The 57671-nt window shown below is 35.7% G+C and carries 48 protein-coding genes and 1 tRNA gene (1 of these 49 only partly in view); 15 read left to right on the forward strand and 34 right to left on the reverse strand.

Features of this window, described 5'->3' with window-relative positions; genetic code table 11:
• Positions 1–51: 51 nt before the first annotated feature.
• Entirely contained in the window at positions 52–1473 is a 1422-nt protein-coding gene (gltX, locus tag INQ25_RS01810) for a glutamate--tRNA ligase (protein ID WP_213862923.1), read from the reverse strand.
• A gap of 150 nt (positions 1474–1623) precedes the next feature.
• Between gltX and INQ25_RS01815 the strand changes: the two genes are divergently transcribed.
• The gene (locus INQ25_RS01815; protein ID WP_213862924.1) at positions 1624–2385 is read left to right on the forward strand and encodes an ankyrin repeat domain-containing protein; all 762 of its coding nucleotides are present in this window, start codon (positions 1624–1626) and stop codon (positions 2383–2385) included.
• A gap of 69 nt (positions 2386–2454) precedes the next feature.
• Positions 2455–4530 carry an acetyl-CoA carboxylase biotin carboxylase subunit gene (locus INQ25_RS01820; RefSeq protein ID WP_213862925.1) on the forward strand — a complete coding sequence of 692 codons (2076 nt, stop codon included), beginning with the start codon at positions 2455–2457 and terminating at the stop codon, positions 4528–4530.
• Here the strand turns inward: INQ25_RS01820 and INQ25_RS01825 are convergent.
• The 6 genes from INQ25_RS01825 to INQ25_RS01850 are packed head-to-tail and all read right to left on the reverse strand — an operon-like array spanning position 4479 to position 9073.
• Positions 4479–5507 carry a COX15/CtaA family protein gene (locus INQ25_RS01825; protein WP_213862926.1) on the reverse strand — a complete coding sequence of 343 codons (1029 nt, stop codon included), beginning with the start codon at positions 5505–5507 and terminating at the stop codon, positions 4479–4481. The two genes, INQ25_RS01820 and INQ25_RS01825, sit on opposite strands and share 52 nt — an antisense overlap.
• Complete coding sequence (locus INQ25_RS01830) at positions 5489–7087, reverse strand: glycosyltransferase family 2 protein (protein ID WP_213862927.1); 1599 nt, start codon at positions 7085–7087, stop codon at positions 5489–5491. The genes INQ25_RS01825 and INQ25_RS01830 overlap by 19 nt, the downstream gene beginning before the upstream one ends.
• A gap of 5 nt (positions 7088–7092) precedes the next feature.
• Positions 7093–7569, reverse strand: coding sequence for a F0F1 ATP synthase subunit B family protein (locus INQ25_RS01835; protein ID WP_065094793.1), 477 nt, complete (start codon positions 7567–7569; stop codon positions 7093–7095).
• 8 nt (positions 7570–7577) lie between these two features.
• On the reverse strand, positions 7578–8057 hold the full coding sequence (locus INQ25_RS01840) for a F0F1 ATP synthase subunit B family protein (RefSeq protein WP_065094794.1): 480 nt from the start codon (positions 8055–8057) through the stop codon (positions 7578–7580).
• A gap of 3 nt (positions 8058–8060) precedes the next feature.
• Positions 8061–8288 (reverse strand): F0F1 ATP synthase subunit C, encoded by a 228-nt coding sequence (locus INQ25_RS01845; RefSeq protein ID WP_006014985.1) that lies wholly within the window; start codon positions 8286–8288, stop codon positions 8061–8063.
• Positions 8289–8347: 59 nt separating this feature from the next.
• Positions 8348–9073: a F0F1 ATP synthase subunit A gene (locus INQ25_RS01850; protein ID WP_155968396.1), complete on the reverse strand. Its 726-nt coding sequence runs from the start codon at positions 9071–9073 to the stop codon at positions 8348–8350.
• A gap of 229 nt (positions 9074–9302) precedes the next feature.
• Between INQ25_RS01850 and INQ25_RS01855 the strand changes: the two genes are divergently transcribed.
• Positions 9303–9566 carry a hypothetical protein gene (locus INQ25_RS01855; RefSeq protein ID WP_010962582.1) on the forward strand — a complete coding sequence of 88 codons (264 nt, stop codon included), beginning with the start codon at positions 9303–9305 and terminating at the stop codon, positions 9564–9566.
• 112 nt (positions 9567–9678) lie between these two features.
• Positions 9679–12018 (forward strand): phenylalanine--tRNA ligase subunit beta, encoded by a 2340-nt coding sequence (gene pheT, locus INQ25_RS01860; RefSeq protein ID WP_213862928.1) that lies wholly within the window; start codon positions 9679–9681, stop codon positions 12016–12018.
• Here pheT and INQ25_RS01865 read toward each other — a convergent pair.
• Together INQ25_RS01865 and ileS are read right to left on the reverse strand one after the other, a co-directional pair.
• On the reverse strand, positions 12009–14618 hold the full coding sequence (locus tag INQ25_RS01865; RefSeq protein ID WP_246484065.1) for a hypothetical protein: 2610 nt from the start codon (positions 14616–14618) through the stop codon (positions 12009–12011). The genes pheT and INQ25_RS01865 overlap by 10 nt on opposite strands.
• A 175-nt stretch (positions 14619–14793) precedes the next feature.
• The gene (ileS, locus tag INQ25_RS01870) at positions 14794–18111 is read right to left on the reverse strand and encodes an isoleucine--tRNA ligase (protein WP_213862930.1); all 3318 of its coding nucleotides are present in this window, start codon (positions 18109–18111) and stop codon (positions 14794–14796) included.
• Positions 18112–18287: 176 nt separating this feature from the next.
• Here ileS and INQ25_RS01875 point away from each other — a divergent pair, with 176 nt between their 5' ends.
• Complete coding sequence (locus INQ25_RS01875) at positions 18288–19754, forward strand: peptide MFS transporter (protein ID WP_007548626.1); 1467 nt, start codon at positions 18288–18290, stop codon at positions 19752–19754.
• A gap of 139 nt (positions 19755–19893) precedes the next feature.
• Here INQ25_RS01875 and miaB read toward each other — a convergent pair whose 3' ends face one another.
• Entirely contained in the window at positions 19894–21213 is a 1320-nt protein-coding gene (gene miaB / locus INQ25_RS01880) for a tRNA (N6-isopentenyl adenosine(37)-C2)-methylthiotransferase MiaB (RefSeq protein ID WP_010962578.1), read from the reverse strand.
• A 239-nt stretch (positions 21214–21452) separates the two neighbouring features.
• Positions 21453–21881 (reverse strand): protoporphyrinogen oxidase HemJ, encoded by a 429-nt coding sequence (hemJ, locus tag INQ25_RS01885; RefSeq protein WP_010082641.1) that lies wholly within the window; start codon positions 21879–21881, stop codon positions 21453–21455.
• A gap of 55 nt (positions 21882–21936) precedes the next feature.
• On the opposite strand from hemJ, the gene pdhA reads away from it, so the two are divergent.
• Both pdhA and INQ25_RS01895 read left to right on the forward strand, forming a co-directional pair.
• A complete protein-coding gene (pdhA, locus tag INQ25_RS01890; protein WP_213862931.1) occupies positions 21937–22917 on the forward strand; it encodes a pyruvate dehydrogenase (acetyl-transferring) E1 component subunit alpha in 981 nt (326 codons plus the stop codon).
• Between the two features lie 408 nt (positions 22918–23325).
• A complete protein-coding gene (locus tag INQ25_RS01895) occupies positions 23326–24249 on the forward strand; it encodes an RluA family pseudouridine synthase (RefSeq protein WP_006279888.1) in 924 nt (307 codons plus the stop codon).
• Positions 24250–24256: 7 nt separating this feature from the next.
• Here the strand turns inward: INQ25_RS01895 and INQ25_RS01900 are convergent, their stop codons facing one another.
• Both INQ25_RS01900 and aspS read right to left on the reverse strand, forming a co-directional pair.
• Complete coding sequence (locus INQ25_RS01900; RefSeq protein WP_213862932.1) at positions 24257–25519, reverse strand: MFS transporter; 1263 nt, start codon at positions 25517–25519, stop codon at positions 24257–24259.
• A 61-nt stretch (positions 25520–25580) separates the two neighbouring features.
• Positions 25581–27383, reverse strand: coding sequence for an aspartate--tRNA ligase (gene aspS / locus INQ25_RS01905; RefSeq protein WP_213862933.1), 1803 nt, complete (start codon positions 27381–27383; stop codon positions 25581–25583).
• A 196-nt stretch (positions 27384–27579) separates the two neighbouring features.
• On the opposite strand from aspS, the gene INQ25_RS01910 reads away from it, so the two are divergent.
• Positions 27580–28011, forward strand: coding sequence for a hypothetical protein (locus tag INQ25_RS01910; protein ID WP_174515653.1), 432 nt, complete (start codon positions 27580–27582; stop codon positions 28009–28011).
• Between the two features lie 3 nt (positions 28012–28014).
• A complete protein-coding gene (ccmA, locus tag INQ25_RS01915; protein WP_213862934.1) occupies positions 28015–28638 on the forward strand; it encodes a heme ABC exporter ATP-binding protein CcmA in 624 nt (207 codons plus the stop codon).
• 488 nt (positions 28639–29126) lie between these two features.
• Here the strand turns inward: ccmA and INQ25_RS01920 are convergent, their stop codons facing one another.
• Positions 29127–29294, reverse strand: a complete 168-nt coding sequence (locus INQ25_RS01920; RefSeq protein ID WP_155975180.1) for a hypothetical protein — start codon at positions 29292–29294, stop codon at positions 29127–29129.
• A gap of 203 nt (positions 29295–29497) precedes the next feature.
• Between INQ25_RS01920 and INQ25_RS01925 the strand changes: the two genes are divergently transcribed.
• Positions 29498–30793: a Na+/H+ antiporter NhaC family protein gene (locus INQ25_RS01925; RefSeq protein ID WP_006280467.1), complete on the forward strand. Its 1296-nt coding sequence runs from the start codon at positions 29498–29500 to the stop codon at positions 30791–30793.
• A gap of 518 nt (positions 30794–31311) precedes the next feature.
• Here the strand turns inward: INQ25_RS01925 and INQ25_RS01930 are convergent.
• From INQ25_RS01930 to INQ25_RS01955, 6 genes are all read right to left on the reverse strand, one after another.
• Positions 31312–31467 carry a hypothetical protein gene (locus INQ25_RS01930; RefSeq protein WP_167347043.1) on the reverse strand — a complete coding sequence of 52 codons (156 nt, stop codon included), beginning with the start codon at positions 31465–31467 and terminating at the stop codon, positions 31312–31314.
• Positions 31468–31793: 326 nt separating this feature from the next.
• Entirely contained in the window at positions 31794–32096 is a 303-nt protein-coding gene (locus INQ25_RS01935) for a type II toxin-antitoxin system RelE family toxin (RefSeq protein WP_236717735.1), read from the reverse strand.
• Complete coding sequence (locus INQ25_RS01940; RefSeq protein ID WP_010962565.1) at positions 32074–32298, reverse strand: hypothetical protein; 225 nt, start codon at positions 32296–32298, stop codon at positions 32074–32076. Before INQ25_RS01940 ends, INQ25_RS01935 begins: the two co-directional genes overlap by 23 nt.
• A gap of 94 nt (positions 32299–32392) precedes the next feature.
• Positions 32393–34099 (reverse strand): arginine--tRNA ligase, encoded by a 1707-nt coding sequence (argS, locus tag INQ25_RS01945; RefSeq protein ID WP_213862935.1) that lies wholly within the window; start codon positions 34097–34099, stop codon positions 32393–32395.
• A 95-nt stretch (positions 34100–34194) separates the two neighbouring features.
• On the reverse strand, positions 34195–34413 hold the full coding sequence (locus INQ25_RS01950) for a hypothetical protein (RefSeq protein ID WP_010962563.1): 219 nt from the start codon (positions 34411–34413) through the stop codon (positions 34195–34197).
• 195 nt (positions 34414–34608) lie between these two features.
• On the reverse strand, positions 34609–36324 hold the full coding sequence (locus INQ25_RS01955) for an ABC transporter ATP-binding protein (RefSeq protein WP_213862936.1): 1716 nt from the start codon (positions 36322–36324) through the stop codon (positions 34609–34611).
• Between the two features lie 779 nt (positions 36325–37103).
• Between INQ25_RS01955 and INQ25_RS01960 the strand changes: the two genes are divergently transcribed.
• Both INQ25_RS01960 and INQ25_RS01965 read left to right on the forward strand, forming a co-directional pair.
• On the forward strand, positions 37104–37967 hold the full coding sequence (locus INQ25_RS01960) for an Rpn family recombination-promoting nuclease/putative transposase (protein WP_213862937.1): 864 nt from the start codon (positions 37104–37106) through the stop codon (positions 37965–37967).
• Between the two features lie 6 nt (positions 37968–37973).
• On the forward strand, positions 37974–38231 hold the full coding sequence (locus INQ25_RS01965) for a hypothetical protein (protein WP_213862938.1): 258 nt from the start codon (positions 37974–37976) through the stop codon (positions 38229–38231).
• A 441-nt stretch (positions 38232–38672) separates the two neighbouring features.
• Here the strand turns inward: INQ25_RS01965 and INQ25_RS01975 are convergent, their stop codons facing one another.
• From INQ25_RS01975 to rpsD, 8 genes are all read right to left on the reverse strand, one after another.
• Entirely contained in the window at positions 38673–39788 is a 1116-nt protein-coding gene (locus tag INQ25_RS01975; protein WP_213862940.1) for an FtsW/RodA/SpoVE family cell cycle protein, read from the reverse strand.
• Positions 39785–40501 (reverse strand): bifunctional demethylmenaquinone methyltransferase/2-methoxy-6-polyprenyl-1,4-benzoquinol methylase UbiE, encoded by a 717-nt coding sequence (ubiE, locus tag INQ25_RS01980; protein WP_213862941.1) that lies wholly within the window; start codon positions 40499–40501, stop codon positions 39785–39787. The genes INQ25_RS01975 and ubiE overlap by 4 nt, the downstream gene beginning before the upstream one ends.
• 60 nt (positions 40502–40561) lie before the next feature.
• Entirely contained in the window at positions 40562–41425 is an 864-nt protein-coding gene (lipA, locus tag INQ25_RS01985) for a lipoyl synthase (protein ID WP_077188099.1), read from the reverse strand.
• Entirely contained in the window at positions 41418–41732 is a 315-nt protein-coding gene (gene rpmB, locus INQ25_RS01990; RefSeq protein WP_006279619.1) for a 50S ribosomal protein L28, read from the reverse strand. The genes lipA and rpmB overlap by 8 nt, the downstream gene beginning before the upstream one ends.
• 37 nt (positions 41733–41769) lie before the next feature.
• Positions 41770–42111: a DUF721 domain-containing protein gene (locus tag INQ25_RS01995; RefSeq protein ID WP_010082513.1), complete on the reverse strand. Its 342-nt coding sequence runs from the start codon at positions 42109–42111 to the stop codon at positions 41770–41772.
• A gap of 455 nt (positions 42112–42566) precedes the next feature.
• On the reverse strand, positions 42567–42767 hold the full coding sequence (gene iscX / locus INQ25_RS02000; protein WP_213862942.1) for a Fe-S cluster assembly protein IscX: 201 nt from the start codon (positions 42765–42767) through the stop codon (positions 42567–42569).
• A 30-nt stretch (positions 42768–42797) separates the two neighbouring features.
• Positions 42798–42884, reverse strand: a tRNA-Leu gene (locus INQ25_RS02005).
• A gap of 9 nt (positions 42885–42893) precedes the next feature.
• On the reverse strand, positions 42894–43508 hold the full coding sequence (rpsD, locus tag INQ25_RS02010; RefSeq protein ID WP_010962555.1) for a 30S ribosomal protein S4: 615 nt from the start codon (positions 43506–43508) through the stop codon (positions 42894–42896).
• A gap of 113 nt (positions 43509–43621) precedes the next feature.
• Between rpsD and tkt the strand changes: the two genes are divergently transcribed.
• On the forward strand, positions 43622–45685 hold the full coding sequence (tkt, locus tag INQ25_RS02015) for a transketolase (protein WP_213862943.1): 2064 nt from the start codon (positions 43622–43624) through the stop codon (positions 45683–45685).
• Between the two features lie 10 nt (positions 45686–45695).
• On the opposite strand, the gene INQ25_RS02020 is transcribed toward tkt, so the two are convergent.
• The 4 genes from INQ25_RS02020 to INQ25_RS02035 all read right to left on the reverse strand — a co-directional run bounded on the left by INQ25_RS02020 (position 45696) and on the right by INQ25_RS02035 (position 54595).
• Positions 45696–49025: an ankyrin repeat domain-containing protein gene (locus INQ25_RS02020; protein ID WP_213862944.1), complete on the reverse strand. Its 3330-nt coding sequence runs from the start codon at positions 49023–49025 to the stop codon at positions 45696–45698.
• 132 nt (positions 49026–49157) lie between these two features.
• Positions 49158–50360: a multidrug effflux MFS transporter gene (locus INQ25_RS02025; RefSeq protein ID WP_458695335.1), complete on the reverse strand. Its 1203-nt coding sequence runs from the start codon at positions 50358–50360 to the stop codon at positions 49158–49160.
• A gap of 146 nt (positions 50361–50506) precedes the next feature.
• Positions 50507–51322 carry a hypothetical protein gene (locus INQ25_RS02030; RefSeq protein ID WP_213862945.1) on the reverse strand — a complete coding sequence of 272 codons (816 nt, stop codon included), beginning with the start codon at positions 51320–51322 and terminating at the stop codon, positions 50507–50509.
• Positions 51323–51379: 57 nt separating this feature from the next.
• Positions 51380–54595 (reverse strand): glycoside hydrolase/phage tail family protein, encoded by a 3216-nt coding sequence (locus INQ25_RS02035; RefSeq protein WP_213862946.1) that lies wholly within the window; start codon positions 54593–54595, stop codon positions 51380–51382.
• A gap of 281 nt (positions 54596–54876) precedes the next feature.
• On the opposite strand from INQ25_RS02035, the gene INQ25_RS06415 reads away from it, so the two are divergent.
• The gene (locus tag INQ25_RS06415) at positions 54877–55836 is read left to right on the forward strand and encodes a hypothetical protein (RefSeq protein WP_246484063.1); all 960 of its coding nucleotides are present in this window, start codon (positions 54877–54879) and stop codon (positions 55834–55836) included.
• Positions 55837–55839: 3 nt separating this feature from the next.
• Here INQ25_RS06415 and dcd read toward each other — a convergent pair whose 3' ends face one another.
• Positions 55840–56397 (reverse strand): dCTP deaminase, encoded by a 558-nt coding sequence (dcd, locus tag INQ25_RS02045; protein WP_006280485.1) that lies wholly within the window; start codon positions 56395–56397, stop codon positions 55840–55842.
• Between the two features lie 141 nt (positions 56398–56538).
• Between dcd and INQ25_RS02050 the strand changes: the two genes are divergently transcribed.
• Positions 56539–57555 (forward strand): substrate-binding domain-containing protein, encoded by a 1017-nt coding sequence (locus INQ25_RS02050; protein WP_213862947.1) that lies wholly within the window; start codon positions 56539–56541, stop codon positions 57553–57555.
• A gap of 14 nt (positions 57556–57569) precedes the next feature.
• On the opposite strand, the gene INQ25_RS06600 is transcribed toward INQ25_RS02050, so the two are convergent.
• On the reverse strand, positions 57570–57671 hold the 3' portion of the coding sequence (locus INQ25_RS06600; RefSeq protein WP_281410242.1) for a hypothetical protein. 33 nt of this gene lie beyond the right edge of the window; 102 of the gene's 135 nt are visible here — the last part of the coding sequence; the start codon falls outside the window, past its right edge — the gene reads right to left on this strand; its stop codon occupies positions 57570–57572.

Raw genomic sequence — 57671 nt, forward strand, 5'->3', positions numbered from 1 at the left:
TGTCATGATAAAGGGGCTGGCAAAGCTTGTCAAGAAATTTTCTTATTTCATTTAAATTGCTTGTAACCTTCTTATACACTCATCTTTACCAAGAATCACCATGATATCAATGATTCCAGGTGCATCCATTACTCCAGTTATAGGGGCGCGTAATGAGTGGTATACATCGCTTATTTTCATATCGTGCAATTTTGCACATTCCTTGATCTGAGAAGATAAAAAACCCTTATTCCAATTTTCATCACCGATCTTTGACAGAAATGACGCAAGTAACTTGATTATATCGAGGTTAGATTTGACAATTTGACGAGCTTCTTCACTTAAATCAAGTGGCGGATCTTGAATATAAAACCTTGCTAAATCCAGCAGTTCAGCCAGGTAATTTGCTCTTTTTTTTAGTTCCGTTAGCCCCTGTAATAAATAGTTCTTTTTTTTGTCAGTTAGAGTATTTTCTCCAAGTATTAGAGCCAGAATATCTTCATTGCTCATATTACTAATATAGTGGTTATTCAAATGCTCCAGCTTTTTGAAATCGAGCCGTGCAGGTGAACGACCAATACTTTCTAAATTAAACCACTCTATTGCTTGCTCATCGCTAATAATCTCATCGTTGCCGTGACTCCAGCCAAGTCTCAGCAAGTAATTACGCATCGCTTTTGGCAATATTCCCATCTTTTCATAATCGCAAACGCTTGTGGCACCATGCCTTTTGGATAGCTTATTCCCATCTTCCCCATGGATAAGCGGCACATGTGCAAAGCGTGGAATGTCAAAATCAAGAGCCTGGTATATTAGCAGATGTTTAAAGGTATTAGTGAGATGGTCAGAACCGCGTATTATATCAGTTATTCCAGCATCATGATCGTCAACTACCACGGCAAAAATATATGTTGGAGTGTTATCAGAGCGTAAGATCACTATATCATCAAGCTGGTCGCTATTTACTTTGATTTGGCCGTATATTTTGTCATCAATGACGATCTCTTGTGAGTCTGGCACTTTGAAACGGATAACTGACCTCACACCCGATGTCATTCCAGCGCGTGACCACATATTTTTCCAGTGTCGGCTACTTGGATGACAAGAAGGAGGTTTTGTAGTACATTTATGCTTGTATATCTTGCCCTCTTCTCTTGCTTTTATTTTCTTTTCTGCAACTTCATCCTCAGGGCAATAACAGTGATACGCCCTACCCTTCTCAACTAAAAGGTTTGCTACTTCTTTATGCCGCTCTATTCTTTTTGACTGATATACTATTTCCCCATCACAGCTCACACCGAGCCATCTTAGCCCTTCTATAATTGCATCAATTGCTTCTTGTGTTGAACGTTTTCTGTCGGTGTCCTCAATTCTTAGCAAAAACCTGCCACCATGATGCTTTGCATAGAGCCAATTGAATAAAGCAGTACGAGCTCCTCCAATGTGCAAAAATCCTGTTGGTGATGGAGCGAATCTCGTGACTATACCTGGCATATTTGTCCGTTACAGTAATATAAATGATGATAGCTAAAATTTATGTTTGTAACAATTTAGAATTTATTTATTCTGAGAGATAAAATTTTATTTATTTTTCATAAATTGTGTTGTATAATTTAGTATTGGTTGAATATAGCGAGGTGAGTTATGGATGGACTTGTAGATATAGCAAAATTGCTTTCAGATAATGAAGCTAATATCAATTGGCGTTACACCGGCCCTTTTGATAAAACAAAACAAAGAGTACAGGCAGATAATCTCCTGCATTTAGCTGCAAGAATACAAAACAAAGATAAATTTGTAGACATTTGCAAGAAGAACATTGCTTCTGTAACTGCGCATAATGAATACGGAAATAATCCATTTCATGAAGCAGCAAGAAGTGGAATTTTGCTGCCTGCAGTACAAGAGATTGTGGGTTGCTTAAAGACGGAAGCTGGTAACAAAATTAAAAAAGCAGAAGAAGCTGAAGATTGGAAAGAAGTAAGCAGATTAAAAGAGGAACTTAAATGTAATAAACAATATATTAAAGATGCACTCTGCAGTAAAGACTATGCTTTTAATAACAAAAAGAGAACTCCTCTTTATTACTTAGATGCTGCACAACAGAAAGAAATTAAGAAAACCGTAGGCATAAAAGACAGCTTTATATGTAACCAGAAGTTTCACCTGTGCTTATATATAATAGGAGCGATAGCATGTATCGCTGCTTTATGTTTGTCTTTATACTTTTTATTTTTAGTTTCTCAATCTTTTGCACTAAGCTCGATGGTTGCAATAGCTTCTGGCGGAGTCACATACCTGTCAGTTAAAGCATGTAACGGGATATACGGCTTGTATGATGAAAGTACTATAATGACAGATCCTGATGTTATGCAACTTTTAAATGGTGGTTTAGCTGCAGCATGAAGCTAGAAATTACTTGCAGGCAATGATATAGAAATTTACTTTCTTAACTTAAGAAAGTATACTAATACGATGACGGAAAAGAAGTACAGTAAGATTTTAATAGCAAACAGAGGAGAGATTGCCTGCAGGATTATCAGAACTGCTCGTAGGATGGGTATATCTTGTGTGTGCATATACTCGGATGCAGATGTAAATTCTGTGCATGTAAGACAAGCAGATGAGTCAAGATATATCGGCCCTTCGCCATCTTGCCTCAGTTATTTAAACATTGAAAAAATATGTGAAGTAGCAGTTGAAACAGGTGCTGAGGCAGTTCATCCTGGCTATGGTTTTTTAGCAGAAAATCCAGATTTTCCACGTGCTTTGCAAAAACACAATATAGATTTCATAGGTCCCAGTGCAGAAACAATAGAAGTTACAGCCAACAAAATAACAGCAAAAGAAGCGGCAAAAAAAGCTGGAGTGAATGTAGTGCCAGGATATATGGGTAAGATCAGCGATGCTGCCCATGCAGCTCAAGTTGCTGAAGAGATCGGTTTTCCCGTTATGCTTAAAGCTGCATCAGGCGGTGGTGGCAAAGGAATGCGAATTGTAAACTCCAAAAAAGAAATTGAACTAGCATTTACATCAGCCACAAATGAAGCAGAGAAAAGTTTTAAGGATGGCAGTATCTTTATAGAGAAATATATAGAACTACCAAGACATATTGAAATACAAATCATAGCAGATAAATATGGCAATATAGTGTGTCTTGGAGAAAGAGAATGCTCGATACAAAGGAATAACCAGAAAATAATAGAAGAAACGCCAAGTCCATTCATTAGTGAAGAAGTAAGACAAAAAATGTATGTTCAATGTGTTTCTCTGGCAAAGCAAGTTGGCTATTTTTCAGCAGGCACTGTTGAGTTTGTTGTAGATAAAGACCAAAACTTCTATTTTCTTGAGGTAAATACGAGATTGCAAGTTGAGCATCCAGTAACAGAATTTATAACTGGAATAGACATAGTAGAAGAAATGATTAGAACTTCCTGTGGAGAGAAATTGAGATTCAATCAGGATGATATTAAACTTACTGGTTCTGCAATAGAAAGTAGAATTTGCGCTGAAGACCCATCGAAGAAATTTTTCCCTTCCAGCGGAAGAATAAAATATTACGATAAACCGGGTGAAAATGATTATGTAAGAATAGATGATGGAGTTGCTGCAGGTTCAGAAATTAGCACGTTCTATGACTCAATGATTGCAAAAGTTATAACATATGGAAAAGATAGAGTAGAAGCGATTAGCAGAATGCAAAAAGCATTGTCTGAATGCTATATAGAAGGAGTAACAAATAATATAGAATTTCTAGAATCCATCTTCCATCACCCAAATTTTATCGCAGCAAAGCTCCATACGAGATTCATTCCAGATCATTACCCTAGTGGGTTTCACGGCGATTTTGTTGCAGAGGAGTATATTAAAATATTTATTTTCACTGCGTTATATGTTCATTTGGAAAATGAAGAAAGGTACCATCATAAAGCAGTGAATGAAATATCTCAGGTGTCATTCCAGTGCGTGACACTGGAATCTAGTAAAAAAGAAGGGGCACCAGTATCAGCTACTCGGATGGCAGGTGACCGTGCAAGAGATTTATTCATAGTGAATATAAATGACAATGAGTACTCCGTAAATGCAAAATACCAAGATAATATATTAATAACAGTATATAATCACAATAAATACTCCGTTATAGGCAAGTGGAAATCAAGTTATAGATTGCTATATATCACAATTAATGACGATACCAATATAGCACTTAAAATAGAAAGACAAGGCAGCAAGTACTTCATAAGACATGCAGGTATGAAAGCTGAGTGTTGTATATTAAAACCTCATGTAGCTGAATTAAGTAAGTTAATGCTAAATAATGAAACAGAAGGGATTTCAGTAGATGCTGTAAAATCCCCAATATCTGGCTTATTAGTTAAATTACACGTAAATGTAGGAGATCAGGTAGAAATAGGACAACCTTTATTTGTTGTGGAAGCGATGAAAATGGAAAATATTATATGTGCTGAAGCAGCAATGGTGATAAAAAATATTCCCGTTCAAGAAGGAAAAAATGTGCAGATTGGTGATGTAGTCTGCTTCCTTAAATAACACAAGAAGTATAAACTTGACCCAAACAAGATAAATGAAAACACTTGATGAGCTATGGCAATGGCTATCGGTATGTGCAATAATAGAGTAATTACACCTAAAATGATCTGAATGACGACGGAGAGCAGCATAATATATACCGGTTTTATGCTAGCATTTTTTACTGTGAGTATTACTACCAAAGTTAGTATTAGCAATGCCAGTGCTCGATGTATAAATTGCACTGTCGCTCTGTTCTCAAAGATATTCAGCCATATAGGCTGTAAGAAAAATAAATCTTCTGGAACGATTTGTCCGCCCATTAGTGGAAAGGTATTGTAAATCAAACCAGCATTTAATCCCGCAACAAACGCACCGAAAATTATTTGTATTACAATTAGGGCCAAAATCATCCCTGTATAGTATATAGTGTCACTACTAATCTTAAGTTTAGTTTGCTTTGGCCTGATTTGGTAATCAAAAAATTGATATGACAATAATGCAAAGATAATTAATGCTAATAATAAGTGAAGTGCAAGCCTATAGTGGCTAACATGAGGTTCAGTTACTAAACCACTTTTAACCATATACCAACCAGCAAAAGCTTGTAAAGCTCCAAATAATAATGCCACACATAGCTTTATTACTACCTTTTTAGATATTTTTCTTCTTAATATGAAATATATAAATGGCAGGACAAAAACTAAACCTGTTAGTCTTGCAACCAATCTGTGTACATATTCTATTAAGTATATAGCGCGAAACTCCTCCATACTAATACCATAGTTAAGTGCTTTATATTCAGGTGTAGCTTCGTATTTTAATTTTTCTTGTAGCCAGTCTTGTTCACTCAGTGGTGGTAATGTTCCAGTAATTGGTTTCCACTCCGTGATTGACAATCCTGCTTTTGAAAGTCTGGTAAATCCACCAATCCCTACCATGAGAATTACCATGACCGAGCAGAGAAAAAGCCAAATAGCTACAGGTTTTGCTTCCATAAACCATGCTGAGTTTTGTTCCATCGCTCAGGGTAAAGAATAAATTCCCATAAGGCAAGAAAAGCTGCAACACTATGTAGCAGACTATAGACCGGAAAAAATATCGATACTATATAAAAATAAAAAGGCATCTTTTGCTGTTTGACAGCTATTACCAAAAGAATCAGGTTAGTAACGTATACCACTACAAAGTAGTACAAAAATAATCCATTTAAAACTTTAGTTAATATCAATGAAAGCAGTAAAAATGGAGTAGTAAAAAATATAAAAGCTGCAGAGCCAACAAAAAGATTCAATAGCAAAATTCCCTTAAATCCAGTGTGTTTATAAAGAGACTTTATATTTTTTAAATGAACAATATAAGTTTGCATATAGCCTTTGATCCAGCGCGCTCTTTGCTTAATCCAAGCAAATACAGCAATTGGTGACTCTTCCAATGTTTCTGAGTCAATCATCCTGGTTTTATATCCCATTTGCGCAAGTCTCAAACCGAGGTCAGCATCTTCGGTAACACTATAAGCATCCCAGAAAAACATTTTTCTTAGAATTTTTACTGAAAAATGATTACTGCTACCACCCAAAGGCATTGGCATGTTCATTTTTTGGAATCCAGGCAATAAGTATTGAAACCAGTTCATATACTCCAGAGAAAAGGATTTTGTGAGAAAATTACAATCACAATTATAGTAATTTAATTTCGCCTGTACACAGGCTAACTTATCGTCGCCCTTATTAAATTCAATCAGTGCTTTTTTTAACTGCAATGGGTCTGGTTTATCGTCCGCATCATATATTACTGCATACTTTCCTCTAGCAAAGCTCATAGCATAATTGCATGACTTGGCTTTTGTTCTAGGCAAAGAATAAGGCACTTTTATTACTTCAAAATACTGCGGTAAAGTGTACTTTTCTATAGCTGCTAGCGTTTCTTGGTCATCACTTTCTACCTGAAGCTTCACATCTAATTTTGATTTTGGATAATCCAAACTTTCAATGCTTTCAACCAATTGCTCTATCACTGCACTTTCTTTAAAAGCAGGCAATAAAATAGTATATATAGGAAAATCTTCTTCACTCAGCTTACTATAATCCACTTTTTGGTTGGAGGTTTCACATAAGTTAAAAATTGTAGCTATAAACTTGAATAAATAGCTAGAACATCCGATTATAAATATCAACATCAAAGCAAAATATGTATATTTCTCTGTTAGTGTTAAAATTGAAGTTACAATAAAGAAAGAAGCAAAAAATATTGAGCTTAGTTTAATGCTTTTGGCTGAAAAATTAGGATTCTTGTAATATAAGTAGTTGCTTGCAAATTCTGAAATACCAAAGTGCGAGTTAAGAAGATTTAAAATCTGTTCGCTATCCACTTTTATTAATACATAGTCAATACCGTAATGAGCTTCGACCCAACGGTTGATATCTCGGCTTGTGTCTTCAACCATAAAAAAAGTAGTATTATTTAATTTTTGCCAAGGAATTATATTAAATTTATAGTAAAAAAGTTTTTCTTGCTCTTTGCATAAACTAGAATCAAACTTAATTTTTTCTACATTATCAGCTTGAAGTATGGGCATTAAACCTAATGCAATTTTTTATTTAAGTCACGTGAAAATGAAGATATGACCTCGCTACTACGCTTATCATCTTTACGTTCATGCATTATTTTTTTTACAGCATCAGCAGCTATATTCGCTGTGTTAGCCTGTAAATCTCCAAGAGCTTTTTCAACTTGGTCAGTGACTTTCTTCAAGTTAGAATGGGCATTGTCATCTAATGTCTGATCTAGCTGCTGTCTATTGTGCTTAATGATACTATTAGCTTTATCAAGTGCTTCATTCATCATTTTATTAACTTCTGCATCTAATTCTTTGTATTTTTTAGAAGATTTTTTGTAATACTCCAACATATCTTTCCTGAATTTTTCAGTTTCTTCACTTGAAAATTTGCTTTTGTTACGCTTATTGTTAAGCGCATTTTTTATCACTTTCTTTAGCAATTTATACGAAAGGACAAAACTTACCAAGAAGGCAAGACCGATAATCAGTGATGTAGACATAAAAACCCCTAAAATTCTTTGGACACCAAGTCAGCAATAAATTCCTCTTCAATTTCAGAATTAGTCAATTTAGTATAATAAATTAAAGCAATACTAGTAGCCATTTGTTTTAACTGATCAGTATATTCAGATTTAAATTCTGCCACTTTTTTTTCAATAAGCTTGCTCTTTTTTTTATCTTCCTCTTCTAATATATTCTTAACATTAGCTCTCATTTCTTCTACCTGAGCAAGTGCATCATCTATGATTTTTTTTGCCTGTATTCTAGCTTGGTTTAAAGCGGCATTATACTTGGCAACCTGATCTTCCGTGAGTCTTAAAAGATGAACAGAACTATTAAAAGAATCCAATACTTCTTTACTTCTAGTGCTTATTATTTCATCTAACTTTGGCAAAAATAAACAACTTACTACGAAAAAAAGTGAAGAGAAAAAAATTAAAAACCAAAAAACTTGAGAAAAGAAGGTTGAAACATCAAGCTGTGGCATCTGTTAAGCAGCAAATATTAATAACATTGCAAGTACAAACGCAAGCAATCCCATGATTTCAACCATGGCAGCACCAATATAAACATAACTTTTCATTTTACCTTCTGATTCAGGGTTTCTCGCAATCCCATTTAACATAGCAGAGAAGATATTAGCTATACCTAAACCAGCGCCGAGCATTCCAAACACAGCTAAACCAATTGCTATAAATTTTAAAGCTACTAAATCCATATATTACCTTTAATTATTTCTTTATAATATAATTGTAAAATATTCTACAAGGAAGTCAATTACTTTACTGCATCTGACAAATATACACATGTTAATATAGTAAATATATAAGCTTGTAAAATTGCAACAAATACTTCAAATCCTATCAATGCAATTATGAACAAAAACGGCGCAGGAGTGAAAAATATGTTCATATTTACAATAAACCCTGCTATCACTTTGATGATTGTATGACCAGCAATCATATTTGCTGCAAGCCTTATTGATAGGCTAACCGGCCTTACTAAATAAGCAAACAACTTAATAATAATTATTATAGGTGCAAGCCACGAAGGAGTTCCTTTTGGTAGCAATATGCGTAAAAATTCTACTCCCCTTTCTTTAAATCCAACAATCGTTATATAAATAAAAACCACCATCGATAAAGCGAAGGTGACTATCACATGACTTGTGACCGTGAAACTATAAGGAAGAACACCAACTAAATTACACGATAAAATGAAAATAAACACTGTAAATATCAATGGAATGTGCTGCAAGCCTTTGCTTCCAGTGTTATTTTCTATTATTGAAATAACAAAATCATATACATACTCAACTGCAGCTTGCAAATATCCTGGTATTACTGCCCCCTTCTTTATTCCAAAAAGCAAAAAGAGTATCACCAATATCACCGAAATCATCGTGAAAAGAGATGAATTGGTAAAGCTTACGTCATACCCAAATAACCTAGGTAACTCTATTACCGTATATACTTTAAACTGTTCCAGCGGATTTAATGCCATTTTAATCTGAATTATAAACAGTAAATAAAGTATGAATTTTATAGGACAAAGTCAAGAATTAAGATAAGGCTCTGTATTATTATAACATTAACATATTAACAAAATATGTAATTAGAATGTTAATTACAGTCAGCTCTGTATTTTAAAATTTACTAATCTTGTTAAATTATTCAATATCTTGACTTAATATCTTATTTTGATTATAATTTAATTTTTAGTGAGGTATATAATGAACGAAATAGATTTTATTAACACTAATCATCCTTTAAATTTGGAGCAGGAATTTGGTAACGGATACATCGAATCAGTAGATTGTTTCCTTGACGAAGATACTCGCGATTATTACATAGGACTCAACAATGCAATAATACACTTCTTTTTTGATGGTAACATTGATGAGGATGCCTGGGATTATGAAAGTCTTAAATTCTTTCTGGAGATAGATTTAAAAGGTGATATAGAAAAAATTCTTTCTCTTCGCAAGAAGATATAAAGTTACAAAAGCTTCTACATCATAAACAATGATGTAGAAGTATTCCACTACAACAAGCTTTAAAAGCACTACATTTTATATTACAATAACTTTTTCACTTCTTTTTAGGTCCATGAAATTCACATTATCTTGGTTATTAGAGTACTTAGAAACCAATGCTAGTTTAGAAGAAATTACCGATAAATTAACTCACATAGGGTTAGAAGTAGAAGATGTGATCGATAATTCCAGATTGACTGGGTTTATCGTTGCAGAGGTATTAGAAGTCGTACCTCATCCAAATGCTGATAAATTAAAATTATGTAAAGTAGATGACGGAAGTAAAATTCTACAAATAGTTTGCGGAGCAAACAATGTTAGAGAAGGTATGAAAACTGTGCTTGCATCTCTTGGTAGCACATTGCCAGAAAGTGATTTCACAATCAAGCCCACAAAAATACGAGGAGTGCTAAGTGAAGGGATGCTTTGCTCTGCTTCTGAACTTGCATTTACTCAAGAAGAAAGTGAAGGAATAATTGAACTTTCTAATGATTATAAAGTAGGGGATAAATTTTTCAATTGTGACCCTGTAATTGATATAAATGTTACTCCAAACCGTGGAGATTGCTTAGGCATTTATGGAATAGCTCGCGACCTTGCTGCAACTGGAATTGGGACATTAAAGACTTTAAGCATTCCACAACTTACCAGCTCCATAAATTCACCAATCGATGTTGAAGTTACTGACGGGAAAAGTTTTATTAGTGGAATATACATCGCCAATGTAAAAAATCAAGAAAGCCCAAAATGGTTAAAAGATAGGCTGGAATCGATAGGAATGCGCTCCATTTCTGCAATAGTTGATATCACGAACTATATTATGATATCTTTCAGCCGCCCAATGCACGCGTATGATGCAAAAAAAATAGAAGGAGAGCTCACAGTACGCAAAGCAAACGACGGAGAAAAATTTGCTGGTTTGAACGGTAAAGAATACTTATTAAACAAAGACATAAGCGTTATTGCAGGTGATAAAAATATTCATGGAATTGCTGGAATTATAGGTGGTAAGTGCAGTGAATGTACTCTTGAAACTACTGATATCTTTTTAGAGTCTGCTTGGTTCGATCCCATCTCTATTACTAAATCTTCAAGGCAGCTCGGCATCTCCACAGACGCTAGTTACAGATTTGCACGTTCAGTTGATCCTGGATTTACTTTTGATGGACTCAACCTTGCAGCTAAAATGATTCTGGACTTATGTGGTGGAGAAACCTCAAGCGTAGTGTCTGCTGGCAGTTTAGATAGTGCTGACACCAAGGTGAGCTTTGATTATCAGGATGTGAACAAGTTTGGAAGTGTATCTGTATCACCTGATGAGACGTTCGATATCTTAACGAAACTAGGGTTTAGTATTGATAAAAAAACCGAAGGCAATTGGAATGCACAAGTACCAAGCTGGAGACCGGACGTGACTATACTTGCTGACCTAATTGAAGAAGTAACAAGAATATACGGCTATGACAAAATAAAAGAAGAACCACTACCAAATAATGTTGAAGAAGTAGATAGTACATACGACAATTTGCGTATTTTGATGACAAACAGAGGGTTTCATGAAGTGCTAACCTGGTCGTTTATGAGTGAATCAACAGCTGAAAAATTTGGTTACTCGAATAAGTTATTTATCATCGATAATCCGTTTAACAATAACTTTAATATAATGAGACCAAGTATTATGCCAAATTTATTGCAAGTTACTGCTGATAATATTGCCCATGGAATATCTGATCTTGCAATCTTCGAAATCGGGCCGATTTACGATGGTGAAGCTCAGTCTAAACATGTCTTAAGTGGAATAAGAACAGGAAATAATTTACCGCGAAACCATTATAATACTGATAGGAAAGTAGATGTTTTTGACGCAAAGGCTGATTGCATAGCAGCTTTGGAGTTTTTTAACGTCAATTGCGATAATTTAACGATAGAGAGAGCAGAAAAAGAATATTATCATCCAGGAAAGTCAGGCACCTTATCTTTTAGAAGTAAAATAGTTGGTTATTTTGGAGAACTGCATCCAAGTATACTGGATTTTTTTGATATCAAACAAAAAGTTGTAGGCTTTGAGGTAATATTAGAAAATATCGGAAATTTACCTGTAAGTAGAAAGAAATTTATCGATTATAAATACCAAAGTGTAAAACGTGATTTCGCATTTATTGTAAATAAGGATGTGGAAGTAGGTAACATAATCAATGTGGTAAAAAAAAGCTCAGAGCTCATCATAGAAGTTTTGATATTCGATGTATACCATGGAAATAATATAGAACCGAATAAGATGTCTATAGCGTTGTCAGTTACTTTTTGCTCTCCAATCCACACTTTAACTGAAAAAGAGATCCAAAAAGAATCAAGTGCTATAGTTAATTTAGTATGTGAAAATACCGGAGGAACTTTGAGAACTTATCGTTGAGTCACAATCATAGTTTCCTGCCGTTGCTGTGTCACACTTACTTCATCCAATTTATTTCCAATATTGAATTCAATATCCTTGAAAAATCTATCCCACATTCCATGCAAATGCTCTTCTATTTTAGGCCACACATCATTTTTAAATGTTACCCCATCATCAGAAAATAAATTACCTAAAAAGGCTCCAATACCTTCATAATTTGACTGAAAACATTGAAGAAATGTCTCTCCTTCTTTATAAGTATTATGTGCCACATTTAACGCTTTTCTCTCTGTAGTCTCTTTATAAGCATTTGATGCTCCAATCTTTATTGCACCAAACATAACTTTACTCCAGTTCTTAACTTTCTGTATACAACCTTCACTATTTCCTGGTATATTATTTATTATATTTTTTGTCAAATTGTCTATCAAAGGAGACAATAAATTTTGACTAAAATGTTTGATATTATCTTTTGTTTTAATTACAGGATATTTGATGCGTTTTTCTGCTAAACAGTACTCCAGTTCTGCTCTTTCTAATAACTTCTTGATTTCTTTTTCATCAAAAGTTTCAAGCTTGAATACCTTCAGTAAATCATCTTCTATTACTGCAAATTTTATTTTTTCACGAGACGTTAGTTCTTCTTTATAATCATTTTTTGTTTCTTCATTTATCAATAATTCTTTTTTGCCTAATTCTAACTGTTTTAATGCTTTCAGAATTTCTTCATTCCTTTTTAAGAGCACTTCTATTGATCTTGTACCCGGATGCCCTTTTTCCCTGTTATTTTGTTCAGCTTGTAAACGCTTATTTTGATCTTTGAGTGTTTGTTCTAATGTAGATTTTTCTAAATGTCCTTCATCTTGCACGCGAAAAGCTTCAATTATTTCTGCTAGACCTGATTCACCATATTTTCTTAATTTCTTGCATAAACATAAAACACCCTTTTTTTGTTCTCGAAGTAACCTTTGCACTTTATATTTTTTTATTTCTAAATACATCTTTTCTATAAAGTCATTTATTTTAGCTGAAGCTTCCTTATCCGATGGAACCTTTACTTTTTTTTCTAAATCTTCAAGCTGCTTCCTTAGGCTTTGCTTCTCCTTATCCGGTATATCTGATTGACTTAACTTACCTTGAACTTTTTTCATTACTGATTTTATCAGCCTGCGCTCAATCTCTTGATCATCATATTCGAATTTAAAAAGGTCTTCTAACCCCCTTTTTAAGGTGTCATTTGTTAAGCTACTGTTTTCATGTATTTCTTTTAATTTCTTATATATATTGTTACACCTTGTTTGACCTATTCCTCTTAAACGTTCAATTTCTTCTTTCGCATTACCTAAGGCTTTCTCTGTTGCTTGGAGATGCTTATTTTTATAAATATCAATTACTGTCCTTTTAACTATTTCGCCTTCCTTTATAAGCTTTTTCCATTCCGCCTCATGTACAGAAAATTCATCATCTTTTGAGTCTTCTACTTCCATTCCTGCGTTTTTCAAATCTTCTATTATAATCTCTTTTCTACTTGGTAATTCCTTACCTTGGCTCTCTAATTCCTGTCTCACTAAAGAATTTTTTATCTCATCTTCCAGCGAAAAATCTTCTCCCCGTCTATCTCGCTGAAACTTAATTGCTTGTATAAAGGCAACTTGATAAGCACTTTGTATTAAGTGACTTGTCAAATTAGGACCTATACTATCTACCACTTTCGACTTGAATTCGTTCAATAATTCCTTCAATTTATCATATGTAATCTCTTTCTTTTCTAGCTTTATCAGTTCTTCCATAGTCTTCGCAAATTCCTGAATAGAAGTTGCAAGCACATCCTTGATTTCATTGCGTAAGGGCTTAAGACCATTTTTTAAATTGATGTTAGTTGACAATTTCAGTACGATGCTATGCTCTGAATCCCGCGTCACATCAAACCACTTGTTATTTTCATTTTCATACAAATCTCTAAGCAATCGTTTAAATTGCGGTGGAAATTCTATTTCCATATCCCACGCAATATTTGGTCCAGTAACTTCCTTTTCATGAAAAGACACCTCAATATTTTGATGCTTATTAGAATACCGCCCCATACTTATTTTAAGAGCAGTAACTAAAGAGTGAGATAAATCTCTATTTAAAAGATAAAAAGTAGCCAAAGCAATTGTTGCAGGAACAACTAAGGCTACAAGTACAGCCATATTAACAAAAATTGCTATTGCAGCAAGAACACCATATGCCAATCTTTTTGGCACGCCAGTTTCACTCTTTTTTGTCTTATCTTCCCCTACACTGTCTTGTGTCTTGCTGTTTGCTTGAAATCTACTGCATACGACTAATCCCAGTGCAGTAAAAGCAATATAAGGAAGCATTAAAACTGACAGAGCTAAATTTAATATTTTCTTTTCTGGGCAAGTTCTATTTATTTCCTTAAATATTTCGCTTGATATATTATACCAGGAAGTAAAAAAATCAGAGTTATAATCTTTATAATGAAATATACTGAGTGGAACGTTAAAATTAGCTAACGGCTCTTGTTCTTCCACAGCATCAAAAAATTCTTCTTCCTCTTCTGAAGTAGCAAGACCTAAATTATTCCCTTCTTCTACATTAGAAACAGCTTCCATAGCATCAAAAGACTCTTCCTCTTCCAAAGTAACATTGGAAATAGATTCTACTTTACCTAAATCATCACTGTTGTTATTCAAATTAACAACTTCCTCACAATCTACAACAGCATACATACCATAACCTTACCCCAATTACCCTAAGTATAGCACAAATGCTAACAATTTGCAACTATCAACAATCTAACTTAATACCAACAATTGAATCTTGGTATTCTTTAGAGTAAAAGTTGATTCCAATTTCTATATTAACCTCTAAAGATAAGGCTAGAGTTTGCTCTTTTATATATTCACTCCACGTATTTATTGCTTCCTTAATTTTCTCATCTTCTGTTTTGATTGTTACTCTAATTCTATCTGATATATGAAAATCAGCTTGTTTTCTAGTTTCTTGAATGAGCCTCACAATATCTCTCGCGAGCCCTTCTAGAATTAATTCATCATTTAGTTCAGTATTTAGAATGACAATCCCTTTATTGTTATCAAATACAGAGGAATATTCACTGTTTGCTTTTAACAATAGTTCATATTCGCCTTTTTCTATAATATAGTTCTCTGATTCGTCTCCTAGAAATATCTGCTCATTCTCAACTTGCTTCCATTTTCCCTCCTTGACATATTGAACTAGCTTCTTGATTTTGTCTGGAATTCTTTTCCCAAGCAGTGGGAAATTTAGCTTTAACTCTAGTGATGCAATATCTTCAAGTCTGTTTACTAACTCCAGTTTTTTTACATTTACCTCATCTTTTATCATCTCCTGGTACTCATTTGAATCTGCAGCACACTGGATCCCAGTGTCAGCTACTTGGATAACAGGAGAGAACTCTGGGATGACAGAAAACGGCTCACCTTCAAGAAAACTACAGGAAGACTGATGATAAATCGTCATACTACTAAGTGGTTGTCTGATACGTATGTTAAAAGTGTTTCTAATAGAGAGTGCAGAGTTACATATCTCTCTCACTAGATCCATTTTGGCAATGAGCTGACTATCAAACTTCTCTAATTGTGGAAAATTAGCCAAATGAACAGATGTTTCTTCATACTTAAGCCCTTGCCATATATTCTCTGTTATAAGTGGCAACAAAGGAGCTGCAGCTCTTAGTATGTAATAAAAAACCGTATATAGAACATTATAAGCATCAGTTTTATCCTGATCCAAATCACTTTTCCAAAAACGCTCGCGACTGCGACGAATATACCAATTATTTAGCACTTCAAAAAAGTTCATTAAAATTTTGCAAGCCTCTTGGGAGTTATAGCTGTTCATAGAAGCTTGGATACTTTCTACAGCTTCAAAACATTTGGAAATCATGTAGCGATCAATAGTACTTTGATAATCCTTACAAACTTCAGCTTTAATTCCATCTGCATTTGCATACATAGTAAAAAAGTGATAACTGTTCCAAATAGGTTTTATTACGTTTTTCAGAACATCTCGTATTGAGTTTCCTTCTTTATCAAGTAGCAAATTACCACCACAAACAATAGATCCAGAAAGCATAAGAAAACGCAGCGCATCAGAACCGTATCTATCAAAAACCTCCATTGGATCTGCATAGTTATTCAAACGTTTGGACAATTTTTGCCCTTTTACATCCAAAACAACACCGTGGCATATGCAGTTCTTAAATGGTTCCCTATCAAACAAAGCAGTAGACAATACAAAGAGCGTATAAAACCACCCCCTGGTTTGTGCTATGTACTCGGTAATAAAATCCGCAGATTCAAACCACTCCTTATTTTCAAACGGATAGTGGATTTGCGCAAATGGCATCGAGCCAGATTCAAACCAGCAGTCAAACACGTCAGGTACACGGCGCATAACTGATTTTCCTATTGGGTCATCAGGATTTGGTCTTGTTAAAGTATCGATAAATGGTCTGTGCAAGTCGTCTATTTTAACATTAAAATCTCTCTCCAGTTCTTCTATTGAACCATATACATCTACTCTTGGATATCTCGCATCGTCTGATTTCCATACAGGGATTGGTGTACCCCAGAATCGATTGCGTGAAATTGACCAGTCGTGTGCCCCTTCAAGCCATTTTCCAAATTGACCATCTCTAATGTGGTTTGGTATCCAATTAACTCTCTTATTTAGCTCTACCATTCTGCTTTTGAATTTTGTAACAGCAACATACCAAGAAGGCATAGTGCGATAGATCAAAGGAGTATCAGTTCTCCAGCAGTGTGGATAATTGTGAATATATTGCTCAGTCTTAAACCAACTCCCCTGCCCTTTCAATTTTTTTATTACTGTATCATTGGCATCAAAAACATGAACCCCTGCCAAATCTGAAACTTCAGCAGTAAATTTTCCACTGTTATCAATTGGACAAATAACTGGAATATCATGGCTTTGGCAAAGGTAAAAATCTTCCTCACCAAATCCAGGAGCAGTATGCACAACGCCAGTACCATCTTCTCCTGTAACATAATCAGCAATGAAAACGCGGAACGCATTTTTTGTATCTTTAAAGTAATCAAACAGCGGCTTATAGGAAAGGCCTGCAAGATCATTCGCTTCAAGTTTTATATTGCAGTTTTCATATGGAATATTGTTTTGTTCAGAGTGGCTGATAAATTTCTCTAGGTAACTTTCAGCAAAGATATATATTTCATTAGGTTGATTTGATGTCACTTCAGCATGCAAACATTTATTACCTTCCTGGATTCCAGCTTCACGCGCTGCCAAAGAGTGGACTGACACTGCACAATACTTGATGTCCTTTCCTATCGCCAAAGCTAAATTGCTCGGCAACGTCCATGGGGTTGTAGTCCAAGCAAGTAATTTGCACTTTTGTTCAATATTTTTAAATTGCTGTGGGTTTTCTAAAAGCTCAAATGCAACAGTTACAGCTTTGCTAGTCTTTTCCCTATACGCGTTATCAAGCCTTGTTTCAAAATTGGATAATGGAGTTTCGCAAGCCCAACTATATGGAACAACGCGTACTGATTCATATACTAAGCCCTTATCATAAAGCTGCTTAAATGCCCACATGACCGACTCCATGAATGATTTATCCATAGTCTTATAGTCATTGTGAAAGTCTACCCACCTTGCTTGCCTATTGACATACTTCTCCCATTCTGATGAAAATTTCATTACAGAAGTACGACAATGATCGTTAAATTTATCTATACCAAACTTCTCTATCTCAGTTCTACCAGATATTCCAAGTTCCTTTTCTGCACCCATCTCAGCCGGCAATCCATGGCAATCCCAGCCAAATCTACGTTCAACCCTTTTTTGAAGCATAGTTTGATATCTTGCAAATGCGTCTTTGATGAAACCAGTGAGTAAATGTCCATAATGCGGAAGTCCATTTGCAAACGGAGGCCCATCGTAAAAGACAAAACAATTATCCTTGGAACGTTCTTCAACTGACTGCTCAAAAACTTTATTTTCCTGCCAAAATTTTATGATTTCTTTTTCTAACGACGAAAAATCAGGACTACTTACTGTATCAGGATAATGCTTTGACTTCATGTTCGCTATGTAAAACTAAAGAATATAGGGCTTTCTGAAAAATTACAAATTCAAAAATATTTCCGTAGCTCACACCCCAACAAACTATTCTGCCGAGCTTCCAATACCTTTTTTTAAGTTTTACTTGCAGTTTTTATTGTTTTACTTAACATTAACCCAAGCTTTAGGGGTATTTTATGGATCAGAAGACAGATAAGTTTCCACAATTTTTAAAAATGTTGTGCTTTGTTGAAATGTGGGAACGTTTCTCTTACTATGGAATGAGGGCACTTTTGGTCCTATTTTTGACTTCTCACTTAGGTTTCACTGATGAGAGGGCCTTTACTATTTACTCATTATTTGCTGCAACAGGTTATGCTATACCAATACTTGGAGGTTTTTTAGCTGATAAGTTGATGGGATTCCGCAACATGGTGTTGCTTGGAGGGATAGTGATGATAGCAGGTCATGCTTGCATGTCATTGGTTAAGTTTGAACCAGGTTTATTATATTTAGGTTTATCTCTAATAGCCATAGGTACTGGTATGTTTAAAGGGAACGTAACTAACTTACTTAGTTCATGCTATGGCAAAGACGATCCTGAACGTAGCAGAGGCTTTACTTTATTTTACGTAGGTGTGAATATTGGAGCAATATTGGCTTCTATTTCATGTGGTTATGTAGCCCACTTGTTTGGCTGGCACTACGGCTTTGGTTTAGCTGGTATTGGGATGTCTATAGGGCTAATCTTTTTTCTCAAATTTCAGAATCTTTTAGGAGATAGCGGCCTTTCTCCTTATCCAGAGCTTATGAATAAGCGCATATTAGGGATTAAAATTTTTGGTATAGTATTGATAGGAAGCTTTCTGTCATCATCAATAATTGCTAAAATGCTTATACATAGTGAATTTTTTACTAATATGCTCATATTTATTGGAATAACAGCTCTGGGCATATTTATTTATATAATATCTAAATTATCAGCAGAACAAAGACGAAAATTAGTGGCATTATCTATTCTTGTGGTATTTTTCTTGTGTTTTTTTGCTTTAGAAATGCAGCTTGGCTCTTTGGTTAACTTATTCACCGAAAGAAACGTTATTAACAATGTATTAGGTATAACAATCCCAGCTTCAGTTTCTCAAGCCATAAATCCTTTGTCAATTATAATATTTGGCTTTCTTTTTGGAACATACATGAAGTTTAAGCAAAAATATGCAACTTCCATGTTTACCCTTGGCCTTCTGACAATGGCTATGTGTTTTTTCACACTGTACATAGGATGTTTAAACTCTAACATTGAAGGTAAAGTAGAATACTTATATTTAATAATTGCTATCTCCTTTATGGGACTGGGAGAATTATGTATTGCTCCATTAGTCCAAGAACAAGCAACTACACTAGCCCCCAAAAACCTTAGAGGAGTAGTGATGGGTATAGTAATGCTGTCATTAGCGTTTTCTAACCTAGCCGGAGTTGCAATATCAAAATTTATGTCAGTTCCTTCAGTAAATGGTAAAATAAATTATTTAGAATCTTTAGAAATATATAAAGAGGGTTTTTTAAAGGTGGGAATATTTAATTTAATGCTCGTTATTGTATTTTTATTCTTCTTCAATTTTATACATAAAGTTGTTACTAACTCATCTTGTACAAAAAATTGATATAGGTAAGCTCAAATTTGTAGGTTTAAGGTACCCGTTCAGCAGAGGTAGCAATTAAACTTTGTAACTTTTGAAAAAGATTATGATTGCATTTTTTCAATACTCTTTGCTTAAGATTTATATTTAACGCTGCTTAAAATCAGTGAAATGCACACCCCAGCAAACTACTCTGCCGAGCTTCCAACACTTTCACATTTACTATTTTGTCCCTGTATTTATCTTCAGAATCATCAATGCACACTGATTGCATATATGGGCTTTTACCAATAATTTGGTTTTGGTGTTTACCTTTTTTATCGCTAAATAGAACAGGTATAGTTTTACCTACCATACTCTGGTTAAACTCAAGTTGTTGCTTACTAATTAATTTCTGTAAACGAAGAAGGCGCTCTGTTTTAACCTCTTCTGGTACTTGATCTTTTCTTTCCGCTCCCGGTGTGCCTGGTCTTGGGCTGTATTTAAAACTATAAGCCTGAGCATATCTAACTTTTTCTACTAATTTCATAGTTTCTTCAAAATCTTTTTCGGTTTCTCCAGGAAAACCAACAATAAAATCAGAAGAAAATTCGATTTCAGGTTTCAATTTGCGAAATCTGTCTATTATTTCCAAATACTCCTCTGCAGTGTGTTTCCTGTTCATCGCGTGCAATATTTTATTCGAACCAGACTGCACAGGCAGGTGAACAAACGGCATGAGCTTTGGCTCTTCCGCATGTGCCAAGTAGAGAGATTCATGCATATCTCTTGGATGAGAAGTTGTATAACGAATCCTCTCTAGCTTTTCAATTTTAGCAATATGACTAATTAATTTTCCTAAATCCCACACTTCCCCTTCGCACTCCCCATGGTAAGCATTGACGTTCTGACCAAGCAAATTGATCTCATTTGCCCCATTTGCAACTAATTTCAATGCTTCACGAAATATTTCATTCACTGGCCGTGAATACTCAGCTCCACGAGTATAGGGCACTACACAAAACGTACAAAATTTATCACAACCCTCTTGTATGGCAAGAAACGCAGAAGACCCCTGGCTATTGCCATAGCATTCATCTGGCAATTTATCAAACTTTGCAACTTCAGGAAAATCAGTGTTTATTACATGACCTTTACTTCTGCTTGCTTTGACTATCAGCTCCGGTAAGGTAGCGATACTCTGCGGACCAACAACAATATCAACAAAAGGAGCCCTTCTGAACACTTCTTCTCCCTCTGCTTGCGCTACACACCCAGCCACCACTATAGTCATTTCTTTTCGTAACGAATGAATCTTCCCAAGCTCTGAGTAAAGTTTTTCTGCTGCCTTCTCTCTAATGTGACAAGTATTCAGTATCACTAAATCGGCTTTCCCTGCATCACTAACAACGTTGAACCCCAAAGGTTTAATTACATTTTCCATTAAAACGGAGTCATAAACGTTCATCTGACAGCCGTAAGTTTTAATATATAGGCCTTTCATATTTGGTATGTCTTTTTCAAAATTTCTTCACCCTACACGTAAATGTCTAACAGACCAGCGCGTGACGCTAGTGAACTTGCTAGCACAATAGATTTTGACAAAATTATACGAAAAACTGGATCCCAGTGTCAAGCACTGGGATGACAAGAAAGGGAGCACTGGAATTTTTATTTCAGTATTGTACATTAGCCATGCATCTGAACAGATACGAGCTTTCTGCTTTTTTTGGGTAAGGTCAGTCAAAAAGGTTTTACAACAACCATAATAACTATAACTATTATCAATACTGTAACTGCTTCATTTAAAACGCGAAAATAAATATGTGACTTCTTATTCGAACCCATTGCAAAATTTTTCCTATATTTTGCAAGTAGCATATGAATAATTAACATCAAAAGTATTGCAAATGCTTTTACATGAAACCATCCTTCACGATATGCTTCCCTAATAACCATTAGTGTAATTCCAAGACCAAGTGAGAAAAGCATTGCAGGGTTTATGATATATCTAAGTAGCCTCTTTTCCATTGTTTGAAGCAAGCTATCATTTTCCGATCCCGGTTTTACAGTTGCATGGTAGACATAAAGCCTGGGTAAATAAAGCATACCTGCCATCCACATGATAACAGAGATAACGTGAAAAGCCTCAAGCCAGTGGTAATAGTTCATTAGCAAAAATTTAAAATTCCTGGTATTGTGTTAGTTTAATGAAAAAGAAATCGATATGAAAGCAGAAAATTTCACTAAAGAACAGATAATTGGATTCTACAGGAAAATGCTACTCATACGCAAATTTGAGGAAAAAGCAGGACAATTATATGGGATGGGATTAATAGGCGGGTTCTGTCACCTATCAATAGGACAAGAAGCAGTTGCAGTTGGAACTCAAGCTGCATCAAAATTAGGTGACGCTTTTATCACAAGTTATAGAGACCATGGCTTAATGCTCGCATGTGATTCTGATCCAAATGTTGTAATGGCAGAGCTTACCGGCAAAGAAACAGGATGCTCGAAAGGTAAAGGTGGTTCGATGCACGTATTTGACGTTGAAAAAAAATTCTTCGGCGGGCATGGAATAGTGGGAGCACAAGTTCCAATTGGCACAGGAATAGCATTTGCTAATAAATATAAGAAAAAAGATAATGTGGTATTTACATATTTTGGCGACGGTGCTGCAAATCAAGGACAAGTATATGAATCGTTTAATATGGCATCTTTGTGGGAGTTGCCTGTGGTTTACATCATAGAAAATAATGAATACGCAATGGGAACCTCCGTGCAAAGGTCAACTTTAGTAACAGAGTTATATAAAAGAGGAGAAAGTTTTGGTATTCCTGGAAAACAAGTTGATGGAATGGATTTTTTCTCTGTTTATGAGGCTACAAGCGAAGCAGCGGAACACACACGCAGCGGAAAAGGGCCTATCCTGCTTGAAATGAAGACATATCGATATCGCGGTCACTCAATGTCAGATCCTGCTACTTATCGCTTAAAAGAAGAAGTTGAAGATATGAAGCAAAATCATGACCCTATAAGCACTTTAAAGAAATACATGACAGATAATAAAATGGCTTCAGAAGAAGAGTGCAAAGTAATTGATAAGGAAATACGTGATTTAGTAAAAAAGTCGGAAGATTTTGCCAAAAATAGTAAAGAACCAAGCGTTGATGAGCTGTATACTGATGTTTATAAATTTGTTAGCTAATTTTTTTATCCAGAACTGTACAAACATTGTATAGTAAACGATGTCATCCAAATAGCTCCTTCTCCCGTCATCCAAGTGCCCTCCTTTTTTTGTCATCCCAGTGCTCTGACTACTTGGATCCAGCTGAGTTGGTGAGTATAAAAGTATAGCTAACGCAAGCTCTACGTCATGCCGCCGCGAACCGTCATACCGCGATTCATTCGCGGTATCTCTAGATCCCGCTAACAAGCAGCGGGATGACGGTTGTCAGGCTAGCTGTCATCTCAGTAGTCTCCTTCTCCTGTCATCCGAGTAGCTGACACTGGTTCCTTTATGACGGCAGTAGCCCCTTCGGTGTCATTCCAGTGCTTGACACTGGAATGACACCAATAATTGACATTTCACTAGATATTCATTATAAATAATGGAATGCTACAAAGTATAAAAACCATATTAATAGAAGACGATAACGTTAGGCTGGATAGGTACATCAGAAGAATCTTTCCTGATCTAAAGCAATCTGTAATTGAAAAATCTTTAAGGAAAGGATTAATCAAAGTTGATGATTGCAAAGCAAAGTCCAGTGATAGAGTAAATTCTGGGCAAACTATAACGCTGAAGCACTTGAATTATATTGAAAACGCTAATTCTGATCGCAAATATAATGAAAAGTTAGTGAATCTACTAAGAGAGAACATATTATATGAAGACGAATATATACTAGCTATAAACAAACCCGCAGGGGTCATCGTTCAAGGTGGCGTAAAAGTAAAGATTAGCATGAGTGATTTGCTTGACCAAATAAGAGAGGGAGAAACATTTAAAATTGTCCATAGGCTAGATAGAGATACGAGTGGAGTGATAATATTCGCACGCAACGCTAATGTTGCCAGATACCTTATGGAAGAATTTAAAGGACGAAGAGTAAAAAAAACTTATTTAGCATTAACTTCTGGCATACCGAGCAAGGATAGTGGAACAATAGACTATCCATTGGTGAAAAAATATGTTTCAGGTCAAGAAAAAGTGGTCGTTGATGAAAATTCACCTCAGAATGCCACTACGCATTTTTCAATTATAGCAAAATCCAAACACAATGTTGCTTATTTAAAATTACAACCAATTACCGGCAGAACCCATCAGTTACGTGCACATTTAGCTCATATAAATTGCCCTATTCTTGGTGACGGTAAATATGGTGGTAAAAAAGCTTTTATTGATGGGATAGCAAATAAAATTCACCTTCATTCGCATTCTTTATCTTTAAAACTGCCAAACAATAAAGAAATCACTATCACCGCTCCTATCACTAAACACATCGAAAAATCCATTGAAGCGCTATTTTTCGACTGAAACGATTTCACCAATCAACTTTTCTGTCTTTGGCTTTAATTTGAAGCACAGATATTAGGCTAATTAATGCGCAGGCAGTAAGATAAATGCCTGCTGCAAGTTTTGTTTCGGTTTTTTCTATAAGCCACATGCATATGTATGGAGAAAGGCCACCAAAAATTCCTGCAGATATATTATTTGCTAAGCTTACGCCAGTGCATCTTACTTTTGTTGGAAACAGTTCACAAATAACAGAACCATATATTCCAAAAGATGCACCTACTGGTATAGTAATCAATAAGTAAGTTATTATTACGACATAGTGGTTAACGGAAGATAATAATGGTAATACACATGTACCAATCAGAGATAGCATAATCAGTACAGGAATCATTGCGCGTTTTCTTCCAACTTTATCAGATAAAATTGCAAAAAGTACCGCAGATGCTGCAAATACAACCTGTATTACTATCCTCATTAAATCTTTAACACTAATAGATAAAATAACTAGCTCTTTTATTGATATATTATAAAACATTATTGCTGCGTAGACAATTGCATTCTGAGCAATTCCCAGATTGATTGAAATAATAAGCGGTCTTTTATAGTTTCTTACTAGTTCTAACAATGGTGAATGTGCTAAATTATTAGCGTACTTATTAGTTTTATATGCTAAGCTTTCTTTTAATATGTACCTAGTTAAAAAACCTATTGTCCCCAAAAAAAAGCAAAAATAAAAAAGCAACTTCCATCCCCATATTTCATAGTTCTCACCTGTAACTCTTTTGCAGATAAATATCATTGTTATGCATAAGAGCGTTCCAAGGGCTCCGCTAAAGGGCTTCATACTTCCTAAGAAACCTAGATTTTTTTTATCTTTTGAATGCTCTATCGTAAATGCTGTATTAATGCTTGTTTCACCTCCTGCAGTTATTCCTTGCACTATTCTACAAAACACAAGCAATACAGGTGAAAGCAACCCTATTTCTTTATACCCAGGTATAATTCCCATAATTGTGGATGATATTGAAATTAATATTACTGAAGTAAGTAAAGTCTTTCTTCTGCCATACTTATCTCCCATATAACCAAAAATTACTGCACCAATTGGTCTAAACGCAAAACCAATTGCAAAAACACCAAGGAATTTGAGTGTACTCAAATAATGATCTTCTGATGGGAAAAAAACGTTGATGATTGTATCTGTTAATACTCCAAAAAGAGTGAGTTCATACCACACAATCATGTTACAGATCATGCCCGATAGTATTGCTTTTTGGATATTATTCATGGTCTTTCAATTTAACATAACCTAATATATCATTAACCGGTGCTCCTTGCTATAAAATTTTTCATTCAATAACCTTCAAGGATAATTCACGTAAATGCTTATCCTCCACCTTGGAAGGAGCACCCATTAGAACATCTTCACCTTGCTGGTTCATAGGAAAACAGATTACTTCACGAATATTTGGCTCATCAGCAAGCAGCATAACTATTCTATCAACTCCTGGTGCTATTCCACCATGAGGAGGAACACCAAATCTGAATGCACGTACAAGTGCACCGAATCTTGTATCAACTTCTCCCCGGCTATAACCTGCAATGGCAAAAGCTTTATACATGATATCCAGTTTGTTATTACGAATCGCCCCACTTGACAGTTCTATTCCATTGCAAACAAGATCATATTGGTAAGCAAGGATATCCAGTGGATTTTTGTCCTCTAAATCTTTCAGACCACCGTGTGGCATGGAGAATGGGTTATGAAAGAAATCGATTTTTTTACTTTTATCGTCATATACAAAATATGGAAAATCAATGATCCAACAAAACTTGAAGATATTATCATCTATAAGACTGAGTTCTGACCCTAAAAGAGTGCGTACTTTTCCTGCAATGTTTGCCGCCTCATTCTCTTTGTCAGAAGCAAAAAATACACTATCTCCTGGCTCTATGTTTGTTGCTTCTCTTATGTGGTTTAGCCTATTTTCATCAAGAAATTTAGCAATTGGGCCTTTCGCAGTTCCATCTTTATCAAACGTTATATATCCGAGACCCTTAGCACCGAATTCTTTTTGCGCATGTTCTATCTTTTTATCAAAGAAGCTGCGTGGTTCCTCTGCTGTTTTAGGTGCAGGGATGGCTCTCACTACCATACCACGCTCAATATTGCTTTTGAAAATATTGAACCCTGAATCACGGAAAATTTCTGTAACATCGCTGATTAATAGTGGATTACGCAAATCTGGCTTGTCAGAACCATACTTAAGCATTGCCTCTTTGTATGTAATGCGTGGAAAATCTTTATCGACAGACTTGCGAGAAAATTTGGCGAACACTTTATATAAAGCAGATTCAATAACGTCAAATATGTCCTCTTGAGTCACAAAAGACATTTCAAGGTCTAGCTGGTAAAATTCCCCAGGAGAGCGGTCAGCCCTTGCATCTTCATCACGAAAACACGGTGCGATTTGGAAATATTTATCAAACCCTGAGACCATGAGCAACTGTTTGAAAATCTGCGGAGCTTGTGGCAATGCATAGAACTTGCCAGGATTTAGCCTGCTTGGCACTAGGTAGTCGCGTGCTCCTTCAGGAGAGGAAGCAGTGAGTATTGGAGTTTGAATCTCTAAAAATCCTCGCTCTATCATGAGCTTGCGGAGCTCTGCAATAATTTGTGAGCGCAAAATAATATTGTTGCGGACTTTTTCACGTCTTAAGTCAAGAAATCGATATTTAAATCTCATGTTTTCTGGGTATTCTTGCTCGCCGGTAATGCTTGCCAATATACTTCTTTCTTCTTTTGCTATTTCTTCATCAAAGTGGAACTCAACTTCCGACTCAACGCGCAAATTGTTGACTATCACCTCGATTTCTCCGGTAGAAATAGAGCTGTTTACCGTATCTTCAGTTCTAGCTTCAACTATTCCTGTAACAGTAATTACACTCTCCAATTTTAAATTTGATATCTCATCAAAAAAGTCTTTGTCATTATTAAATACTAGCTGAGTGATTCCGTAGAAGTCTCTTAAATCAACAAAAATTAGGTTACCATGGTCGCGCTTACGATATAACCATCCAGAAAGGGTAACTTCCTTTTCTACGTCGTTCTTCCTCAGTTCATTGCACGTATGAGTTTTACAGCAGTTCATATTTGTTTTACTTCTAAATTCTTTAAGAAGTATAGAAATAAACCTTATTACATACAAGCCCGTTCGTCAGATATTTGCGCAATTTTCGAAATAGAGCAGTACTGCTTTTATATTGTCTTTACCCGCAAAAAAATTGCACAATTTCTATAATTATGGTATAATAGCAAGGGTATTTTTAATGAATTAGATACAGGAAATGCCACTTACACAGATCATATTATATAGCGTAACATTACTTGCTGTAGCTGCAGTATTTCTCTTTTTGAGAAAAATATACAAAAATCGCATTAGAAAAATCATATTTCCTAGAAAAGTTTTTAAAGAAGAGTGGGAAGAAGACAGAAAATTCAATGAATTATATCAAAAAAATAAGCAAAAAGAGTTGATGAAACAACAAGAAACGCTACGCGAGAAACAAAAAGATGTGCAAGTTTATAAAGAAGATCCAGAAATAGTTGACATAGCAAAACCGGTAGGTAAATGGACAAAGATGGTTATGATGGGTAATGGTTTAATGCAGCGTTTTGCACAATTGATACATAGAGAAGGCGGACAGAAAGGATTTTGGGAGCTGTTTGTAAAAGCTCAGGCTTCAACTCAAGGTAAACATAAGGGGAAGGGCAGATAATCCATGCTTGAATGTGAAAATTTATCCTGCGCTCGTAATAATAAGGTACTATTTAAGAATCTCAGTTTTAAAGCTGAGCTAAAATCAAAGATTCTAATCACTGGTCCAAATGGTAGTGGTAAAACCAGCTTAATTAGAAGTTTATCTGGACTTTTACCGCCGGTATCAGGCAATATAAGGCACTGCGGAAAAGATATATATGATGATCCAAAATCCTATATACCTTCTATGGTCTATATAGGCCATAAGAATGCCTGTAAAGATAGCTTAACTGTTGCTCAAAACGTAGAATTCTGGGCAGGAATACGAAATACTAGAGAATTGATTGTGGCAGCTATTTGTTGCTTGCAGTTGCAACCTGTACTTAATATTAGATATGGCGAACTTTCTGCAGGCTGGAAAAGGAGAGTTGCGCTTGCTCGCCTCTTGATTTCTAATGCAAACGTTTGGCTGATAGATGAACCATTTTGTAATCTTGATAGTGCAACGTGTGAATTAGTGCTGAACTTAATCTCAATACGCTCTGAGCAAAATGGTATAGTAATTATTACAGGGCATAGCTCTACAGAGCAATTGTGTGATTTTACAACGATTGATATACGCGATTTCAATAGACTTCTTGCATAGTTTTTGGCAGCACGTTAACAACCATTAGAAACGAAAAGACTTCCTTGACACCCTTCGCCAGTCCCCTTATCATGAAACTGAAGCTATTTATTTATCTTCAGTCTGTGCAGATAAAACGACAAAAAAACTTAGTATATCTGGTGTGTCATGTTTAATTTTTTGCACTATGTGCACCTTATGTCTTTATAAAACTTCTAGCTATACAAGCTGAAACGCGCTGTTCAAGACATCACCCAACGTCAAATTTTAAAATAGAGAGTGAATAACTAGCACGGGTTTTCTTTGCCTTTTTTTCATTTGGTAAATTTCTTAAATATTTATGGCTAAACGACAACCGTCATCCCGCTACTTGTTAGCGGGATCTAGAGATACCGCGAATGAATCGCGGTATGACGGTTAATTATTCTGCGGCGGTATGACGTAGAGCTCGCGTTAGCTATACTTTTATACTCACCAACTCAGTATCCAATCTGGATCCAAGTAGTCAGCTACTTGGATGACAACCTGTTGAGGCTGCGCTTACACATTCCACTTTCTATGCTCACCAAACAAATTTGCTTACTCGCAGCAAAATTTTCTGGATCCAAGTAGTCAGCTACTCGGATGACATCTTTGTGTTTGAGGCAAAACCAGCTATAACATTTCTTCGCAAACAAATGTTCGTACAGTTGTGCGCGTGATGCTGGAATCTAGACAACAATTAGATCCTATTGTCAAGCAATAAGCTACATGTGCTATTTATTTAGTAGATTAAATATGAAGTTTAAAACTCTGCTATTGACTTCCTGTAGAACTAGTGAAAACCAAACTTGCTTAAAACCACTTAATTAGTTATAGTTATAAGTTTAGGTACAGTAAAATGACAGCTTTTGTCCCCTTGATTATTTTTTTAATCTTGTATCTTGGAAGTGGTGCTTATTTTTCTTTTATCGGAACTGATAATCCACTTCATCAGGTTTCACCAGTAATCTGCTTATTACCAGCACTATTTTTTGCTGTCTCACGTGGTACAAATAAAATTCAGCATAACATCGATACTGTTATCAAGGGCATGGGTGACAAAAACACCCTTACTATGTGTTTAATTTTTTTATTTTCTGGAGCATTTTCTGCGGTGACTCAATCAATCGGTAGCGCAGACACTGTTGCTAATTTAATTCTTAATTTCCTTCCAGCAAGATTACTGCTGCCTGGAGTATTTTTGGCTTCTGCTTTTATTTCAACTGCAATTGGCACATCTATGGGAGTTGTTGCGCTGATGGTACCTATAGCTGTTAATCTGGCAAAAAGTGGAGCTTTTGGTCTCGAAATAGGAACTGCAACTGTAGTAGGTGGTGCCGTGTTTGGCGATAACCTTTCGATGATATCTGATACCACCATTGCATCTGTTTCTTCACAGGAAGCTTCAGCAAAAGATAAACTTAAAATGAACTCTAAAGTTGCACTTATTGCCAGCATTATAACACTCATCTACCTAGCAGTTGCCTCAAATAGTACAAAAATTATTTCTATATCAAATTTAGATTATTATTCTATAATAAAAATTATTCCTTACATTTCTTTAATAATCATGGGGCTGCTTGAAGTCGCCACTTTAGTAACAATAACTATAAACATAATTATTGCTGGTGTGCTAGGAATAACTTTTTTTGACTATGCTATCATTCAATTTCCTCATGACGTGTATGACGGTTTCAAAAAAGTAAACGAAATAGTGATATTTGCTCTATTTATCGGTGGATTGAGCCATATAATGTACAAGCAAGGTCAAAAAGCGTTGCATAAACTCATCGATGAAAGCAATATCACAAAAACTAAAGCTGAATTTGTGATAGCAGGAATTGCGTCTATGTTTACTACCTTAGTTGCCAATAATACCATTGCTATTTTACTAAGTGGTGGCATTGCAAAAAGGCTTGCACAAAAACACAGTATTGCGCCACATCGCAGCGCATACTTATTAGATGTTTTTGCTTGTGCTACAAAAGGTATCTTACCTTATGGTTCCCAACTATTGCTAGCAGGTAGCATCGCCTCTGTATCACCTATTTCTTTATTAACACAGGTATATTATTGCTTTATTCTAGCGGCAGTTACAATAGGCGAAATAATCATCAACAGCAGAAAAGAGAAACATTGTGCGGCTGCAACTTAGAGTTTCTCTTTTTTTACCCATAAGGAACGGAATTACTTGACACCCTTCGCCAACCCCCTTATCATGAAACTGAAGCTATTTATTTATCTTCGCAATCTGTGCAGGTTAATGACAAAAAACTTAGGGTATTTGGCGTCTCATGTTTAATTTTTCGCACTACGTGCATCGCATGTCTTTAAAAATTTTTAGGTTTTTATCTATATAAGCCGAAACGCGCTTACAAAGCGTTTAAGACAGTAAAAAACGTCAAATTGACAAGGGAGAATTTGAATGCTAGCTACTACGGGGTTTCTTTGCCTTTTTTCCTGCTTAGTAAATTTCTTAAACACTTGCGGTGTAGGTTAGTTGCAAGTTAAAAGCAGCTAAATCGCTCTTAATCAAGCGTTTTAGAATAAAAAAAACGCCGATATTTTAGTACATAGTAAATAGCCAACCACCATGGGGCTTCTTTTGCCTTTTTTTTATTTGGTAAATTTCTTAAACATTTATAGTTACAATTTAAGAGCCCGTAAAGGGTGTCATTCCAGTGCCCCTGTGATGTATTCCAGTGCTTGACACTGGAATACAGTTTTCCATATAATCTCATCGAAAATGTTGTAACCACTTTCCATGCTAGTTTGCTTGTGAACAAGCAAACTTTTCTGGATCCCAGTGTCTGGGCACTGGGATGACAAGAGAAGGTACTAGCCTGACACCCTGACAACCGTCATCCCGCTGCTTGTTAGCGGGATCTATGCTAATGCCCTTTTATTCTTTCAATTATGTTATTTCCATTTAAATCTGTCTGTTCCGCAACTTCAGTGAATACAGTTGAATACTCCCTAAAACTGATCGTCATAACTTTACCCTACTTTGAATAATATTTTGATCATTACATATTGTAACAAAAAAAAATCAACTCATTTCTTCTAACGGCTCTATATTAAAGATAGAAAGTCCAGAAGCAATGACGTGTGCTAAGGCTTGGACAAGTTGCAGCGGTGAGATCTTTCTTATATTTTTAATTGTGTAATCTCCTGTGTTTGTAAATGTTTTTTCTATGCCCCACTGCAGTAATAAGTACTCTGCGCTCTGAATGATTTATGCTGTAAATTATACAGTAGTTGCTAACCCTTATCCTATATTGCCCTCTAAAGCTATGACATAAAGGCTTTCCTAGATTAAAAGGATCAACTGTAAGGCGTTTCTTTATGGCCTCCTGAACCATTAATTTAATCTTTGCCGGAAGAGCTGGAATTTCTTTTTCAATAACATTTTTTAAGAATTTTATAGTGTAAGTTTTATTTCCAGATGTTTTCATCATCCTCTACTTCTTCTTCACCTTCAGAGAGGCGATCGTCAGCTATTTTGGATAGCTCTACATCTTCTTCGAACTCTTCTTCCACTAAATCTACTAAAACTTCAGGAATAGTTTTATTTTGAGTCTCTGCCATTTCTGTAAGATACTGAGCCAATTTACTGTCAAAACTTACATTAACATTGAGCTTTTTTTGACTGTGAGCCATATATTAACCAGAAAATACTACTATAAACTATAACATTTTTACTTAATTTTGTCAACTTCTCTATTCGTTGAAAAAACAATCTTGCATAAAAAAATCAACTCATCTCTTCCAAAGGCTCTATATTGAAGATAGAAAGTCCAGAAGCGATGACGTGTGCTAAGGCCTGCACGAGAAACATTCTTGCAGCGGTGAGGTTTAAGTTGTCTTCCAGTATGAAACGCATGTTTAAATCACTCTTGCCATACCCCCATAAAACGTGAAACGCTTCTGCAACTTCAAGTAAGTAGAAAGTAATTCTGTGTGGCTCACAAAGCCTTGCTGCAATTTCTACCACATCTGGCCACTTTGCTAAGGTTTTTATGAGGAAGAGCTCTCCACCTGTCCTTAAAAGTGAAGGATCTGCTGTTGGGAGCTCTTTTGGAGCATTACGCATTAACGAATGAGCACGAGCATGCGCATATTGCACGTAAAAAATAGGGTTGTCTTTTGACTGTTCTTTAACTTTAGCAAAATCAAAGTCCAAGACCATATCATTCTTGCGTGTTAACATTATAAAACGAGTTATGTCCCTGCCAACTTCTTCCACTACATCTCTTGCTGTTAGGAAGTTTCCTGATCTTTTGGACATTTTAACTGGTTTGCCATTCTCGAAAAAATTCACGATATTATGCAGTTTTACCTCTATTTTTGCTTGATCATCACTGAGCGCAGAGACGACTGCTTTGAGCCTTTTGACGTAACCACCGTGGTCACTACCAAGCTCTACGATCATATTGTTAAAACCACGTGATATCTTGTCAAAATGGTAAGCAATATCCGAGGCAAAATAAGTCCAGCTACCCCCATCTTTCTTCAATGCGCGGTCAACGTCGTCACCAAATTTTGTAGAGCGAAATAACATTTCTTTTCTGGAAGTCCAATTTTCACTTTCTTTGCCTTTTGGTTTCTCCAGGTACCCTTCATACACTAGACCCTTGTCAGACAATATCTTTATACTCTCTTCAATTTTGCCACTTTTTTGTAGCTCATACTCTGAAGTAAAAACATCATGATTTACTCCAAGTAAGTTCATGTCTTCCTTTATGATTTCTAAGATAGAACTTAAAGTATAGTCTCTAATCACTTGATTATCTTGCTTTTCTAGAAGCTCTGCGCCATATTTTTTGGCCAGCCCAGTCCCTATTGGTTTTAAATATTCACCTGGGTATAAACCTTTTTCGATGCTGATTTTTTCTCCCAGAGCTTCCTTATACCGCAAATATACTGACCGAATTAGCGTATCTATCTGCGCTCCAGCATCATTAATATAGTATTCCTTAGTAACTTTATAACCAACTTTTTTCAATAAATTTGCCAGAACGTCACCAAATACTGCCCCTCTTGCATGACCAATATGCAGTGGACCAGTTGGATTTGCAGATACAAATTCAACATTAATGGCCTGATTGTTCCCTATATCTAGGGTGCCAAACTCTGTTTTTAGCTCATTTATTTGTTTTAAAATCCCATGCCATACTTTTATTTTTAAGTGTATGTTGATGAAACCAGGGCCCGCTATTTCCACTTTTGCAACTTCATCAAAAAGTTCAAATTCTTTGGCTAAAACCTCTGCAATTTCAATGGGATTCTTCTTTTCATGCTTTGCGAGCACCATAGCAACGTTTGTGTAAATGTCTCCATGTGCTCTGTTACTTGGGGGTTCTACGATAAAGTTTGTTGTATCTGTATTTATAATACCCCTTTGCTTCAACTCGTTTAATTTACTCAAAATTAAGGAAGAAGCCCTTTTGAAAATGTTCATCAACTAGAAAAACTATGAAAACCTCCAACAATATAGCGAATAAGTGGGGCTAGTTGAAGGTTTATCTTAACTATTTTATCTTCCTGGATCAGAGTTTATATTAAGTCGTTGCCGTAACCATGGTAAGAGAAAGCCATACCTTCGCTGTAACCATCATTACCAGCATCAGGCTCTTCAACATCATCAGTTACTACCTGATCTTCAGTTGTGATTTTATCCTTGATCGTCTCGTCTACACCCTCATCACTATAAGAAAATTTGTTAGTATATGAATAGCGATTATTGATTTTATCACTATAGTTATGTTTTAACATAGAGACCTCCTATACAGTCAAAATTGGAATTACATTAAGATAGAACAAGTTATGAATATAACGTGAATGAAAGAAACTACAGATCACGAAATTTCCGGATAACTATGGAACCATTATAAAATAATAAAATTAAAAATTTAATAATTTTAATTATAAATCTAGCATATCAACTAACGGTATGATTTAAATTTTCTTTCAATTCCACTGTATCTTCGCCAGTTTTGCATATAGCCCGTCTTTACTTATTAGAGAGTCATGAGTGCCTACTTCTTCTACTTTTCCATGATTAATTACTATAATCTTGTCAGTCTTGAGTGCGGTTGATAGCCTGTGTGTAATTACGATTGTTGTTCTGTTTTGCATTAACTTGCTCAATGCTTTTTGCACGAGGTTCTCACTTTTGTAATCAAGGGCAGAGGTTGCTTCATCCAGTATTAAAACCTGAGGGTTTTTGAGTATGGCTCTTGCTATTATAATACGCTGTTTTTGTCCTTCAGAAAGTTTTAATCCTCTTTTTCCTACAAATGTATCAAATTTATCAGGCAGCTTATCAATAAATTCCATCGCATAAGCACCGATAGCTGCTTGCTTCACTTCCTCATATTCAGCACCCGGTTTGCCATATAGTATATTTTCCATTATTGAGCAAGAAAATATCATGTGATCTTGTGGCACTAAGCCAAACAACGATCTGAGGTCATTTAGCGCAATTGACTTAATATTGTACCCATCGATAGTAATGCTACCTTTGTTTGGATCATGAAAACGGAGCAGAAGCTTTAAAATGGTGCTTTTACCACTGCCAGATGGTCCAACAATTGATACTGCTTGACCTGCCTCTATAGAAAATGATACGTTATTTAACGCTGGCTTATCAGACTGAGATTCATAAAAAAATGTTACGCCATTAAACGAAATTCCTTTTTGAACACTACAAATTTTTATAGGATCATCGGGATCTGCTATAGAGCTTTTCATATTTTTAAATTCAAATAAACGCTCTACTATTCCAAGACCTCGTTGTAAATCACTGATATTATCGCTCAAATTATTTATAGCTCCTGCCGCAAGCGCTGAATAAAACACAAATGAGGAGAGTTCTCCAATAGTTATATTATTGCTTAAGACTTCTTTAATACCAAAAAAGAGCAAAACAACTAGTGAACCTATCACACACGTGATAACTAGAGTTACTAAAATAGCACGCAAGAGTACTAATTTTACGTATGATTTTGATACTGAGTTTAAATACTCTTTAAAACGGGTTTTTTCATTTTCTTCGAGTACAAACGACTTGATAGTCACTATAGATCTAAAATTTTCCTCACTAAATGACGCAAGCTCACTTAATTTATCCTGGGCAAAGCGTGCATAGCTACGCACTTTTTTTCCAAGTGAGGTCATGATAATGAGTAGTATAGGTATTATTGCGGCTGCATACGCAGTTAGTTGTATATTTGTATATAATAACATGGCAACACTACCAATCAGAATCACAAAATTTCGTAATATGGTTAGTAAGCTGCTGTTTATTATTGATTGCAGCACAGAGGTATCAGTAATTAACGCTGAGATAACATCTTGTACACCTGTGTTCTCAAAGAAACTTGGCTGCAAGTCAGTGATACTGCTATATAAGTCATATCTGATTCTTGCGATAACTTTCTCGCTGCCAATGCCAATGAAATATAACCGAGTAAATGCAGTGAGAGAAATGGCTAAAACTATAAGTATTGCAACTAATAGTTTGGTAGTAAAATCGTGCTCTGTGCCAGAATCAATTATATTGCTTAAACCTCTGCCAAAGAGGAGGATCGTTAAGGCTGAAAATAAAACTGCAATAAAAGCTATGATGAAATAAGATAGATTAGGCTTTATATAGTAAAATAACTGCCTAATATTAGATCGCATCTTATTTTAAAGTTTCTAAAGTTAAGTATATAGATTTTAGTTTCAGGGGAAAGGGGAAAGGTGTAGTATGAAGCAATTTAGGTTCTGCAGCTGTTGTGATTTTAGTCCACCAAGAAAGGGTAGTAGCTCGCAGAAACGAAAAACTTGCTTGACAAACTCCGCCAGCTTCCTTATCATGAAGCTGAAGCTATTTATTTATCTTCGCAATCTGCAGATTAAAACGACAAAGGGAACTTTGTATTTGGCGTAAATCATGCTTAATTTTTTGCACTGTGTGCACCTCATGTCTTTATAAAACTTCTGGGTTTCTACCTATACAAGCCGAAACGCGCTTATAAAGCGTTTAAGACATCAAAAGACGTCAAATAGAACAAGGGAGAATTTGAATACTAGCTACCCTAGGTTTTCTTTGCCTTTTTTTTCTGCCTAGTAAATTTCTTAAACATTTATAGCTAAGGTTAGTTGCATTTAAAAGCAGCTAAATTGCAGCGTTTAAGACTTAAAAAACGCCAATACTGAAAATAGACAATGACTAGGGTTTCTTTTGCCTTTTTTTTCATTTGGTAAATTCCTTAATATTTATGGCTAAACGACAACCGTCATCCCGCTGCTTGTTAGCGGGATCTCTTGTTAGCGCCGCGGCGGTATGACGGTTCGCGGTGGCATCTCGTCATCCCGCTACGTGTTAGCGCCGCGGCGGTATAGCTATACTTAAAAATATGGTTGAATAGTTGTTAATAATAGTGTATAATTATTAATCTTTTCTCAGTATTTTTACTATGGCTCTTTCTAAATTTCTCGATCCAAAATTGGACCTAACATTTAAAAAAATATTTGGTACTGAGAGAAATAAGAATATTCTTATTCATTTTTTGAACGATATTTTAGGATGTACTGAAGTCAACACTATACAAGAAGTAGAATTCTTAAGCACCATTATGGACCCTGAAATTGCTTCTGATAAACAAAGCATTGTTGATGTTCTTTGCAGGGATTCTAGTGGGAACAGGTATATAATTGAGATGCAGCTCACTCGTGATAAAGGCTTTGAAAAACGCGCACAACTTTATGCTGCTAAGGCTTACTCAAGACAAGCTGATAAATCTGGTAAATACGTTGATTTAAAGAAGATTTTCTTTATCGCGATTTCAAATTGTACCTTATTCCCTGATAAGCTTGACTATATATCTAGCCATACCATAAGAGATGAAAAAACCAATGAGCATGACTTAAAAGATTTTCAATTTATCTTCATAGAGCTGCCAAAATTTCCTAAGAGTAGAGAAGAACAACTAGAAAGTGTAGTAGACCGTTGGCTATTTTTTTTCAAATATGCAGATGAAACAACGGACGAAGATCTCAGAAAAATTGCGGAAAAATCACCAATAATAAAGCTAGCATATGATGAATTAGATAAGTTTCACTGGAATGAAAAAGATCTAGTAGCTTATGAAGAAAGAATAATGGATCTGCGCAAAGAAGAAGCCATTCTTGAATACAGACTTGATCTTGCTAAAGAGGAAGGTAGAAAAGAGAGGGAAATTGAAGTCGCAAAGAATCTACTTAAAGCAGGTGTTTCTTTTAATATTATAGCTCAAACTACTGGTCTTTCTATGAGTGAGATCAAAGAATTGCAGAATTAAGTGTGAATGGTTACGAAAAATATAAGTTTTTGCGATAAACGACATAGTGATGTATTTGTTGTTCAGCATGTCAGTGGAATATTTTCTGGTATCTGTTCAGATGCATGGCTAATGCTGAAACAAAAATTCCAGTGCTCCTTTTTTTGTCATCCCAGTCTGGGATGGCTTTGTTGCATCGCTACTTATGAAAGGCTAACTATAGTTAGGATTATAAGCAACCTATTGAAAATCTTGTTTTTTTGCAATCAATCTGATCAAATTTAAGAATAGTAATTTGTTATTTATATTAATAAATTTAATTCTATTGAAAATAGCTAAAGCATTGAAATTCTTGAATTTTAGCCGGATTGGTAAATGGTAGTGAAATTTCTTTTACTCAAATTTAGGTATTCATTGACCGTTCTTGTTATAAATACCAGAATAATAAGCTACTGATATTCCCTATCTTTTTTATCTTTAATCCATCATAGCTAGCGATGCAACAAAGCCGTCTGGGATCCAGATTGGGCACTAAGTTGGTAAACACGAAAGCGCTTTACAACGTTTTTGATGGAACTGTGCAAAAGGACTGGATACCAGTGTCAGCTACTTGCATGACACCCATTTGTTCCTATAGTTGCTTTTCTCGTCTACCTTATTTTGCCACTCATCTGAACAGATACCCATTTTGGAGGGATACCAATAATAGTTGTGAGCGGTACAAGTTTAGTCCATATACCTTCCAAGCATAACACGCTCACGAAACTTTAATGCGATAGCTTGGTTTCTACTGAAAGACAGCATTATGCCAAGTGCGATGCTCGAAGATAAAAGAGAAGAACCACCATAGCTAAGTAACGGCAGGGTTATGCCGGTGGTAGGAAAAACACTCAATGTTACCCCTATGTTTATTATGAATTGTGTGATGAATTGAATTGAGATACCAAGAATCACCAACAGATTAAATAATTCATTTTCCCTATATGCAACGTAAAGCAAGCGGGCGGAAATGATGCCAAATAACATCAATGTGGCTAAGCACGTAATCAAACCAAATTCTTCTGCTAAAACAGAAAACACAAAATCTGTATGACAATCAGGAAGAGAGGCTTTTACGCTACCTTCACCAGGTCCAACTCCAGTTAATTGACCTCTTTTGAATGCTTCTAATGATTTTGTGACTTGAAAGTTATCGCGCTGCGTAAAAAAGACAAAATTGTAAATCCTTTGCTTTATATGTGGGAGGCATAAGTAAGCTATTGTAGTTCCAGTTGCGGCCATTCCTATTATGCATAAAAAGTATAAAAATGGTATACATGCAATAAACATTTGACCGATAAAAGAATATGTTAAAAGCATAGACATACTGAAATCAGGTTGCAAAAGTAACAACACAAAAACTAACAGAAATATTATGATTGATATGTGTATTTTAAACTTCATTTCGCTGGCCAAGATACTAGCTATAACAACAGAAAAAAATGGCCTTACAAACTCAGATGGTTGAACTGAAATTTTGACAATATGTAACCATCGTTTCGCACCTTTTACCTCTATACCAAGTATTATCGCAATTGCTACTAGAATAGTAAATAAAATGAAACCTGCGAACGAGAGGTTAAGTATAGTTCTTGTGTTGAGAAAAGAAAATGTCACCAAGGTAATTAGTGACAGGACTATATAAATTGTATGGCGCCGTATAAAATAATCCTGTGGTAGAAAAAGACGCTGCGCAATTACAGGGCTTGCTGAATAAACAAGAATGAAGCTTATAGTGAGCAAAAAAAACACTGGAAGGATGAGATAACAATCCAGCGTTCTATACCAGAGTTTAATATTCATTTTGTTCCAATGTGTAATGCCACTATTCCATAGCTCATATTATGAAACTCAACATTCTTAAAGCCTACCTCTTCAATTTCCATTTTAAAATCAGCCTGAGTTGGAAATTCTCTGATGCTCTTCACTAAATATTCATAAGAACTCTTGTCTTTAGCAACTATGCTGCCAATTTTAGGAATTACTTTAAATGAATATAAGTCATAAAGTTTGGTAAATATCTCATTTTGATAGTGCATAGGGGCAAATTCTAAGCAGATAAATTTCCCATGTGGTTTTAATACCCTGTGCGCCTCATTTAAAGCCTTCTTGCGGTCAGAAACATTTCGAATGCCAAAAGCTATTGTGCAATAATCAAATTCGGAGTCTTCAAATGGTAAACTTTCTGCACTTGCACATACCCAATCAAAATTAATTTGGTTTGAATTTATAGCTTTATCACGTCCTCTGCTTAGCATATTTTGATTTATATCGCATACTGTAACCTTAGCACTTGGCTCTTTTCTTACTATTCTTATTGCTATATCTCCAGTTCCTCCAGCAACATCTAAAACCTTAGAGTTTTTTGTAAAATGCACACTATTTACCATCTTATCTTTCCATAATCTGTGCATTCCGAGGCTCATTATATCATTCATGGTGTCGTAGCGACTTGCCACGGAATCGAATACCTCTTTAACTAATTGCGATTTCTTCTTGATTTTTATAGTAGACATTACGTAAAGTCGCTCAACTCCTTTATAATTAGTAAAAATTAATTTGAATTAACGCAAATGTCAACGACAAGCCTTGAGCCTGTTAAAATCTTCTTCAGCGTGGTATGATGACCGAGTTAGTGGGCTTGATGCAACCACTAGGAACCCTTTGGAGTAAGCGATATATTTATAATGCTCAAATTCCTCTGGGGTAACATACCTATCAAGTTTTGCATGTTTTGGAGTTGGTTGTAGATATTGACCAATTGTAATAAAATCAACCTCAGCACTGCGCAAATCGTCCATAACCTGCAGTATTTCCTCTTTTGTTTCTCCAAGACCAACCATAAGCCCTGACTTTGTGAAAACTTTAGGATTAATCTGCTTTACCATCTTCAGTAAATATAGTGAATGAAAATAGCGAGCTCGTGGTCTTATTTTTGCATACAATCTCGGCACTGTTTCAATATTGTGGTTATAGACATCAGGTGATGCAACAGCGATTGCTTCAAATGCTCCTTTCTTATTTAAAAAATCAGGAGTTAAAATCTCTATTGTTGTTTCTGAAGTTATCTTTCTAATTTCTTCTATGCACTGTATAAACTGATTTGCGCCACCATCTGGTAAATCATCACGATCAACAGAAGTAATGACAACATGTTTTAAGTTTAACTTTTTTATTGCTTTTGCTAAATTTTCTGGTTCATGAGGATCTAGTTTATCAGGAATGCCAGTTGCAACGTTGCAAAATGCACAAGCACGAGTGCAAACAGAACCAAGAATCATCACAGTAGCATGACGTTTATTCCAACATTCACCAATGTTTGGACATGCAGCCTCTTCGCACACTGTATGCAAGTTATGCAGTTTAACGATGTTTAAGGTCTCATTGAATACTTCACCGGTCGGAGCTTTTGCTCTGAGCCATTGAGGTTTGTTATGCATCTGAAACGGCTAACTCTACCTCTTGCTTTACTAAAACTTTTTTCAACCTTCTTTTTATCTTCTGCGCTTTCTCACTTAGTTTAATCGTTCTTGTGTTGAGCAAAAAAGCATCTAAATCACCTTTGTAATCTATAGTTCTCAAAGTTCTTGTTGCCACACGAAATCTAAACTTTTTATTCAATATATCACTTGTCAACGTAACCTTATGTAAATTTAAAAGAAAGGTACGCTTTGTTTTACGATTTGAATGTGATACCTTATTACCAAAAGATTTTTTTCTATTTGTTAATTCACAAACTCTACTCACTTCAATATACCAAATTATTCTATGTACTTAGATTATCTTATATAGTCAAATAGTCAATACTCTCTTGCTTAATTTTTATACCATATACTGCTTTATAACCAAAAAATATCGTAATTTTTTCTATTATAAGAGAAATCATATGCTGAATTTCCAATGCTTTGCTGCCATTTGTTACTACCAGATGCAACACACCCGAATTTATATTCTGTGCATATGAGATCTTTTTCGGTTTTGTACACTCTGCTATTTCTTTCCCTACTATATTTCGCCAGTTTAAAATAAGACGTATTTCATTTTTACTAATCTTATTTTTCATGCATTTTAATGCATAGTTTTCAATTATAGACTTTAATTTTTTTGGACCGCTACGTTTGAGCATTTTTCTGTTTTTTTAGTAGGTAGATAATATAAAAGTATACATATAACTTGAGATTTTGTCATTACTGCTACATGTTTGTGAGATACCGTGACGGTATGACCATAATCGTCACTCCGCAACGCATATTGCATAGTCGTCATTCCGCGGCGTGTTCGCGGAATCTAGCTCTGGTCACGCTACTTAGATGACAACCTTCTAACTGCTTTACAAAGGCTCTACCCTCTGGCCTCACACCGTAAAAGCAGTATTTTTATGCAAAACTTATCTCAACGTAGCACTTGCCAAGATCGTTCCATTTACCAAATTTTGTGCTGTCATCTTTGCCTCATAATTAACCTTATAGCTGTTTTAATTGTAATTAGTTAAATTATTATTAACTTGCCAGGCTAGATCCAAAAAATAGCATAATCAATATGCAAATTGTAATAGAAATCACGTTTGCGTATGGTTTATTGCTATGCGGTTAATCTTTCCTCAATCCAAGCTGCCTGAATGGCTTCGAGTATTTTCTCGTTACAGCGTTTTTCATCATCATCAAATTCCTCTAAACTCAAGACCTTTTTTTTAAGCTCAATGAATCTAATACTAATTATATTCTCATCTGGAAATTTTTCCTCCAGAGCTTCTACAATATCTTCTATATCAAGCCATTTCATACTTTTTTGTATTTATCTGCTAAGTTAAATTGGTGCCCATGGGGAGACTTGAACTCCCAAGGTCGCAAAACCCACGGATTTTAAGTCCGCTGCGTCTACCGATTCCGCCACACGGGCTTTTTTTATCTATCTAGAGTAAAACTCTACTACTAAATTGACTTCCATGTCTGCTGAATAAGGAACCTCAGAATATTGAGGTGACCTCAAATACTTCACTGAATGCTCTTTACTATCTGCTTCTAAATAATCCGGAGCCTTGCGCTCTTGTTTTTGTTCAGCCTCTACTACTACAGGGATTTTTGCTGCCCTTTCTCTTATTTTTATTATATCACCTGGCTTCACTCGATAACTCGATATGTTAACCACCTTATCATTAACTGTAACGTGCTTATGAGATATGAGCTGCTTTGCTGAGTAAATTGTTGGAACAAGACCAGAGTGGTATAAAACAGAACTTAATCTCGATTCTAAGATACCGATAAAATTATCAGCCGTATAACCCTTTCTGTTATAAGCATCTAAAAATGTACGTCTGAGCTGCTTACTTGAAATCGCGTAGTAAAACTTAAATTTCTTATGTGCAGCAAACTGCTTACCAAAGTCAGATAACTTCTTGAATCCAAGAATACCATGTTGACCTGGAGGGTATTTCCTTTTGTTTACTGGGTCTTTAGCTCTACCCCATAAATTTACACCAAGTCTACGGCTAATCCTATACTTTCTAGTGATAACAGTTGTCATATAAAAACTCTCACGATTCAACTCTAGATTATTAAGGATTTTAGCACTCAGTGTCAACTTGTTTTTGCTGGTATAATCTTTTATACTTCATTTTTAAGTTTTTCTATTAACACATGAATCATTCACATTTAAAATCTATGGCAAACGCCATCCGTTTTTTATCAATTGATGCAGTACAAAAAGCAAACTCTGGACACCCAGGTATGCCACTTGGCATGGCAGATGTTGCAACTGTTTTGTTTGCTAAATATCTGAATCATAATCCTGATGATTCTAAATGGTTCAATAGAGATCGCTTTGTTTTATCAAACGGCCATGGGTCAATGTTACTATATTCAATATTATATTTGACGGGTTATATTAGCATAGATGAGCTAAAAAACTTCAGGCAAATGGGATCCAAGACCCCAGGTCATCCAGAGTTCGGCTTGACTTCCGGGGTAGAGGCAACAACAGGCCCGCTCGGTCAGGGGTTTGCCGCTGCTGTTGGCATGGCACTTGCTGAATCAATCCTTAAAAAGCAATTCAGAATCAATCACTACACTTACGTGATGCTAGGGGATGGCTGTCTTATGGAAGGAATAAGCCATGAGGTAGCATCACTTGCTGGGCATCTTAAATTGAATAAGCTCATAGCTCTTTTTGATGATAATGATATCTCTATAGATGGCGCTACTTGCCTTTCCTGCTCTGATGATGTAGAGAAACGCTTCTTAGCGTATGGATGGAATGTTGACAAAATTGATGGCCACGATTTTGATGCCATATCCTTTGCAATAGAGCAAGCAAAAAAGTCTGGTAAACCTACAATGATCTGCTGCAAAACTATTATCGGAAAATTTTCAAGCCGTGCTGGCACATCCTCTGCTCACAGTGGTGCTTTTTCGGAGGAAGACATAAAACAGATGAGAGAGAAATTAAACTGGAATTATGAACCATTCCATGTACCAGAAGATGTGAAAAATGCCTGGAAGAAAACTGTTGAGAGAGCAAAACAAAACTACACGATGTCATTCCAGCGCGTGACCAGGAAAGAAGAAAAAGAATGGATCCCAGTGTCAAGCACTGGGATGACAAGAGAGAGTACTGGGATGACAGAAGAGAATGCTGGGATGACAGGGTATCATGCAGAACTTCAAAGACGGTTAGATAAACATCTACCAGATAATATCGCTGGTGTTTTAGCTGACCTGAAGAAACAAATATGTGAGCTAATGCCAAACGAAGCTACTCGATCTTCTTTCGGCAGAGTAATGGAACTTTTAACTGAGTCTATGCCGGAATTAATCGGCGGTTCTGCTGATCTTACTGGGTCAAATTGCACTAAATATAAGCACATGCAGGTAATAAATAGCAATAATTATAGTGGCTCTTATGTCCACTATGGAGTGAGAGAGCACGCTATGGCAGCATGTATGAATGGTATGGCACTTCACGGCGCGATTCTTCCTTATGGCGGCACTTTTTTGGTATTTTCCGACTATTGTCGTCCTGCTATACGTCTTTCAGCTCTGATGAAGCAGCAGGTTATGTATGTCATGACTCACGACTCAATTGGAGTGGGAGAAGATGGCCCAACTCATCAGCCAATAGAGCATTTAGCCTCTTTGCGTGCTATACCAAATCTATATGTTTTTAGGCCAGCCGATGCAGTTGAAACTCTGGAGTGTGTTAGCATTGCACTCGAAAAGAAAGAATCTCCAGCACTGTTTGCGCTCTCAAGGCAAAACGTAAGTTACATGCGCAAGTTCTACTCTGATATCGATCAATCTGCTAATTTATCGAAGTTTGGTGCATATATTTTGTGTGAATGTTCAAAAGAATTAAAAGTGACGATATTTGCTACGGGGTCCGAGGTTGAAATTGCAGTTGAAGCAAGGGAGAAATTGCAGGAAAAGGGTATAGGTACAAGGATTGTTTCTATGCCATGCTGGAGGCTTTTTGACGAGCAAAGCGATGAATATAAAGCGGCAATATTAAATAATGACAGCATTAAAGTTGCAATTGAAGCCGGAAGTGAAATGGGTTGGCATAAATACATAGGTTCAAACGGTATATTTATTGGCATGAAAAGCTTCGGAGAATCAGCACCTTATAAAACACTCTATGAGCATTTTAATATCAGTGCTGATCACGTAGTAAAATGTGTGTGTGAGAAACTGGTTTATATTCAGTAGACCTCTTGCGTTACTCTATAACCCCATCATGGCTTTTCATTGCATCATAATTATTGTTATTTTCTTTGTCTAATGGATTGGATGTAGGTAAGGGAATATCAGATTCATCAGTCTTTTTTACGTTTGATGGTTTAAGTAAAGAAACATCAGCATCGGTTTGTGATGTAGATTCATCAGTGTCAGACCCAAACAACCATGAAAAAAAACCACCAAAAAATGATGCAACTAATGAAAAAGGCTTCATAAGTATACTAAACAAACTACCAAAAAAAGAGCCCGGCTGTTCTTCTGTTTGTGCAGGTTCTGTGGAAGCAACAGGACCTACATCGTTGTCTTGTACATCAGTTCCTTGTTCTGCACTGGTGGTGCTGGTTTGTCCTCCCTTATTTTGTGTAGATCCAGTAGGTTGACTACCGTTGCTTACACCAGTTCCTTGTTCTGCACTGGTGGTGCTGGTTTTTTCCCCTTCTTTGCTATTATCTGATTGTAGTTCAGTATCATCACCTACTCGTTTTTCTTCCTCTTGACCCCCTTCACTATCTGTCGATGATCCACCCGCTGAACCATCATCAGATTTTTCTGCTGGTTGCAATAGAGTTTTTATTTCTTCGTTAGTAGTTAAATCTAAGGGAGTCTTTCCATCTTCATCTTTTATATTAACATCTGCTCCTGCTTTTATTAGGGCGTCTACTATTTCTTTGTTGTTATTTTGAGCAGCAAAATGTAAGGGAGTCCTGTTATCTTTATCTTGTGCATTAACATCTGCTCCTTTTATTATTAGAACATTAACCACTTCCACATTATCCCTACCGGTAGCCCAATGTAAAGGAGTCCTGTTATCTTTATCTTGTGCATTAACATCGATTTCATCTTTTTCCAATAGGGCTTCTAATACCTCTTTATGGCCGTTTAAAACGGCCCAATGTAAAGGAGTACATTCTAGTTTATCTTTTTTATTAACATCTGCCCCTGTTTGTATTAGAGCTCTTACTATTTCTACATTGCCCTTTCTAGCAGCAAAATGTAAAAGAGTTTTTCCATCGTTGTCTATTGAATTAACGTTTACTTTTTTACTTAATAGACTTCGAACTTCCTCATAATTATCACTTTTAACGGCTGAATACAAAGCTTCGATGTCCTTTTGCGTTTCTTCTAGAATTTTTACTATATGTTGCCTGCCTTGTTGAGAGGCAAGATTTAAAGGAGTGCTGCGAGTATTATCTAGTGGAGTAACACAAATTCCTTTTGCTTCTAATAGAACTGTTACTATTTTCTTATCGTAACTTTTAGCGGCTTCATGTAAAGCAGTCCTTCCATTTTTATCTGCTATATTAACATTGATCCCTTTTGCTTCTAATAGAGCTTCTATTATACTTGTATCGAGTGGTTGCATTTTGTTGGCTTCGTCAACAGCAACATGTAAAAGAGCGCGTCCAGTTTCAGACTGTGCATTAACATCTGCTTTGCTATCAATTAAAAGCGAGACCATATCTTTGTTTCCTTTGGCAATAGCATGCCGTAAAGGAGTAAATCGGTTTCCATCTAAAGCATTAACATCTGCTCCTTCGCTTATTAGACGCTTTACTTCATTAATATTATCTCCTTTAATAGCCTCAAATAAATCAACATTTTGTGAAACTTGGCTTTCTTCTTCATCATCTTGCAATACTGGACTAGCATCATCAGATTCTTCTGCGGATTGCAATAGAGTTTTTATTTCTTCTGCCTTAGCTAAATTTAAGGGAGTTTTTTCATTTTTATCTTTTATATTAACATCTGCCCCTTTATCCAATAGAGCTTGCACCACCTGCTGATAACCACTTTCAGCAGCAAAGTGTAAAGGAGTCTTTCCATCTTTATCTTGTGCATTAACATCGATCCCTTTTACTTTCAGTAGGGCATCTACTGCATCTTTACGGCCATGTGCAACAGCCCAATGTAAAGGAGTCTTTCCATTGTGATCTGTTGCATTAACATTTGCCCCTTTATCCAATAGAGCTTCTGCTACCTCTTTATAGCCCTTTTCAGCAGCCCAATGTAAAAGGGTCTTTCCGCGATCATCTTTTGCTGCAACATCAACTTTTTCTGTTGTTAATAGCACCTTTACTACACCTTCATGACCATTTCTAGCAGCCCAAAATAATGCCCGAAAATATTCATTAACATCGATTTCTGCTGTTAATAGCACTTTTACTATACCTTCATGACCATTTTGAGCAGCTAAAACTAGTTCCTCAGAAAGAGTTTTAACATCTATTTCTGTTGTTAATAGCACTTTTACTACACCTTCATGACCATCTCTAGCAGCAAAACGTAATGCTTGAGGATATGTATTAACATCTATTTCTTTTGCTGTTAATAACACTTTTACCACACCTTCATGGCCATTTTGAGCAGCCCAACATAAAGAATTCATTCCATAAAGATTGTCTACTGCATTAACATCTGCTCCTCCATTTAATAGAATTTCTACTACACCTTTATGGCCCTGTTCAGCAGCCAAATGTAAAGGAGTCAGATTTATACCAAATGCTCTTGCATCAACATCAGCTTTTGCGTCTATTAGAGCCTTTACTACACCCGTATGGCCCTTTTCAGCAGCCAAATGTAGAGGAGTCTTTCCATCATCATCTACTGCATTAACATCTGCCCCTTTATCCAATAGAGCTTGCACCACCTGCTGATAACCACTTTCAGCAGCAAAGTGTAAAGGAGTCTTTCCATCTTTATCTTGTGCATCAACATCGATCCCTTTTACTTGCAGTAGGGCTTCTGCTACTTCTTTATGGCCATTTTCAGCAACCCAATGTAAAGAAGTCTTTCCACCTTTATCTACTGCATTAACATTTGCCCCATTACTTAGTAAAATTTCTACTTCCTCTTTATGGCCATTTTCAACAGCCCAATGTAAAGAAGTCTTTCCACCTTTATCTACTGCATTAACATTTGCCCCATTACTTAGTAAAATTTCTACTTCCTCTTTATGGCCATTTTCAACAGCCCAATGTAAAGGAGTCTTTCCATCTTTATCTTGTGCATTAACATCGATCCCTTTTACTTTCAGTAGGGCATCTACTGCATCTTTACGGCCATGTGCAGCAGCCCAATGTAAAGGAGTCTTTTCATCTTGACCTACTGCATTAACATCTGCCCCATTATCCAATAGATCTTTTACTATCTCTGCATAGCCATTCGTAGCAGCATAATGTAAAGGAGTGTTGTTATATTCATCTACTGCATTAACCTCAGCTCCTTCACTTATTAGACGCTTTACTTTATTAGTATTACCTTTTATAACAGCAGAAAACCAATCATTATTTATACTTTGTAAATTACTCATCCCATACCTCCTGTAAAACTATATTGTTATGATAAAGTCGTTAATAATCTATGAGCTCTCACCCCCTGTAAAATTATATTATCATGATAAAGTCATTAATAACCCATGAGCTCTGGATCACGCAAATAATGGTTATTCCCTGTGTTTTTCAGTACATTTGAGCTGGCTGTACATAAGAATTGCAATTGTAGAGCATGCTATTGTTAATAGTAAATTTGGTAAAATACCATAGCGAAAAAATTTTCCTACTATATATATTCCAATAGCCCCAAACATCATATTGCAGAATGAGAGAACTGCACTACCAAGCCCTATACCTTTGATCGTTTCTAAAGCAGAAGTTACGTTATTGCTTATTATTAATGCAAGTCCGATATTGGCTGGAATCCAGGCGACTTGAAGAATTAATATATTCAACTTGTCCGCGAAATAAAAATATACCAATAAACTATCGGATATTATCGGTAACACCAAACCTATTATTAGCATTTTGCTAACCCCTACTTTTGGTACATACCTTCTATTAATTAAAGTTCCAATTATGTAAAATATGACTATGATCGATATGAGGTAGCCAAAATACTGTACTTCAATGCCCATCGATTCAAATATGAACGGGTAGTTAGCAATGTATGCCCAAAGCCACATGAAAGTTAATCCATGAATGGCTGAAAACCCAAGGAAACGATAATTTCTAAATATTGATATATATTGCTTGAAGATATTAGTAGTTATGTTAGTTATACTGGTTTCATTTTTATTTACAGTGAGTGTTTCTTGTAACTTAAAGTAGATAAAAATAAGTATAGCAATTGCTGCAAGTGATATAATAAAAAACAAAAATTTCCAACTATACCCATGTGAAATTATATAACTGCCCACCACTGGAGCTATTCCAGGTGAGAGTGCCACAACCATATTTAATTTTGAAATGACTCTCGAGTATTCACTACCCGAGTACATATCCCTTATTGCTGCATACCCAACAACACCTGCAACACCAGCCCCTGTTCCTTGTATGAAGCGAATTAGTATCAAGAGCGCAATACTGTCGGCTATATAACACATGACACTTGCCAAAGTAAAAATTGTCATACCAATCAGCATCATTGGACGCCTACCATAATGGTCCGATAATGGACCATAAATTAATCCAGACACCGCAAATCCAACTAGATTCAAGCTAATTGTAAGCTGCACTACACTGCCTTCTACTTTAAAATAATTGGCAATGCTTGGTAGTGCAACTGAGTATAGGTCAGTTGCCATATCGACAATTGCTACAGACAATATCATAATAAGAGAGATGATATTTTGCGAAAGAGCTGTTTTCACTTAATGATTTACTGGATTAAATATACTTAATTATAATGTATTTTTTTCATTAGTATAAGTACAATGTTACATAGTAAACGATGTCATTCGAGTAGCGGACACTGAAATCTTAAGCTAAAATCATGAAAAGCACGAATTTCAATATCTTACCTTTGATTATTCACTTTAAGCTTTAAGTCTTCAACAGAAGATGCATTTGCCTCACTTACTACCTTTAGTGGTTCACCAAGGCTATGTTCCACTTTTGTCTCAAATTTAAAGCCCAATTTTTCGCAAAGCTTCTGAAAATATTCAACAATAACATCAAACAAATTCTTACCACTTACTTTGTAGTTTTTTAGCTCTTTAGGAATGGTAAGAAGTACTTTACCATCTTCATATGTTACATTTTTATCTTCACATTTCAGTTTAAACTCCGCTGAACTGCAAAAACCTGGTGTTTCGATATATGTATAATCATCATAGTTAAGCATTTTTGTATATTTCATGCTAAAACTAAGCTTTATACAATTGGGTTCACGACAATCCATAATATACTCTCTTGTCATACAGTTGCTTTGCATTGACAAATGAAAAGATCCAAGAGCTTGACTCATATCATTAGGAAGAAAATGAGTATATCCGCCCTGATAATAGTTATTTATTAACTCCTCAATAATAGAGTTATTGGGAATTGTTGCACCAACGTGTTTAAACATTTCTGTAAAAATTTGTCTGAGAAATGGACGATAATTCCCTTTTCCGTTTTCATCCCGTAGAATTAGATTTTTATGTTTTGAATACAGATTGTTAATAAATTCGTTAGTTATTTTTTGTCCGTTAATAGCAAGGCCGTGTGTTCTATTAAGATCCTTATATGTTCCCTCACCAGAAATTACTTCGTCCCAAGTGTTAGCTTTGAAATCAGCATATTTGAGCTTCTTCACTTCAGCTTTCAACGCATTGACCATTTCCTTTGACATGTTATATCTCTACCATTAATACCTGTATATTAATTCTAGCACTTACTTTATTAAATTTCAATTACTAAATGAATTTATCACTTTCACTTCCGTATTTTCCAACGAGTCACCGTAAGTCACTGCTTTTAGGTAAAACTTTTTTCCCCTTTGCACTTCGAAAGATATTATTGAATCATCAAGTAGAACAAATTTTTCACCTGCAGTGTGCTGATACTCTTTAGTGCCTTCTTGCCCTCTAATTAGATTGCTAAGCTTATATTTATTTTTATCTATAAGTTCAGCACTCTGGAATTTTATTACCTCTTTTCCGATTAATGCTGAATTTGAATCGATAATTCCTAGCAGCTTACCAAAACGTAGCACTACTATAAGCCCCTCATCGGTAGATTCCATTACATATCCGTAAGTGGACTGCTTGTTTGTGCTTGCGATAGGCTTATAATCCTTATCGTTGTACGAAATAAAGAGTGTTGCTCCTTTCCAATTCTTTTCCTCACTAATTAAAGTAAAGCTTGCAATATTACCTTTAATATGCGGTAAATCTATCATTTCTACGATGGTTTTGCTGATGTGAGAAGGAGGGTATTCCTTTAACATAAGAGACCTTGTTGAAGGAAAAGAGAGCTTATATATAGAGCGATCATAACCAACACCACTTACTTGAATGGACATGCTTTCAAATTTCGTTTTTATAATTCTCACCGTATGCTTTTTCTCACCGTCTAAAATCGTCATTACATCACTTGGCGCAAGCCATGCATATTTTATCGGTAGCTTAAAATTGTATATATTTCTCTCTTGCCACGAAGAATAAAGTAAAACCTCAGCGATATTTTGCGCCTCTCCCTCCTCCATAATGAGTGGTATTTCAACTGTTATAGCAGTGCCTTGCTTTGGCAACTCAGCATATTTAACATCAATCGGATAGCCAAAATTGCGATTAAAATAAACGACGTTAACTTTATTGCTTAAATCCAGTTGACTAATATTAACAAGTTTTGAATTGTTACTGAAAACCGTTTCACCAATTGGCATTACAGTTGTAACTCCCCTGCCCTTTTGGACAAATTTCAGTTTAGAGTCCTGTTCAACCACATCAAAAAAATAGCAACTTTGCAGCATTTTAATAATTGAACGTACGGGTTGCTGGTCGTTTATCACATATCCAGACAATAACCCTTTGACGTTGCTTGTATCAAACTGATCGCTTTTTAAACCTGCTTTTTGTAATAGATCCGATAAAACATCGGAAATATTAAGCTGTGAAAGCTTTCCCTGAATCCAATGTCCTGTCTGCCAATTATGGCAGTCAGTCCACATATCACACAAATTGGGGAAATAAGGAAATGGCCTTGCATCCCATGCCCAGAGAAACATTTTTTCTACCATTTCTGAACTTTGCCACTTTTTTAGCGTTCCTTCAATTGCAATTTTTTGCGAAAGAAAGCTCACCTCTCCGTTTGAATATCGTGGATATTTGCTCTCTATGCTGCCTTTGTCAACAAACACATTTGGCTCATTAGTGCAGCCGTTCATACTGGGAAATCCATACTCAGTAAACCATATTTTTTTCATTTTTGGTTGCCATTTCGTTTTACTACCACCTGGATTTATGTGAGTTTCACTCCACCATTTTGCTATGTTTTTCCACGCATACCTGCTGTCGTTATACTTTACTCTTTCAGGCTCACCCTTTGAGTAATCATAGAAATAATCATACCCCACTCCACTGCTCCAACCACCCATTACATCTTCCACGGAATAACCAAAAGGAGGCTCTGGACCATCAGTCAGTGGAAAATAAGCATCTATGCCAACAACGTCGATATACTCTGAAGACCACAGTTCATCCATATTATACCAACCATCATATGAGTGGTATTCGCTCCAATCTGCAGCGTAGGTAACTGTTACTTCTTTTCCAAGATTAAGTTTTATCTGCTTTGCAAGCTTGACCAGCTCTATAACGGCAGGGTAATTCCCTTGTTCATCCCTGATTTTGGTAAGTTGCGCAAATTCAGAACCAATGATAAACCCTTCCACTTTAGTTTGTTTGGCAATGCTTGCATAATGCTCTATAAATTTGTTGTACTGATTCTTAAAAAAATCACTTATATTCCCAGGGGTCCCGCTCAATTTTCCTCGCCACTCTTTGTTCTTTGTGTCAAGCAAGGGCATCGGATAGAGCATCACCTTATAACCTCTGCTGTGCAGCTCTTCTATATATCTAGTTAACGCTGCATCACTAACTGTGCCACCATACCTTGGGTTTCCACTCGCATCTTTTGAAATTAGCTGAGCATTATCTCTGGTTACACCCCCTACTTGCCAATCATCAGGTAATATTGCAGAATCATCTTGAAATTCAACTGCAGGGTATATTTTACAATCTTTAATGTTCAAATCATTCACAAACCAATTGACTACTACCGATACCCACTCAACATTTGGTAAATCTCCCTTTAATTGATCCAAAGAAAGCACTGCATCGCTCTTTTTAGTGTGGTTGTTATGATTTACCCTTTGTGCCAGCCCATATGGGATATATTGGTTGCTGCTTATTTTCTCTTGCGCGATTTTCTTCTGTATTTTTGTATCATATACAAACTCTCCTGAGCCTGGTATTATATTGATATTCCGAATATTTTCTGCTATTGAAAATCCACTGGGTTTTAATGCAGTTCGCACTTCAAATGTAAATATCGGGACGCGATTGTTATAGTCTGCTAAAGGAAAATTCTTGATAACTATGTAAGATATTCCCCTATAAGCTGGTACATTCTTCTCACCTTCAATTGATGATATGAATGGATCAGGATTTTGGTCTTCTCTGCCGCTGTAAAAAGTATAATCTATTTCATCAAAGCTAAGTGATGTTGTATCTGCCCAGATTCTGTTTAATTTTTCTACTTTCCCCTTGCAGATCGCAATTGCAAGCGTTGCGTAGTAATTATATGTAACGTTCATACCTCTTCCAATTTTACTTTTGGTGGTTATCGCCTCTTCTTTTATTGGCTGCGCCCAAATAATGTTCCCTGCAACACGAGCAGTGCCATAGATAATTGGTATCGTCCTTCCATAGGTTGAGGTTTGAACTTGCAGATTTTTTAGCCTTGCCCCATGCGTTACTTTTTGCTCGGCATCAAGGCCAAACATTGCGCTATCTAGCTGTGCACCAAGAAGAGCACCGAGTTCTGAGCCGATAATCTGGCCAATTGGACCAAAAATGCTGCCTGCTTGACCAAAAATTGATGATAAAATTATTGTGGACATGATAATCCTCCTTTTGATAGATTTTTTTGAAATTGTTGAGAGAAGATCCAAGTGTCACGCTACTTGGATGACAAGAAAGTGGTACTGGGATGACAGATACTATGATAAGAAATTCAGCAGCTTACAATGGATAGTTGAAGTTTTTAATTAAGAAAAGCACACAAGTAAATCGTGTAGCTATAGTTATTGTAAGCAACAATGAAAAAGTGCGGAAGTGAAAAATTTATGTTGATTTTATATTAATTTTTAGTACAATTTAGCATTATAATCTGGGGGTGCCAATGAAATTTGAAATGTCGGAAGAAAATAGTAAAAGAGTCTTGTCTGGTACAAAATGGATTACTAATGTTGGTCAAAACTATCTTACATCACTGAATAATAGCACTAAACCAACTAGTTCTGGAAAAAAATTAATCAATGCTTTTTTACTTGTTCCAATCATCGTGCCTACTGCTATAACAGCATTATCTCTTAGCTTAACTATGCTTTTTTTGAATGCTGTTAATGTTCAAAAAGATGATTCTAAATTATCTAAAGTAATAAAGTTTATAGTTAGCTCTCTAATCTATATAGCTGCTACCGTGGTTTTAATTCCGTGCATTATATTAAACCTAGTAATTTCACTGATACCATTTCTTATTTTTCGAGCTATCAATAAAGATATGTTTAGTCAAAAAAACATAGAAAACAATCAAGGTCAACCAGTAAATAAAGTTGAGGTGAATAATGGCGAAGAATACAATAAGCGTGTTGAAGAAGAAGCTAATAAGTTAGGGCAACAAAATGATGTGGAGCAAGATCAATCAGACACTGATTTATGCCAACCACTAATGAGAAGTGGTCAGCTACATAATCAACCGACTGTAAAAGTAATATCTCGAGAAGTGGGTAATACGCGATTTGTAGACCAGACTGTTATAGCAAAGGATATAAATAATGATGGTATACGAGATGGTGAAGTGATGATGCGAACAGTTGGAAATGATCGTAACTTCACTGTTTGTAGTGTTGTTACTGGAGATGCTACTAACCAACAAGAAAGCTTCGCTACTGCTATGAAGTTATCATGTAACATTGTTGAGAATGGAATAGATATACAATTTGGCTGCAGTATGCGCACAGGAGATGACAAAGGGCAGGCAATTGAACATCTTAGACAAAGTGAATCAGCGCGAACTTTGCTATCTGGTGATAGTGGAATATTGTCTATAGAGCAGCCTGGTAGCTCACAACGAAAGTAGTAATTATTTCACCAGCGGCAAAGTGATGCCATGCTGATTCATATATTTTCCTTTCATATCATCATATGATTTCTCACACTCACTTTCGCCACTTAGAAATACGAATTGGCACGCGCCTTCATTAGCATAAATTTTTGCAGGAAGTGGAGTGGTGTTTGAGAATTCGAGTGTGACATGACCTTCCCATCCAGGTTCTAAGGGAGTAACGTTTACTATAATTCCACACCTTGCGTAAGTTGATTTACCAACACAAATGACCAGTACATTCCTTGGTATACGAAAATATTCCACTGTACTTGCAAGCACAAAGCTATTTGGTGGAATTATGCATACGTCTGTTTCCTTATCTATGAAACTATTCTCAGAAAAATTTTTAGGGTCCACGATAGCTGAATTAACATTAGTAAAAATTTTAAATTTATTATCCACTCTTGCATCGTAACCATAAGATGATAGTCCGAAAGATATGACACCTTTGCTGCTTTTGTGATTCACAAAAGGTTCTATCATTCCAAAATTTTCAGCTTTTTCTCTTATCCATTTATCTGGCATAACTGCCATAACTGTTCCTTAAAGTTGTGTAATACTTACAATAATATAAAATAAAATTTAAATGTAAACTGTAGCTTTTGTCATGCAATTAAAGCTTTTCAGTTTGATTTTTTATTACAATAATTAGATTTATGTTCTTAACTAAAAATAATGCTTAGAAACTTTCTCCTGATTTTTGTATTCGTATTATTCACGCCGCTGTCAAATGCTGATGCCAGGAAATACATCAGAATTGTTGGGTCTTCAACTGTTTTTCCTTTTATCTCGTTTATAGCCGAGGAGTTCAATCGTGTATTCCCTTTTAAGACTCCAGTTGTGGAATCAATAGGAAGTGGATCAGGGTTCAAAATGTTTTGCTCAGGAATCGGGGAAGACACGCCAGACATCACCACTTCATCTCGCCCTATGAAGGAAGTAGAAAGAGAACTATGTAAAAGGAATAAAATTAATGAAGTGATAGAAATCATCATTGGCTATGATGGAGTTGTCATTGCAAATTCAAATCAAAGCCATAGATTTGATTTCACAAAGAAGGACTTATTTGAAACTTTATCTGCATATTCTCAAGAAAATGATAAATTAGTAAAAAATAATAAGAAGTTTTGGTCTGATGTAAATCAAGCCTTACCAAAAACAGAAATTGAAATTTATGGTCCACATCAAAATACAGGCACATACGAAACTTTGGTTAATTCTATTATGCTTGATCAATATTCATGCATGAACTCAAGAATTTTCAAAGAGAATTACAAAAATCAGGAAGAAAGAAAGAAAGCATGTGGTAATATAAGGGATGACGGAAGGTATATAGAAGTTGGAATTAATGAAAACATAATAATACAAAAATTGAAAAGTAACAAGAATGCCTTAGGAATATTTAGTTTTAGCTTTTTAATGAGGAATCAAGATAAAATACAAGGGAGCACAATTGCAGGAATTGAGCCAACTTACGAAAATATATCATCGGGAAAATATATATTAGCAAGACCTCTATACCTTTACATAAAGAAAGAACACCTGGATACTGTTGATGGATTAAGAGAATTCATAAAAGAAATTATAGATTCGATCGGCATTGAAGATGGGTACCTATCTAGGCTTGGTCTAATTCCACTTTCAAGTGAAGATGTAAAGAAAGCTTCAGCAAAAGTTTATGATATAACGTGACGGCAACGCTTTTTTTATATTCTCTGTTCTAGCGGTGCGCACAACTGTACGAACGTTATGATATAAAAGTAATTTTTACTAAGAGAGGTGTCATTCCAGCCTGGGATCCAGCTTTC

It is taken from the genome of Wolbachia endosymbiont of Rhagoletis cerasi (assembly GCF_018454475.1).
GTDB classification, from domain to species: domain Bacteria; phylum Pseudomonadota; class Alphaproteobacteria; order Rickettsiales; family Anaplasmataceae; genus Wolbachia; species Wolbachia pipientis.

Excerpts from the sequence above, each read along its gene's own strand:
- gltX (WP_213862923.1), bottom strand. The coding sequence starts at position 1,473 with ATGCCAGGTATAGTCACGAGATTCGCTCCATCACCAACAGGATTTTTG.
- INQ25_RS01815 (WP_213862924.1), top strand. The coding sequence starts at position 1,624 with ATGGATGGACTTGTAGATATAGCAAAATTGCTTTCAGATAATGAAGCT.
- INQ25_RS01820 (WP_213862925.1), top strand. The coding sequence starts at position 2,455 with ATGACGGAAAAGAAGTACAGTAAGATTTTAATAGCAAACAGAGGAGAG.
- INQ25_RS01825 (WP_213862926.1), bottom strand. The coding sequence starts at position 5,507 with ATGGAAGCAAAACCTGTAGCTATTTGGCTTTTTCTCTGCTCGGTCATG.
- INQ25_RS01830 (WP_213862927.1), bottom strand. The coding sequence starts at position 7,087 with ATGCCCATACTTCAAGCTGATAATGTAGAAAAAATTAAGTTTGATTCT.
- INQ25_RS01835 (WP_065094793.1), bottom strand. The coding sequence starts at position 7,569 with ATGTCTACATCACTGATTATCGGTCTTGCCTTCTTGGTAAGTTTTGTC.
- INQ25_RS01840 (WP_065094794.1), bottom strand. The coding sequence starts at position 8,057 with ATGCCACAGCTTGATGTTTCAACCTTCTTTTCTCAAGTTTTTTGGTTT.
- INQ25_RS01845 (WP_006014985.1), bottom strand. The coding sequence starts at position 8,288 with ATGGATTTAGTAGCTTTAAAATTTATAGCAATTGGTTTAGCTGTGTTT.
- INQ25_RS01850 (WP_155968396.1), bottom strand. The coding sequence starts at position 9,073 with ATGGCATTAAATCCGCTGGAACAGTTTAAAGTATATACGGTAATAGAG.
- INQ25_RS01855 (WP_010962582.1), top strand. The coding sequence starts at position 9,303 with ATGAACGAAATAGATTTTATTAACACTAATCATCCTTTAAATTTGGAG.
- pheT (WP_213862928.1), top strand. The coding sequence starts at position 9,679 with ATGAAATTCACATTATCTTGGTTATTAGAGTACTTAGAAACCAATGCT.
- INQ25_RS01865 (WP_246484065.1), bottom strand. The coding sequence starts at position 14,618 with ATGGAAGCTGTTTCTAATGTAGAAGAAGGGAATAATTTAGGTCTTGCT.
- ileS (WP_213862930.1), bottom strand. The coding sequence starts at position 18,111 with ATGAAGTCAAAGCATTATCCTGATACAGTAAGTAGTCCTGATTTTTCG.
- INQ25_RS01875 (WP_007548626.1), top strand. The coding sequence starts at position 18,288 with ATGGATCAGAAGACAGATAAGTTTCCACAATTTTTAAAAATGTTGTGC.
- miaB (WP_010962578.1), bottom strand. The coding sequence starts at position 21,213 with ATGAAAGGCCTATATATTAAAACTTACGGCTGTCAGATGAACGTTTAT.
- hemJ (WP_010082641.1), bottom strand. The coding sequence starts at position 21,881 with ATGAACTATTACCACTGGCTTGAGGCTTTTCACGTTATCTCTGTTATC.
- pdhA (WP_213862931.1), top strand. The coding sequence starts at position 21,937 with ATGAAAGCAGAAAATTTCACTAAAGAACAGATAATTGGATTCTACAGG.
- INQ25_RS01895 (WP_006279888.1), top strand. The coding sequence starts at position 23,326 with ATGCTACAAAGTATAAAAACCATATTAATAGAAGACGATAACGTTAGG.
- INQ25_RS01900 (WP_213862932.1), bottom strand. The coding sequence starts at position 25,519 with ATGAATAATATCCAAAAAGCAATACTATCGGGCATGATCTGTAACATG.
- aspS (WP_213862933.1), bottom strand. The coding sequence starts at position 27,383 with ATGAACTGCTGTAAAACTCATACGTGCAATGAACTGAGGAAGAACGAC.
- INQ25_RS01910 (WP_174515653.1), top strand. The coding sequence starts at position 27,580 with ATGCCACTTACACAGATCATATTATATAGCGTAACATTACTTGCTGTA.
- ccmA (WP_213862934.1), top strand. The coding sequence starts at position 28,015 with ATGCTTGAATGTGAAAATTTATCCTGCGCTCGTAATAATAAGGTACTA.
- INQ25_RS01925 (WP_006280467.1), top strand. The coding sequence starts at position 29,498 with ATGACAGCTTTTGTCCCCTTGATTATTTTTTTAATCTTGTATCTTGGA.
- INQ25_RS01935 (WP_236717735.1), bottom strand. The coding sequence starts at position 32,096 with ATGATGAAAACATCTGGAAATAAAACTTACACTATAAAATTCTTAAAA.
- INQ25_RS01940 (WP_010962565.1), bottom strand. The coding sequence starts at position 32,298 with ATGGCTCACAGTCAAAAAAAGCTCAATGTTAATGTAAGTTTTGACAGT.
- argS (WP_213862935.1), bottom strand. The coding sequence starts at position 34,099 with ATGAACATTTTCAAAAGGGCTTCTTCCTTAATTTTGAGTAAATTAAAC.
- INQ25_RS01950 (WP_010962563.1), bottom strand. The coding sequence starts at position 34,413 with ATGTTAAAACATAACTATAGTGATAAAATCAATAATCGCTATTCATAT.
- INQ25_RS01955 (WP_213862936.1), bottom strand. The coding sequence starts at position 36,324 with ATGCGATCTAATATTAGGCAGTTATTTTACTATATAAAGCCTAATCTA.
- INQ25_RS01960 (WP_213862937.1), top strand. The coding sequence starts at position 37,104 with ATGGCTCTTTCTAAATTTCTCGATCCAAAATTGGACCTAACATTTAAA.
- INQ25_RS01965 (WP_213862938.1), top strand. The coding sequence starts at position 37,974 with ATGGTTACGAAAAATATAAGTTTTTGCGATAAACGACATAGTGATGTA.
- INQ25_RS01975 (WP_213862940.1), bottom strand. The coding sequence starts at position 39,788 with ATGAATATTAAACTCTGGTATAGAACGCTGGATTGTTATCTCATCCTT.
- ubiE (WP_213862941.1), bottom strand. The coding sequence starts at position 40,501 with ATGTCTACTATAAAAATCAAGAAGAAATCGCAATTAGTTAAAGAGGTA.
- lipA (WP_077188099.1), bottom strand. The coding sequence starts at position 41,425 with ATGCATAACAAACCTCAATGGCTCAGAGCAAAAGCTCCGACCGGTGAA.
- INQ25_RS01995 (WP_010082513.1), bottom strand. The coding sequence starts at position 42,111 with ATGCTCAAACGTAGCGGTCCAAAAAAATTAAAGTCTATAATTGAAAAC.
- iscX (WP_213862942.1), bottom strand. The coding sequence starts at position 42,767 with ATGAAATGGCTTGATATAGAAGATATTGTAGAAGCTCTGGAGGAAAAA.
- rpsD (WP_010962555.1), bottom strand. The coding sequence starts at position 43,508 with ATGACAACTGTTATCACTAGAAAGTATAGGATTAGCCGTAGACTTGGT.
- tkt (WP_213862943.1), top strand. The coding sequence starts at position 43,622 with ATGAATCATTCACATTTAAAATCTATGGCAAACGCCATCCGTTTTTTA.
- INQ25_RS02020 (WP_213862944.1), bottom strand. The coding sequence starts at position 49,025 with ATGAGTAATTTACAAAGTATAAATAATGATTGGTTTTCTGCTGTTATA.
- INQ25_RS02030 (WP_213862945.1), bottom strand. The coding sequence starts at position 51,322 with ATGTCAAAGGAAATGGTCAATGCGTTGAAAGCTGAAGTGAAGAAGCTC.
- INQ25_RS02035 (WP_213862946.1), bottom strand. The coding sequence starts at position 54,595 with ATGTCCACAATAATTTTATCATCAATTTTTGGTCAAGCAGGCAGCATT.
- INQ25_RS06415 (WP_246484063.1), top strand. The coding sequence starts at position 54,877 with ATGAAATTTGAAATGTCGGAAGAAAATAGTAAAAGAGTCTTGTCTGGT.
- dcd (WP_006280485.1), bottom strand. The coding sequence starts at position 56,397 with ATGGCAGTTATGCCAGATAAATGGATAAGAGAAAAAGCTGAAAATTTT.
- INQ25_RS02050 (WP_213862947.1), top strand. The coding sequence starts at position 56,539 with ATGCTTAGAAACTTTCTCCTGATTTTTGTATTCGTATTATTCACGCCG.